The sequence below is a fragment of the Sporosarcina sp. NCCP-2716 genome (assembly GCF_023707985.1).
Lineage (GTDB): Bacteria > Bacillota > Bacilli > Bacillales_A > Planococcaceae > Sporosarcina.
Window position 1 is genome coordinate 110,771 of record NZ_BRCF01000008.1, and the last position, 56,981, is coordinate 167,751.

Here is a 56,981-nt window from a genome sequence, read left to right on the forward strand (position 1 = left end):
GGCTTCCAGCGTGGCGGAGAAATAGATGTGACGAAGCGGTGTCTCCCTATAGTTCGACGGCTGGCGGGCCTGCAGCAAGTCGCCGATCTGCAGCTCCGCTTTCGTGCCGTGGAAGAACGGTCCTCTTTCAGTCGATACAGGCGGTTGGTCCATTGTGCATCTCTCCTTTTCAGGTGGTTCACCCATTATAGCCAGACGGGGGATTGAAGAACAGTCTGTTTGTGAAATTCCTGCCATGGTATAATGGAAGCAAAGGTACACGAGTTAAGATGCGTTATCTATCGAGGCCAGTCCATTCCGTGCGGTAGCATCCATCGCATAGCACATAACCCTGAATTATGACGAAAAAACAGCCTGAGCACGATGCTCAGGCTGTTTTATTTTTCTTATGCTTGCATCTTACCAGCTGTGAACCCGCCGTCGACAGCGAGTGTGACACCGCTGATGGAAGAAGCGAGATCCGAGCAGAGGAAGACGACAGCGTTTGCTTGGTCTTCCGCTGTTGCCATTTTACCGGCTGGCAGCGATTTCAGGACGCCTGCGTATTGTTCAGGTGATGTTTTTGCCCAGTATTCAATTGCTGGGGTAATGGTTGCACCTGGAGCGATTGAATTGATGGTAATGCCTTTTTGACCGTATTCCAGTGCGACAGATTTTGTCAGACCGGCAATGGCGTGTTTCGATGCTGTGTATGGAGCCATGTTCGGTGAACCTTCAATACCAGCGCCTGACGCTGTATTGACAATGGCGCCACCGCCGTTTTTGATCATGGCGTTGACTTGGTGCTTAATGCTGTAGAACGTACCGTACAAGTTGACTTTCAACGTGATATCCCAGTCTTTGGAGTCCATTTCGCCGATTGGCACGAGGCCTTTGTTAATGCCTGCGTTGTTATGAGCGAAGTCCAATTTACCGAAAGATTCAACTGTTTTGTTGACGAGTGCAATGACTTGCTCCTCATCACTTACGTCACACTTGAAGAATTCTGCAACGCCGCCGTTGTCTTTGATGATTTGAACGGTCTCAAGACCTGATTGTTCGCTGACGTCCGATACCATGACTTTCGCGCCCGCTTTTGCCAATGCAACTGCAGATGCACGGCCGATTCCTGATCCTGCTGCTGAGACGAGTCCTGCTTTTCCTTCCATCATTCCTGCCATGTAATAACACTCCTTTAGTTATGATCCCCTATTATTTTACACCGAATTCTCGATTTCACAATTAATTTGAACGCTAAAATAAATTTAGGTAATCATCTGCATTGTCCGTCATTGGCTGGCAGGGAGGATTGCCGGCATTACGCAGGCAGCAGTTCCTCTTCCGCTGCCTCTTCCAGCAGCTTCACGGTCGCTTTCCGGATGAGCTGCGGCAGGACGCCGAAGGAATACGGCTTGTACAGCCGCTCGGTCCACTTGTGGCCGTCCTTACCGTAAACGCCCATGTTGACGGACGGAATGTTGAGTCCCTGGATCGCTTTGTACGGGATCGGGAAGAACGTTTCCCACTCCGGCAAATTGTTCAGCAGCGGGAACAGTTCGTCTTCTGTCTCATGGATGGAGAGGAAGCTGCCGTCCGCCAAATATGGGAAGAACTTTTTCAGCGCGAATTTCTCGCCTGTCGCGGCTTCCATTTCCTGCAGAATGCCAGAGACGGTGTCTTGGATCCGGACGTCCCGTGCAACCGTCGATTTCAAATAGTTATGCGGCAGGAACGGAGGCGCGAAGAATAGGATGACACGGGCTTTTTTCGCCGGGTCTGCTTCCTGCAGAGCACTGACGATTTCGAAGCTCGCTTCCCGGAAGTCGTCGGATTTCTTGTCGCGCACTGCCGTTTCAATGATCGACTTGACGTCAATCCCTTGTTCGGCGAGTTCATTCACATACTGCTCGTATGTTGTCACTTCGATTTCCCACGACAGGTCGCGGGTCGGCAGTCCGGTGAAGCCGATGTATTGCTCGAACTGTGCTTTCAAATACGCTTCCGCTTCTTGGCAGACTTTCTTCGTTTCATTCAGCAGCTTTCCAAGGATCTGCTCAGGCGTGTCTTCGTAGACGAAGTAATTGAAGTACAAGTGGCTGCTTGACGCTGTCTGCACTGTATAAATATCCTTTGTATCGCGCTGATACAGGCAAGTCGGCGGCAGCACCATTTCACCGGTAATTTTTTCGGCCAGCTCATAACGGTTGTGGAGTTTCTCCGTCATCTTAGCGGCGATGAAGTTAGGATCGATACCGGACAGCGTGTCGCCCACGTGGACTTCACGGCCATATATATGGAAGCAAGGCAGGATCTTGCCGGCAGCGCCAGTGTAGATGTACCGGTGCGGATCGCCGTCATACAGCGGTGTGATGAAGTCGGTATTCACGGCAAGCGTGTAGTCGAGCCCCTGTTCCGCCTGGAGACGTTTCAGTTCGCTGAGTGCCCCGATGATTCCGCGGTGCTCGCTTTCTTCATCGCCGTTCAGCAGCAGCAGGAGGTTGCCCTGCAGTTCGTCACGATGTTCGGAGAAGTGAAGGACATTCACCATATGGACGGCCGCGCCGCTCTTCATGTCGACGGAACCGCGTCCGAACATCCAATCGCCTGACTGTGCTTCTGCCTGCAGGTCGGGATCATTGTCATACGTCTTGAAGAACTCCGCCAGTTCGTCCGGCGAGAATGCTTTGTCCTTCAGCTGGCCGAAATCTTCCACGCCGACCGTGTCGATATGGGAATGATAGATGATCGTTTTCTTCGTGAACGCATTGCCTTCGACGAATGCGAAAACGTTCTTCCGGCCGATCGGATCATTGTCGATCTGCTGCATCCATAAGTGGTCCGGATTCTGCTGAAAGTAGGGGAATGTTGAAAGGATTGCGTAGAGCTCCTCTGCGACCGCGACTTCTCCCGGCGTGCCGTTGATGCTCGGGATGCCCACCAGGTGTTTCGTAATAGTTTCGATCTGCTGCTCAGCTGTCAGTGATTGGATGTGTGAGTACATGTCAGGTACCTCCTGTGTCTGATTATTTTCGTTTGCTTTTCGGATAGAAGTTCGTAAAGTAGTCGTTCGTAATCTCCCGGACTTTGCCATTCAGGAAGAGGACTGCGATGACGTTCGGGATGACGACCGCTGCAAGCAGCAGGTCAAGGAACTGCCAGATGAACTGAAGACCGCCGAGCGCACCGACGATGATCGCCGCGATATAGATGAAGCGCATGACTTTCGAAAACGCTGTGCCGAACAGGAATTCCGCCTGTTTTTCACCGTAGAAGATGATGACGACAACGGTCGTGATGACGAACAGGAACAGCGTGGACGAGATGATGATGCCGCTGAGCGAATCACCGAACACCGGCACGAACGATGCGGCCACCATATTGGAGGCGTCATCGGTCTTTATATCTTTCCACACGCCGGACGTGAGGACGACGAGTGCCGTCAGCGTACAGACGATGAGCGTGTCGACGATGACTTCGAAGATTCCCCAGAATCCTTGTTTCGCCGGGTGGTCGTTCATGGCGGCGGAGTGGGCGATCGGCGCGGTTCCCATCCCGGCTTCGTTGGAATAGAGGCCCCTCGCGAGTCCCCAGCGGATGGCAGCTGCGACGCCGGCACCAGCGAATCCGCCAGCTGCTGAGATCGGTGTGAACGCGTGCTGGAAGATGAGACCGAACGCAGCTGGCACTTCGCGGATATTGACCGCAACGACGATAAGCGCACTGAGCAAGTACAGTACGACGATGAGCGGAATGAGCTTTTCCGACACTTTCCCGATTGTCTTAATGCCCCCGTAGGTCACGAGGATGACGAGGACTGCGACAATGATGCCGGAGACGAGCGGTGTGACGCCGAACGAACTGTCCAGCGTCGACGCGATCGAGTTGGCTTGCACCATCGTGCTCGCCACGACTTCGATCATCAGGGCGAAGGCGAAGAAGTAGGCGACGTTCTTCCAGCCGAGCCCTTTCTTTATGTAATACATCGGTCCGCCGACATATTCCCCTTTTTCGTTCTTCTCCCGGTAATGGATACCGAGGACGACTTCGGAATATTTCGTGCCGATTCCGATGAGCGCCACGAGCCACATCCAGAAAATCGCGCCCGGTCCGCCGAGTGCGATTGCAACAGGGACTCCGACGATGTTGGCGGCGCCCATTGTCGACGCGAGCGCGGCGGTCGTCGCCTGGAACGGTGTCAGTGTTCCCGGAGAATCGCTTTTCGCGAAGATTTTACCGAATGTCTGTGCGACGATGTGCGGGAAATAGCGGAACTGGAAGAAGTTCAGCCGGATTGTGAGGAACAGTCCGCCGCCGATCAGCAGTAGGATTAGCGGCATCCCCCAGATGAAATTTGAAATGGATGCAATGATTTTCGTGAATTCTGCCACACTTCCAACCCCTTTTTCATATGTATGAATAATGGAAAGCGTTTACATTCCGCTATGTGGAATATATTCTGTAATGCGGAATAAGTTCGCAAGTTTCATTTAATCTTAAATCGTAAGCGCTGTCAATCGTTTATTTCTAAAACGGGAAAGGTTGTAACAATTTACACAACTGACGGAGTCTTGTAGAATTTATCTACTGGGAACAGAGATGGAGATGAGGTCATGATTCAATCGATCGATCGGGCGATGCAGATTATAGAAACACTTTCCCGCGACGGGCGTGAGGGGTGGCTTGCGGCGGAATTGGCTGAAGAGACGGGGCTGCCGATCAGCACGGTCTACCGGATCACGGCTTCGCTCATCCAGCACGGGCTCTTGGCGCAGGATGAGGTGACGAAACAGTTTACACTCGGGTACAGATGGATGGAACTCGGGCTCAAGATGTTTGAGAAGCTGGACGTCCGCGATGTGACGCGGCCGGTGCTTGAGATACTTGCGCTTGACGTAGAGGAGACGGTGTATTTGAACATCCCGCGCGGCGACCATTCGATCATCATCGAACGGATCGACAGCCCGCGGAACGTCAAGATCTTGGACAGTGTCGGCGAACGGATTCCACTCCACATCGGCGGAGCGAACAAGACGATCGTCGCGAATCTGCCGGCACAGCAAGCGTCGGAGATTCTGGAAAGGCTTCTTCCGGACGACGGGGAGCGAAGCAGGCTCAAGGATGAGCTCACTGCCGTGAAGCGGCAGGGATACGGTGTCAGCTACGGCGAAAAGACGCCAGGGACGATTGCGGTCGGGGCGCCGGTGTTCGATTTCGACGGCCGGGTTGTCGGAGCGATCAGCGCGGAAACGCTGGCGTATGACTTCAAGGAGGAACAGCTCAGCGTCCTGATCGAAAAAGTATGTACAGCCGCCCGCCAAGTGTCGGCAGAGCTGAGCGGTATGCACTATGAGTGACAATTAAGGAAATCTGATGATTCCATGCTGATTCGAAGCCCTTGACGGGAGGACAAAAGGGGAGTAAAATTCAATCCTGGCGGGTAAAACCGTCTTCCAACGAGGAAAAGGCAGGTGGAAAACATGATGGTTTCATTGAAAGAAAAAGATAATTTTTTAAACAAGTTTCTAGGCATATATATCGTAGCTGTCCTGATGCTGTGGGTGAAGACCTACATTACGCAGTCCACCCAGTTTTCACTTGGTGTGGAAGGACCGCTCCAGCAATTCCTGCTCGTCCTGAACCCGCTCGGCTCGGCTCTGTTGTTTTTGAGCGTCTCCTTCCTATTTAAAGGGAAGCGGCGATATGCGGTATTGGGCACCGTCTATGCGCTCATGTCGTTCCTTCTGTATGCGAACGTCGTGTACTATCGGTTCTTCAGTGATTTCATCACCCTGCCGACGATCTTCCAGACACAGAACTTCGGTGATCTGGGCGGCAGTATCCTGACGCTGATGCACCCTTCCGACTTGCTGTTCTTCGCGGATGTCGCCGTCCTGTTCTTCTTACTGTTCACTCGGAAGATCCGGAAAGATACAACTTTGCTCGGCCGGAAGAAAGCGATGGCGATCATCACGGCTGCACTCGCCGTATCGATCATCAACCTCGGACTCGCCGAAGCGAACCGTCCGCAGCTGCTGACTCGCGGCTTCGACCGGAACTACATCGTGAAATACTTGGGCATGTACAACTACTCGATCTACGACTCTGTGGAAACTTTCAAAGCTTCTTCGCAGCGTGCTCTCGCGGACAGCAGTGACTTGACGGAGGTCGTCAACTACACCCAGTCGAACTACGCGACACCGAATGCAGAATACTTCGGAGCCGCCAAAGGGATGAACGTCGTTTATCTCCATCTGGAATCTTTCCAGAACTTCCTGATCGACTACAAGTTGAACGGGGAAGAGGTCACACCGTATTTGAACGCTCTGGCGAAGGACGACAACACGCTGTACTTCGACAATTTTTTCCATCAGACCGGCCAAGGGAAAACGTCCGACGCCGAATTCATGCTCGAGAATTCCCTGTTCGGCCTGCCGCAAGGTTCGGCGTTCATCACGAAAGCGCAGAACACGTACCAGGCAGCTCCGAATATCCTGAAAAACTACGGATATTCTTCCGCAGTCTTCCACGGGAACAAAGGCAGTTTCTGGAACCGGAACGAAGTGTATAAGCAATTCGGATTCGATCACTTCTTCGATGCGAGTTATTATGACACGGATTCACCAGGAGACATGGCGGAATACGGATTGCTCGATAAGCCGTTCTACGAGCAGTCGAAAGACTATCTCGCCACACTTCCGCAGCCGTTCTATTCGAAATTCATCACGGTCGGGAACCACTTCCCGTATACGATCAACCAAGATCTCGTGACGATCAACAAAGCGGAGACGGGCGATCCGAGTGTCGATAATTATTTCCAGACGGCACGCTACACGGACGAAGCCATCAAGCAGGCGATCGATCAGCTGAAAGAGATGGGCTTGTATGAGAATTCGATGATCGTCCTGTACGGCGACCATTACGGAATTTCGCATAACCACAACCGGGCGATGTCGCAGGTGATGGACAAGGAAATTACTCCGTATGAAGGCGCTCAGCTTCAGCGGGTTCCGCTCTTCATCCACGTACCTGGCATGAAAGGCGGCCAGCGCCATACGTATGGCGGCCAGACTGACCTGCTGCCGACACTGCTTCACCTGCTCGGCATCGATTCGAAAGAGTATGTCCAGTTCGGTTCCGATCTGCTTTCAGACGATCATGACGAACTCGTCCCGTTCCGGAATGGTGACTTCATCAGTCCGTCGATCGACTCGATCAACGAAAAATTCTACGACAATGAAACCGGGCTCCCGCTGGACGACAGCCAGCTGGAAACAGCGGAAAAGCTGAAACAGGAAGCGGCGTACAAACTGCAGCTGTCCGACAAAGTCGTCAACGGTGACTTGCTGCGTTTCTACACACCGAATGGTTTCAAAGCGATCGATCCAGCCTCGCTGAATTACAAGAAAGAGGCAGAAACTGTGCCTGAATAAACAATGCGTACCACGAAAAACACCATCCCGGGCGGATGGTGTTTTTTTGGTCTTATGGGAATTGGGGAGGGGCTCATGAACTCGGGGAAATGCTCATACATCTGTGGGAACGCTCATAAATCGCGGAAAACGCTCATAAAACAGGAAAAACGCTCATAAATCGCGGAAAACGCTCATAAAACTGAGAAAACGCTCATAAATCACGGGAAACGCTCATAAATCACGGGAAACGCTCATAAAACTGGAAAAACGCTCATAAATCACAAAAAGACTCATAAACTATCCGCCCTCGCAGCCGGCCGGCGGTAGATTTCTCCTTTCCGCTCGAATCCTCTGCATACCCGCTCAATTCCACCCATACCGCCCAACAAAAAAAGACCAGCCGCGGCTGGCCTACACTTCAAAAACAAGTGAACGTATCGATCCGGTTCAAGTCGAAGCCGGTGTATTCCCAGCGGCGCCACTGGCTGTTCCAACGGTAGCCGGCGACTGATGTCCTGCCGACGAATGTCGGGAAGAACCAGAAGCCGCGGCGGCGCGAAGTCCAAATGTACGTATAGCGGTACAGGCAGCCGCGGATTCCGCCCGGGTCGACGCGCATCAGCTGCTGGTCCGGATACGCCGGCGTCTGGGAAGGGGGTGCAGACTGAGGCGCGCCTTGCGACTGACCGCCGCCCGGATAGGATGGCTGGCCCGGCTGATGTCCCGGTCCGCCGCCGCCCCATGGCCAACCCGGCTGATTCGAGCCGCCGCCCCCCGGCCAACCTGGCTGTGATCCCGGCCAGCCGGGCTGCATCGGTGTCTGCCACTCGTTCCATCCCGGCTGGTTCCACTGATGCCGCACCGCCATCTGTTCGCTATGCTGCCAATCCTGCTGCGGCATATACCCTTCCGGCAGCTGCGGGTACCAATGCTCCTCACCGCTGTTCATCTGATTCATTCTTCTGGCTCCTCTCACGTTCGTTCTCCCTCCAATGTATGCAGCCCGGACGGCAGCGTCTGGACTGCCGCCTAACTGACAAAAACGCAATCCCACAAGCAGACAGGACGTGGTATGATGAAGACAGCCAAACTGACGAAAGGAGAGTGCTGCCCATGACTGAATCGCGCCCGCACATACTGCTTGTCGATGGGATGGCGCTGCTGTTCCGCTCGTTCTTCGCGACAGCCGTGCATAACCATTTCCAGCACAACGAACAGGGTATCCCGACGAATGGGGTGCAGGGGTTCGCGCGGCATACGCTGACCGCCGTCTCACTTTTCCAGCCGACACATTTAGCGGTCTGCTGGGATATGGGGGCTGTCACGTTCCGGAATGAGCTGTACGACGGGTACAAAGCGAACCGTCCGGCGCCTGCGCCTGAACTCATGCCGCAATTCGATATGGCCCGGCAAGTGTCCAAGGATATCGGATGGAAAAACTTCGGCAGCGAGGGGCTGGAAGCGGATGATTTGATCGGTTCGCTCGTGAAACAATGGAAGGACCGCGCCCGCCTGACGATCGTCTCGGGCGATAAGGATCTGCTGCAGCTGCTGTCGCCGTCCGTGGAAGTCGCGCTGACGAAGAAGGGGCATTCGATCTATGATGTCTATACAGAAGCCCGGTTCAAGGAAGAATACGGTATGACGCCGGCGCAGTTCGTCGATTACAAAGCGTTCATCGGCGACCCGAGCGACGGCTATCCCGGTGTGAAGGGGATCGGTCCGAAAACCGCATTGAAATTCATCCAGACATACGGCACGGCTGAAAACACCGTGCAGTCGATCGGCGAGCTGACGAAATCCGAACGGACGAAAATCGAGGCGAACCTCGACATGCTCCGCCTGTCGAAAGAACTGGCAGCTATCCATTGTGATGCTGACGTTGCCTGTACGCTTGACGACCTGGCGCTGCCGTCCTATGACAGTGATACGGTCAGCAGGCTGGAAGGTCATGGCCTCCGCAGTGTCATCAATCAGTTAGTGTTATCCGAACCGGTAACTATGGCAGGAGGGAATCGATATGAAGGAATTAGTGATCCGTTTAAGTGATAAAGTGACAGAGAACGCGGAGCAGCTGGCGGAACTGATCACGAGCACGCAGAATGAGCGCTATCCCGTCTTGAAATGGGAAGAGGAGCAGCTTTATCCGGCCCGCGTGGAACTTGTGAAAGTGTATGCGGACGCCCTGAAGCTCGATGCAAAGGAACGTACGGAGAAGCTGGAGAAATGGGGACAGGCTGTCGGCAGGCAGTTTGCGCAGAAGGAAGGCATCACGCTCGATATGATGCTCCGGGAAGTCCCGGAATACAGGGAGTATATCGGTACAGTGCTGAAGCATGAAGGGCTGAAGAGCGGCATCAGTGCAGCGGAAATGTATGAACTGACTACAGCCCTCGATACGATCGTCAACGACGTCGTCTACTTCTTCAGCCTGCCGTTCGTGCAGTACGAAAAGGAACTGCTCATGCAGACCCAGGCGACCATCGCGGAACTTTCCGTGCCGATTGCGTCGATCAATGACAAGACTGCTGTGCTGCCGCTGATCGGCGTCATGGATTACAACCGCGGGACAGCGCTCCAGGAGAAAGTGCTGAAAGAAGCGGTCCGTCTCAGTCTTGAGCATCTCATCGTCGACCTGTCCGGACTTCAGACGACCGATACATATGTTGCACAGCAGCTGTTCATCCTGTTCGATTCGCTCGCACTCATCGGAACAGTGCCGGTCGTCAGCGGCATCACGCCGGCGATCGCCCAGACACTCATCAGCCTCGGCCTCGACTTCGGCAGTATCCGCAGCTTCGCGACGCTCAAACAGGCGATCGAATACGTTACATGACAAAAAGGACACTGAGTTCATCAGTGTCCTTTTCGCTTGCCGGCAGGGCCGACTTTGACGAATGTCAGCAGGCCGGCATTCTCCCGATAGGAAATCGTCTGCAGGCGGCTTGCGGAAGAGGGACTGCCGTTATCATGGATGAAAAGCAGCACGTCGTCCGCCGTCCGTTCATAGCCGACTACCGGCACCCAGTGATAATCGTAGCGGGCGGGGGTCCGCCAGCGCAGCGAAAACCATTTATCGAACTTCGCGGCGGCAGGGCGGCCGCTGTCGATTTCGTGCAAGACGTCATCGAGGGAGCACGTCCCGACTGTCCAGCCAGAGCCGAGCAATGCACGGAGCCGATGGACGAACCGCCATGTGAAGAGGCCGGCACGCGTCCCGCCGAGCAGACGGTACAGCTTGTCGATCGGCACATTCCCGAGTGGGTGCTGCAAATAGCGCAGCAGCAGGGAGGCGGTAACCGGTCCGCACGCGGAGGGACGGTATTTCCGGCCGATCGTCTCATCGTATTGCGACATCCCCTTGAAACCGGGCACAATCGGCATCACGCCGCCCCCTTTCGTCAGACTTTCGTAAAGGTCAGCCCCTGTTCGAACATGAGCACTTGGAGGGCTGCCTTGAAATTGGCGTAGGATTCGATTTCACTGGCGATCCCGGCGTTCGTCAGCTCGCGGACGAACGGTGGCGTGAAGCCGACCATCATCGGCCGGATGCCCATCAGCTGCAATTCCGCCTGCATGAGACGCAGCTCGGATGTCAGGACGACCGAACCGTCCTCGTCTTCGAGCCGGATTCCGGAGAAATCGAAGATCGCATACTCGATCTCGCGGTGTTTGCCGGAATAGGAGAGCACCTTTGTCCGGATGCGCTCGAGCCGGTCCTGGTCGGTATAGCCGACAATCGGCAGCAGGATTGTATTGTCAATGATGGAAGGGATGATCGGAACGGATGTTTCGTTGATGATCTGTTCATACTTGGCGATGGTTTCCTTCAACTGGTTGATCTCTTCTGTTGAGTTCATGTTGCACCTCTGTCTAATTTCTATGTGTTCCATACCATTATACAGGATATAGAAGAAATGACAGCAAAAAAACCGGACGCCGGGGCATCCGGTTTTTTGCTGTCAACGAATCGTGCGGTATCAGATCGTAATCCCTTCGAGGAAGTCGGTCACTTGGTCCGGTGATTTCGCGTTGGCACTGTGCAAGTGGGCTTTCTTTTCGCCATTCTCGAAGACGAGCAGGCTCGGAATGCCCATGACGTCATATTTCTCCGCAATTTCAGGAAGCACGTCGCGGTCGACATCATACCATTCGTATTCGTCGTATTTCTCTTCGATCGGTCCGATGAACATGTCCATGACGCGGCAGTCCGGACACCAGCCGGCCTGAAACTTCACGATGGAGCGTGATTGGTCTGAAATGACATCGTAGAACTGTTCTGCTGTTGTAATCGACTGCATGATTGAATCCCTTCCTTTCGTATCTTCAGTGTACAACGAAAACGCAGAAACGCACACCAACTTGTTCCGCGAAAGCGTTTCCAAGTTTTTCAGAATTAAATATTGCGAAAACGCAGGAAATAAGCTAGACTGAGATACATAGAAAAGGTTTCTATTTTTTTTACCCAGAAAATGAATGAGCATTCATTCAAACACGAAAGGGAGGACATTCACGTGGCTTATCACATTCAGAAAGCAGCGGTCATCGGTTCGGGAGTTATGGGTTCCGGTATCGCTGCACACCTTGCCAATATTGGGATACCTGTTCTTCTTCTGGACATCGTGCCGAACCGGCTGTCAGAGGACGAAGAGAAGAAGGGGCTTACGCTCGACAGTCCTGCGGTCCGCAACCGGATGACGGAAAGCGCGCTGAAAAACTTGCTGAAGCAGAAACCGGCGCCGCTTGCGTCAAAAAAGAACTTGGCGCTCATCGAAGCGGGCAACTTGGAGGATGATCTCGGGAAGCTGGCGGATGTCGACTGGATCGTCGAAGTCGTCGTCGAAAACCTCGATATTAAGAAATCACTTTACGAAAAGATCGACAGCGTGCGCAAGCCCGGCACGATCGTCACTTCAAATACGTCCGGCATCAGCATCGACGCTATGGCGGAAGGCCGTTCGGAAGACTTCCGGAAGCACTTCCTCGGTACGCACTTCTTCAACCCGCCGCGCTACCTGCACTTGCTCGAAGTCATCCCGGCTGAGCAGACAGCGCCTGAAGTCGTCGACTACATGACGCAGTTCGCGGAAGACCGTCTCGGCAAAGGGGTCGTCCTTGCGAAAGACACACCGAACTTCATCGCCAACCGGATCGGGACGTACGGCCTTCTCGTTACATTGCGTGAAATGGAAGCACGCGGCTACACGGTCGGCGAAGTCGACTCGGTCACGGGCACGCTGATCGGCCGGCCGAAATCGGCGACATTCCGCACGCTCGACGTCGTCGGTCTCGATACATTCATGCACGTTGCGAAGAATGCGTTTGACAAAACGGAAGGCGACGAACAGAAAGTGTTCGAACTTCCGGAATTCATGCAGAAGATGATCGACAACGGCTGGATCGGCGCGAAGGCGAAGCAGGGCTTCTTCGTGAAGAAAGGCAAAGACATTTACGAGATCGACTCATCGACGCTTGAATACAGCCCAGCGAAAAAATTGAAAACGCCTTCAATCGAAATGGCGAAACAGCAGAAAGGACTCGGAAACCGCGTAAAGTCCCTCGTTTATGCAGATGACCGCACCGGTGAACTGCTATGGAACATCCTATCACCGACACTCCGTTATGCTGCTGACATGCACGGTCAGATTGCAGACGACATCATTGCAATCGACAACGCCATGAAATGGGGCTTCGGCTGGACACAGGGGCCGTTTGAAACGTGGGACGCAATCGGAGTCGGAAAATCAGTCGCTCGGATGAAAGAAGAAGGCCATGAAACTCCTGCCTTGGTCGAGCAGCTGCTGAGCAAAGGATATGAAACGTTCTATAAGGAAGAAGACAATACGCTGTACTATTTCGACGGTGAGAGCTATACGCCGGTGCCGGTGAACGAAAAAGTGATCGACTTGAAGCGCTATAAGAAACAGCACGGCGTCATCAAGAAAAACTCAGGCGCGAGCCTCATCGATATGGGCGACGGCATCGCTCTTCTCGAATTCCATTCGCAGTCAAATGCGATCGGACTCGACATCATGCAGATGATCAACTTCGCGGTCGATGAAGTCGAGAAGAACTACAAAGGGCTCGTCATCGGCAACCAGGGGAAGAACTTCTGTGTCGGTGCGAACCTCGGCATGATACTCATGGAAGCGCAGGATGACAACATCTTCGAACTTGACTTCACCGTCAGGACGTTCCAGAACGCGATGATGAAGCTCAAGTATTCGTCGAAACCGGTCGTCGCGGCGCCATTCCAGATGACGCTCGGCGGCGGGGCGGAAGTATGCCTGCCGGCTGCACATATCCAGGCGTCGATGGAGACGTACATCGGACTCGTGGAAGCGGGAGTCGGGCTCATCCCGGGCGGCGGCGGAAACGTCGGCCTGTATTTGAAGCATCTGAAGGGGCTGCCGAAAGGTGTGCAGGTCGACTATCAGAACATCGCTAACAAAGTGTTCGAGTCGATCGCCCTTGCGAAAGTTTCTACTTCTGCGGAGGAAGCACGGGAAAACAACTTCCTCGACTTCGCGGACGGCATCAGTGTCAACCCGGATCACCTGCTGTATGACGCGAAACAGGTAGCTCTCGGGTTGTACAACAGCGGATACCAGCCGCCGAAGAAGGAGAAATTCCCGGTCGTCGGCGAAACCGGCTACGCGACATTGCTGCTCGGTGCGGAAGGCATGCGCCTTTCAGGGTTCATCAGCGATCATGACATGAAGATCGCGAAGAAACTGGCGTACGTGCTCGCAGGCGGGAAACTGCCGTACGGCACGCTCGTCGACGAACAATACATGCTCGATCTGGAGCGCGAAGCATTCTTGAGCCTCGTCGCAGAACCGAAATCCCAGGCGCGGATGCAGCACATGCTCGTCAAAGGGAAGCCGCTCCGCAACTAAGTCGGCCCCAGCAACTTACAGAGGAGGAACTACAATGCGTGAAGCAGTCATTGTTGCGGGTTCCCGCACTCCGGTCGGGAAAGCGGGCAAGGGTTCCCTTGCCACGGTCCGGCCGGATGATCTAGGAGCCCTTACGATAAAGGAAACATTGAAACGCGCGGGCGGCTATGACGGTCCGATCGAAGACCTGATCATCGGCTGCGCGATGCCGGAAGCCGAACAGGGCATGAATATGGCGCGAAATATCGGAGCGCTTGCCGGACTGCCGGATACGACACCTGCAATCACCGTCAACCGGTTCTGTTCGTCGGGTCTCCAATCGATCGCCTATGCAGCGGAACGGATCATGCTCGGAGCATCCGAAGCGATCCTCGCAGGCGGAGCGGAATCGATGAGCATGGTGCCGATGATGGGGAATACGGTCCGTCCGAATGCGAAACTTGCGGAAGAAGCGCCGCAATATTATATGGGCATGGGTCACACGGCCGAGCAGGTTGCCGTAAAATATGGTGTCAGCCGTGAAGACCAGGACGCGTTCGCCGTGGAATCCCACAAGCGGGCAGCCTCTGCGATCGATGCCGGCAAGTTCGATGATGAAATCGTGCCGGTCGAGTTCACGAAAGGCTATGTGGACAGCAACGGCAAGTTCGCGGAGAAGAAAGAGACGTTCTCGATGGATGAAGGCGTCCGGAGAGGCACGACGACAGAGATCCTTGCGAAACTGCGTCCTGCGTTCTCCGTCACAGGTTCCGTCACAGCAGGAAACGCTTCACAGACATCGGACGGAGCGGCTTCCGTACTCGTCATGGACCGTGAGAAAGCGATGGCGGAAGGGCTTACACCGATTTTGAAATTCCGCTCGTTCGCTGTTGCAGGCGTGCCGCCGGAAGTGATGGGCATCGGTCCGGTCGCTGCGATTCCGAAAGCATTGAAGCTCGCAGGCCTGTCGAAGGACGATATCGACATCTGGGAACTGAATGAGGCGTTTGCATCACAGTCACTGCAGGTCATCCGGGAACTCGGACTCGATACGGCGAAAGTGAACGTCAACGGCGGCGCGATCGCGCTCGGCCACCCGCTAGGTGCGACCGGTACGATCCTGACCGTCCGTATGATGAATGAATTGAAGAGACAGGGCAAGCAGTTCGGCGTCGTCACGATGTGTATCGGCGGCGGAATGGGTGCTGCAGGCGTCTTCGAACTACTATAAAACGGATATCCATATGAGGAGGAAACGATCATGAGCGAGACGACAACGAACGAATTGGTAAAAGGCGGCGCATTTTTGACGGAAGACATCACACCGGACCGCGTGTTCACGCCGGAAGATTATTCCGATGAGCAGAAGATGATCGCGAAAACGACGGAAGACTACGTGAAGAACGAAGTGCTTCCTGTCGTCGAGAAACTCGAAAACCACGAATTCGAGCATTCCGTACGCCTGCTGAAGTCAGCGGGGGATCTCGGACTTCTCGGTGCGGATGTACCGGAAGAATACGATGGTCTCGGCCTCGACAAGATCTCATCTGCGCTCATCTCCGAGAAAATGGCGGTTGCGGGCGGCTTCTCGATCACTCACGGCGCGCACGTCGGAATCGGAACACTGCCGATCGTCCTGTTCGGAAACGAAGAGCAGAAGAAGAAGTACTTGCCGAATTCGGTCGCAGGCGACAAGATTTCCGCCTACGCATTGACGGAGCCGGGTTCTGGTTCAGATGCGCTTGGCGCTAAAACGACTGCAAAACTGAACGAAGCTGGGACGCACTATATTCTCAACGGCGAAAAACAATGGATCACGAATGCAGGATTCGCAGATGTCTTCGTCGTCTATGCGAAAGTCGACGGCGACAAGTTCTCTGCGTTCATCGTCGAACGTGACTTCCCAGGAGTGTCTGTCGGCGCGGAAGAGAAGAAGATGGGCATCAAGTCGTCTTCCACACGCACACTCATTCTGTCGGATGCGGAAGTGCCTGTCGAGAACCTGCTCGGTGAGATCGGCCGCGGTCATATTATCGCTTTCAACATCCTGAACATCGGGCGTTACAAGCTCGGCGTCGGCACAGTCGGCGGTTCGAAACGTGCTTTTGAACTGGCAGTCTCCTATGCGAACGAGCGCAAGCAGTTCAATACACCGATTTCATCATTCAACTTGACGAAGGAAAAGATCGCAACGATGGCGGCCCGTCTCTATGCGACGGAAAGTCTGATCTACAGGACTGTCGGCTACTTCGAGCAGCGCCAGAGCCAGATGACTGCTGAACAGCAGAAGGACGGAAAAGCGATCGCAGCGGCGATTGCAGAATACGCGATCGAATGTTCCATCAACAAAGTCGTAGGCTCAGAGACACTCGACTACATCGTCGACGAAGCGGTCCAGCTCCACGGCGGCTACGGTTACATGCAGGAATACGAAGTGGAGCGCGCGTACCGTGACTCCCGCATCAACCGGATCTTCGAAGGAACGAACGAAATCAACCGGATGATCGTACCGGGCACTTTCATGAAGAAAGCGCTGAAAGGGGAACTGCCTCTGCTGCAGCAGGCGCAGGCGCTTCAGGAAGAGCTGCTCATGATGATGCCGGAAGAGATCGGCGACGAGCCGCTCGCGCAGGAGAAAGTGCTCGTGAAGAACGCGAAGAAGATCGGCCTTCTCGCTGCAGGACTCGCGGCACAGCGGTTCGGCGCGAAACTCGAGCAGGAACAGGAAGTCCTCGTCAACATCGCCGATATCGCGAACAACATCTTTGCGATGGAATCCGCCCTGCTGCGTGCTGAAAAGGCAGTCGGCAAGAACGGTGCGGACAAAGAACGCCAGAAGATCCTCTACACGGAAATCTTCTGTCAGGAAGCGTTCGCAGCGATCGAGCGAGATGCGAAGGAAACATTGTACGCTGCGGTCGAAGGTGACAACCAGCGCATGATGGTATCGGCACTCCGCAAACTGACCCGTTCGAATCCATACAACATCATCGCGAAAAAACGCGAAGCATCCGAAAAGCTCATCGACGCAGCACGCTACGTCGTCTGATCATCCGGCTGCAGACCCGCTTGCATCCAAACTGCCATTTCGCAGTTTGGATGTTTTGCGGTACACTGGATTGGATGATCGGAACGGATGGGGGTGACTGAATTGGAAGTACACTATTACGGATATCCGAAATGCACGACATGCAAGAAAGCCGAGAAATGGCTGCGGGAGAATCACGTCCCGTTCGAAGCATTCAATATTGCCGAGCAGCCGCCCTCTGCAGAAGAGCTGAAGCGGATGGTCGATGCGTCCGGCCTGCCGCTGAAGAAGTTCTTCAACACGAGCGGACTGAAATACCGGGAGCTCGGCCTGAAAGACAAACTGCCTGAGATGACCGAAGACGAGCAGCTCCGCCTGCTCGCAACAGACGGTATGCTCATCAAACGGCCGCTCGTGACGGACGGCAATAAGACGACCGCCGGCTTTTCCGAAGCGGTGTTCGAAGACACATGGAAGGCATGAGTTCATCTCTTGTCTTTCCTGTAAACCTGTGGCAATATAAATGATAGACATTATAATCTACCTGTTGGAGGGGAAAAGAATGAGCACACCACAAGGCTTGAAGTACTCGGAAGAACACGAATGGGTAAAAGAAGAAGACGGAAAATACCGGATCGGCATCACGCATTTCGCACAATCCGAACTCGGTGATATCGTATTCGTCGAACTGCCTGCAGTCGGCGACGAACTGAAATCGGACGAGCCGTTCGGCAGCGTCGAATCAGTGAAGACCGTTTCGGAACTGTACGCGCCGATCAGCGGTAAAGTCGTCGAAGTGAACGAAGACCTCGAAGACAGCCCGGAACTCGTCAACGAATCTCCTTACGAAGGTGCATGGATGGTCGTCGTGGAAGCTTCCAAACCGGAAGAACTCGACGAGCTCATGACAGCTGAAGATTACGACAAAATGACTGTCGGAGAATAATAGTACGGAAAAGACGCCGGCAGCCACCGGCGTCTTTCCTGTTCCTTGGCTTGAAACCGTCAGAAAGAGAGGCTTGTACTGCATGGAAGAATGGACATACGAAGAGTGGAATGAACGTATCCGCACCGGAGAGCTGGCCGCCTTCTACCTGTACACGCCGCTTTGCGGAACGTGTGCGGTCGCGTCGAAGATCCTTTCGGTCGTGACCGAACTGAAGCCGGATCTCGTCATCGGGAAAGCGGACATGAATTATACCGGTGAACTCGCGGAAGATTATCAGATCGAAAGTGTACCGTGTCTGCTCATCCAGCGGGACGGGCAGCCGGCGGAGAAAGTCTATGCCTTCCGGTCGGTTCAGAACATTCTCGGAAAACTCTGTTGACACTCCTGAAACGCTATGGTATAACTAGTAGCAACCAATTGAATAGCTGACTCTTATACAGAGTGGTGGAGGGAAGTGCCCTATGAAGCCCGGCAACCGTCAAGTTTCGTTACTTGAAATGGTGCCAAGTCACACAAAGCGTATGCTTTGAAAGATGAGAGATCGGATGAACGCACTTATTTTATTAGCGTACACCTTTCTGTGAATCTGCAGAAAGGTTTTTTGTTTTTTCAGTAACTTTAGAGGGATAGACGAGACGTTGAACTGCGTTTCGGGCGGACGCTTTCCGGGGGGCGAGCATTGAGCCTCCTCACTCGCTCCGCTCCCTGCGGGGTCTCAATTAGCTCGCTGTTCCCCCAGGAGTCGCCGCCCTGCACTCCGTTCAACTCGGCATATAATAGGGCCAAAGGTCGGTCTCTAAAGCTTACCAGAAAAAGAAATATAATGAATGAACGATGAGGTGGACTGGGAATGATTCAACTAACGAATGTCAACAAACGCTTCGGCACGTCTGGTGCAGCCATCACCGCCGTCGACGACGTCACTCTGACGATCGGAGAAGGGAAGATCTACGGCATCATCGGCTACAGCGGCGCCGGGAAAAGCACATTGATCCGGCTGCTGAACGGACTTGAACGTCCGACTGACGGAACCGTCGAAGTCAACGGACGGCTCATGTCGTCCATCGGCGGAAAAGAACTCCGCCAGGCACGCCAGAAAGTGAGCATGATCTTCCAGCACTTCAACCTGCTCTGGTCACGCACCGTCAAGGAGAACATCACCTTCCCGCTCGAAATCGCCGGGATCAATAAAACGGAACGGGAGCGGAAAGCCGCTGAACTCATTGAACTTGTCGGCCTTGCCGGCAGGGAAAACGCCTATCCGTCCCAGCTGTCTGGCGGCCAGAAACAGCGGGTCGGCATCGCCCGGGCACTCGCGAACGATCCGGAAGTGCTGCTGTGCGATGAAGCGACGTCGGCACTCGACCCTGAGACGACCGATGCCATCCTCGACCTGCTTACGAGCATCAACGAGCGGCTCGGCCTGACGATTGTCCTCATCACGCACGAAATGCACGTCATCCGTAAAATCTGCCACGAAGTCGCAGTCATGGAACAGGGGCGCGTCGTCGAGACAGGTGACGTACTCGAAATCTTCCAGTCGCCGAAAGCGCCGATCACAAAACGGTTCGTCTCCCAGGTGACAGAACCGGAAGACGCGAAAAAAGTCATGTCGCTCATGCGGCAGGATCACCCGGACGGCACGCTCGTCAAACTCGCCTTCGTCGGGGAACGGACGGAACAGCCTGTGCTCGCGAGCCTGATCCGCGAGTTCCCGATCGACGTCAGCATCCTGCAGGGGAATATTTCCCAGACGCGCGGCGGCGCATACGGCACGCTCATCCTGCAGCTGACAGGGGACGAAGCCGCCACGCAGAAGGCCATCACTTTCCTGCATGAACAGGGAGTCCAGACGGAGGTGTTCGGGAAATGATCTCAACTTACCTGCCGAACGTCGACTGGACCAAAATGTGGGATGCCACTGTCGAAACACTTTACATGACCGCCGTGTCCACCGTCTTCACATTCATATTCGGGCTGGCACTCGGCATTCTGCTGTTCCTGACGGCGCCCGGCCATATTTGGGCGAACCGTCTCGTCAACGTCCTGACCGGGTCTCTCGTCAACATCTTCCGGTCGATCCCGTTCATCATCCTGATCATCCTGCTGATCCCGTTCACGAAATTCCTGATCGGTACAATCCGCGGCCCTGAAGCGGCGATGCCAGCGCTCATCATCGGCGCAGCCCCGTTCTACGCGCGGATGGTGCTCATCGCCCTGCGGGAGATCGACAAAGGGGTGCTCGAAGCAGCACGCTCGATGGGTGCGAAAACATCCACCATCATCTTCAAAGTGCTGCTGCCGGAATCGATGCCGGCGCTCCTGTCAGGCATCACGGTCACAGCGATAGCACTCGTCGGCTATACGGCGATGGCAGGCATCATCGGTGCAGGTGGCCTCGGGACACTCGCATTCCTCGATGGATTCCAGCGGAGCCGGACGGACGTGACCCTCGTGTCCACCGTCCTCATCCTGGTCGTCGTCTTCATCATCCAGTTTGCCGGCGACTTCGCCGTCAAAAAGCTCGACAAACGGTAAATCGGTACGAACAGGTGCAACCGCCTGACACATAAAAAACGAAAAGGGAAGTGGAATGTAATGAAGAAACTCATCACCGGTATTTTACTCGCTGTGCTCGTCCTCGCGCTCGCAGCATGCGGAACGAAAGATGATAAAGGCGGGAAAGCGAGCGGTTCCGACGAAGAATCGAAAGTCATTAAAGTCGGTGCTTCGAACGTGCCGCACGCGGAGATCCTCGAAGAAGCGAAGCCATTGCTGAAAGAAAAGGGCTACGACCTCGAAATCGAGCCGTACCAGGATTACGTCCTGCCGAACAAAGACCTCGATTCAGGCGACTTGGACGCGAACTACTTCCAGCACATCCCGTACATGGAAACGCAGATCGCAGATCACGGCTATGACTTCACGAATGCGGGAAGCATCCATATCGAGCCGATCGGTGTCTACTCGAAGAAATACAAGTCACTCGACGAACTGCCGGACGGAGCCACGATCCTGATCAGCAACTCGGTCGCTGACCATGGCCGTGTCCTCGCGATGCTTGAAGCGGAAGGGCTCATCAAGCTGAAAGAAGGCGTCGACAAGACGAAAGCCGAAGTGAAGGATATCGTAGAGAACAAGAAGAACCTGAAATTCGATGCGAACTACGAAGCGGCACTGCTTCCGCAAATGTATGAAAGTGAAGAAGGCGACGCGGTGCTGATCAACTCCAACTATGCAATCGATGCAGGACTGAACCCGATGAAAGATTCTATCGCATTGGAGGAATCCGACTCTCCGTACGTCAACATCATCGCTGTCCGTACTGGTGATGAAGACAAAGAGTCCATCAAAGCGCTCGTCGAAGTGCTGAAATCGAAAGAGATCCAGGACTTCATCATCGATAAGTGGGGCGGCTCCGTCGTTCCGGTCACGAAGTAATGCACACGGCCTCCCTGCCTGTCAGGGAGGTTTTTTGAATTGTGCGAAATGATTTTAAGCGGAAGTATGCGTTTCCTGTGCTGTATGATGAAAGAGAGCTTTACTAAATCAGCGCACGAAAGGGGTACATACTTTGAAATTCAAAATCGGCCTGATCTGGAGGATTGTCATTGCGATCGCCCTTGCAGTAGGCCTTGGTTACTTGGCACCGATGATCGGGGAGCGGTTCGCCGAATTGTTCACCCGGTTCTTCGCCACATTCAATATGCTGTTCGGCGGATTCCTGAACTTCATCGTGCCGTTCATCATCCTGTCGTTCATCACTCCGGGCATCGCGAAACTCGGGAAAGGCTCAGGGAAACTGCTCGGCCTGGCGACGGTGTTCGCCTATGCATCCACCATCGTTGCCGGGATCCTCGCCTATTTTGCTGCAACGACGATCCTGCCTTCGTACATACACGGGCTGGGTGAAACATCGATCGGCACCGGAAAAGAGGCGGCCGCCTCATTCTTCACGATCGAGATGACGCCGCTGATGGGCGTCATGACGGCACTCATCCTGGCGTTCGTCCTCGGGATCGGCATGGCATCGATCGGCAGTACGACTATGCTCCACCTGTTCGAGGAACTGAACACGATCATCGAGAAAGTGATCACGGTCATCATCATCCCGCTGCTGCCGATCCATATTTTCGGGATCTTCCTCAATATGACGTTCACCGGTGAAGTGGCGAAAGTGCTGTCGATCTTCATCTTCGTCTTCGTCATGATCATCGTGCTCCATCTGGTCATGCTGACGATCCAATATACCGTCGCAGGAGCCGTCTCGCAGCGCAATCCGTTCCGCCTCATGAAGATCATGGCACCGGCCTATTTCACGGCAGTCGGCACACAATCTTCCGCAGCCACCATCCCGGTCACGCTGCGGCAGGCGAAGCAGACAGGCGCTTCAGCGAAAGTGACGGACTTCACCATTCCGCTGTTCGCAACGATCCACCTGTCAGGCAGCACGATCACACTCGTCTCGTGCTCGATCGGCGTCATGCTTATGAACGGCATGCCGATCAGCTTCGTTTCCTATTTGGGCTTCATCTTCATGCTCGGTATCACGATGATCGCAGCACCGGGCGTACCGGGCGGAGCTGTCGTCGCGGCGACCGGCCTGCTCTCAACGATGCTCGGGTTCGACGAATCGATGGTCGCCCTCATGATTGCCCTGTACATGGCGCAGGACAGCTTCGGCACTGCCACCAATGTGACAGGTGACGGGGCACTTGCGATTGTCGTCGACAGCTTTTCGAAAGAAGCAACCGCAAAATAACTTAGCTGCGCCTGTTTCCCCGCGAGGGAAGCAGGCGTTTTCCATGTGTGCGGCATGCCTGGGTTATCAAATATGCCGGCCGGTTTTCTCAATCTGACTATTTCAATTGAAAACAGCACCTGGGTGATAATCCCGCTGATTGCAAGCCTTTCTTTATTATTTATAATAGTTCTCAATGATTTGCAACGGGCGGCCGGATAGGATAAGATTAGAATGATGATAAATAGGGGATGAGGCAATTCATCTCAAGCATACGGGAGGTATTGGAATGGCAACTTTGGAAATCAAAGATCTTCACGTTTCAATCGAAGACAAGGAAATACTTAAAGGGGTCAACTTAACGATCAACACAAACGAAATCCATGCAATCATGGGGCCGAACGGTACTGGTAAATCGACACTTGCGTCGGCGATCATGGGGCATCCGAAATATGAAGTGACATCAGGGTCCGTCCTCCTCGACGGGGAAGACGTTCTGGAAATGGAAGTGGACGAGCGCGCGAAAGCCGGTCTGTTCCTCGCCATGCAGTATCCGAGTGAAATCACAGGCGTCACGAACGCCGACTTCCTCCGCTCCGCGATCAACGCGCGCCGCGAAGAAGGCGATGAAATCTCGCTCATGAAGTTCATCCGCGAGCTCGACAGCAAGATGGAACTGCTCGAAATGGACGAAGATATGGCGACCCGCTACTTGAATGAAGGGTTCTCCGGCGGCGAAAAGAAACGTAACGAAATCCTCCAGCTCATGATGCTGAAACCGAAATTCGCAGTGCTGGACGAAATCGACTCCGGCCTCGATATCGACGCACTCCGCATCGTTTCGACGGGCATCAATGAAATGCGCGGCGAAGGCTTCGGCTGCCTGATCATCACACACTACCAGCGCCTGCTGAACTACATCACGCCGGACCACGTCCACGTCATGATGCAGGGCCGCGTCGTCAAGTCAGGCGGGGAAGAACTTGCCCGCAAACTGGAAGAGCACGGCTACGACTGGATCAAAGAAGAGCTCGGAATCGAAGAAGAGTCAGTAGAACAAGAAGCCTAAGAGGGAGGACGATTGAACATGACGGTTGAAACGAAATTGGCATTGACCGGAGACGACGTCCGCTCTTACGCTGCCTCTACAGGAGAAGCAGGCTGGCTGACCGACCTCCGCTTGGAAGCGCTCGGGAAATCCGAAACCCTTCCGATGCCGAAACCAGATAAAACGAAGATCGACAACTGGAACTTCACCGAGTTTCCGGTGCACGCTGTTGAAAGCAGTGTCTACGCCGACCTCGGACAGCTTCCGGACGATGCAAAACTGCTCGTCGACGCAGAGAATCAGAAGAACCTTTACGTGCAGCACAACAATACACCGGCCTACCTGTCACTGTCTGAAGAACTGAAGGAACAGGGCGTCATCTTCACCGACATTTTCACAGCATCACGCGAACACGGCGACCTCGTGAAGAAATACTTCATGACGGACGGGGTCAAAGTGGACGAGCACCGTCTTACGGCACTCCATGCAGCACTAATGAACGGCGGTGTTTTCGTCTATGTGCCGAAAAACGTCGAGGTCAAGCAGCCGATCCAAGTGCTGTTCCTCCATGACGATGAAAAAGCATCGCTCTTCAACCACGTCATCGTGGTAGCTGAAGCGAACAGCTCGGTCACATACGTCGAGAACTACTTGTCCACAGTAGAACATGCTGAAGGCCTTGCGAACATCATCGCCGAAGTGTTCACGGGCGACAACGCCGTCGTCACATACGGTGCCGTCGACGTCTTGGCGGAAGGCTTCACAACGTATGTCAACCGCCGCGGAGTAGCAGGACGCGACAGCCGCATCGACTGGGCGCTCGGCCTCATGAACGACAGCAATACGATTTCAGACAACTTGACGCACCTCGTCGGCAACGGCTCGCGCTGCGACATGAAGTCCGTTGTGGTCGGACGCGGATCCCAGAAACAGAACTTCACTTCCGAGATCGTCCATTGGGGAATGGACACAGAAGGACATATCCTGAAGCACGGCGTCATGAAAGACTCCGCGTCATCCATCTTCAACGGGATCGGCAAGATCGAAAAAGGCGCTACCCGTGCGAATGCCGAGCAGGAGTCACGCGTACTCATGCTGAGCGAAAAGGCACGCGGTGACGCCAACCCGATCCTGCTCATCGACGAAGACGATGTAACGGCAGGCCACGCAGCATCTGTCGGCCGTGTCGATCCGCTGCAGCTGTTCTACCTGATGAGCCGTGGGATTTCAAAGCACGAAGCTGAACGCCTCGTCATCCACGGGTTCCTCGAGCCGGTTGTAAGCAAGCTTCCGATTGAAGGCGTCAAGAAACAGCTGACGGAGGTTATTGAAAGGAAAGTGCGCTAATGCTGAATCCAGACATCCGCAACGATTTCCCGATCCTTGACCAAGAAGTGAACGGCTATCCCCTCGTCTACCTGGACAGTGCGGCGACTTCCCAGAAGCCGCGCCAGGTCATCGAGGCGCTGGAGCATTACTATAAGTACGATAACTCGAACGTCCACCGCGGCGTCCATACACTTGGCAACCGGGCGACCGAAGATTACGAAGGCGCGCGGGAAACCGTGCGCAAATTCCTGAATGCTTCCTCGACGAAAGAGATCGTCTTCACGCGGGGTACGACGACCGCGCTGAATCTGATCGCGGACAGCTACGGCCGTGCGAATATCGCGGAAGGCGACGAAATCATCATCACGTATATGGAGCACCATTCCAACATCATTCCATGGCAGCAGCTCGCGAAAGCGACAGGCGCTGTTCTGAAATATGTCGATCTCGAAGAAGACGGCACGCTGTCGCTCGAGAAAGTGAGCGACGCGATGACCGACCGCACGAAAATCGTCTCGATGATGTACGTCTCGAACGTACTCGGGACGATGAACCCGATCAAGGAAATCACGGAAATCGCCCACGTCCACGGAGCGGTCATGGTCGTGGACGCAGCCCAGGCTGCCCCGCATATCGAAATCGACGTGCAGGACCTGGACTGCGATTTCCTTGCATTCTCCGGCCATAAGTTATGCGGTCCGACCGGTATCGGTGCATTATATGGCAAGAAGGCGCTGCTCGAAGCGATGGAACCGACTGAATTCGGCGGCGAAATGATCGACTTCGTCGGCCTGTATGATTCCACGTGGAAAGAGCTGCCCTGGAAGTTCGAAGGCGGCACACCGATCATCGCCGGAGCGATCGGCATGGCGGCGGCCATCGACTACATCCAGTCGATCGGCCTCGATGCGATCGAACAGCACGAACATGAGCTGGTTGCCTATGCGATGGAACAGATGCGCACCCTCGAAGGCATTGAAATCTACGGTCCGCGCGATGCAAGTAAACGTGCCGGTATCGTGACCTTCAACCTGGAAGGCGTCCATCCGCACGACCTGGCAACCGTCCTCGACATGAACGGGATCGCCGTGCGTGCCGGACACCATTGCTGCCAGCCGCTCATGAAATGGCTCGACGTCTCTGCAACCGCACGTGCCAGCTTCTATCTTTACAACACGAAAGAAGATGTGGACCGTCTCATGGAAGGACTCCGCATGGCAAAGGAGTATTTTCAGTAATGAAAAATGACAAACTAGATCAGCTCTACCGCTCCGTCATCATGGATCACTACAAGACGCCGCGTAACAAAGGCGTCCTCGAAGGCAGCAACGTCACCATCGACATGAACAACCCGACGTGCGGCGACGTCATCCACCTGACACTCCAAGTCGAAGACGACATCGTCAAAGACGCGAAGTTCGAAGGGGAAGGATGCTCGATCTCCATGGCATCCGCCTCGATGATGACACAGCTCGTCAAAGGGAAGAACAAGGAAGAAGCGATATTCGCAGCCCATGCCTTCTCGGACATGATGCTTGGCAAGGAAGTGGACGAATCCGTCGACTTCGGCGATATCGAAGCATTGACAGGCGTCGCGAAATTCCCGGCGCGCATTAAATGCGCCACACTGCCATGGAAAGCGATGGAAAAAGGAATCGCGGGCGATTCCGAATGAATCGAACAGGAGGAATAGCAAATGGCTAAAAAGATGCCGGAAATCGGCGATTACAAATACGGGTTCCACGACAAGGACGTATCTGTATTCCGTTCCGAACGCGGACTGACGAAAGAAATCGTCGAAGAAATCTCGCGCATGAAAGACGAACCGGAATGGATGCTCAACTACCGTCTGAAATCCCTTGAACTGTTCTACAGCAAGCCGATGCCGCAATGGGGCGGCGACCTGAACTCACTGAACTTCGATGAAATCACATATTACGTGAAACCGTCCGAAGCGACAGAACGTTCGTGGGACGAAGTGCCGGAAGAGATCAAACGGACGTTTGACAAACTCGGTATTCCGGAAGCGGAACAGAAGTACCTCGCAGGCGTTTCCGCGCAGTACGAATCGGAAGTCGTCTACCACAACATGAAATCAGAGCTCGAAGACATGGGGATCGTCTTCAAAGACACCGATTCCGCGCTCCGTGAAAACGAAGAGCTCTTCAAGAAATACTGGGGTACGGTCATCCCGAACTCGGACAACAAGTTCGCTGCATTGAACTCGGCTGTCTGGTCAGGCGGGTCCTTCATCTACGTACCGCCCGGCATTAAAGTCGACACGCCGCTGCAAGCCTATTTCCGCATCAACTCGGAAAACATGGGGCAGTTCGAACGGACGCTCATCATCGTCGACGAAGGCGCAAGCGTGCACTACGTCGAAGGCTGTACAGCACCTGTCTATACAACAAACTCCCTCCACAGTGCGGTCGTTGAAATCATCATCAAAAAAGACGCATACTGCCGCTACACGACGATCCAGAACTGGGCGAACAACGTCTACAACCTCGTCACGAAACGTGCGGTCTGTGAAGCGAACGCAACGATGGAGTGGATCGACGGCAACATCGGTTCCAAACTGACGATGAAATACCCGGCAGTCCTCCTGAAAGGTGAAGGCGCACGCGGCATGACATTGTCGATCGCAATCGCCGGCAAAGGGCAGCACCAGGATGCAGGTGCGAAAATGATGCACTTGGCGCCGAACACGTCGTCGACGATCGTTTCGAAATCGATTTCCCAGCACGGCGGAAAAGTGAGCTACCGCGGAATCGTCCACTTCGGACGGAAAGCGGATGGCGCGCGTGCCAACATCGAATGCGACACGCTCATCATGGATGACAAGTCGACATCCGACACGATTCCGTACAACGAAATCCTGAACGACAATATTTCGCTTGAACACGAAGCGAAAGTATCCAAAGTGTCAGAAGAGCAGCTCTTCTACTTGATGAGCCGCGGTATTTCCGAAATGGAAGCGACTGAAATGATCGTCATGGGCTTCATCGAGCCATTCACGAAAGAACTGCCGATGGAATATGCAGTTGAGATGAACCGCCTGATCAAATTCGAAATGGAAGGTTCGATCGGATAATCGATTGGACAGCCTCCCCGTACGTGCACGCTGCGTACGGGTTTTTTTATATTGTCCGCTTTCCGCTTTTCCAAGCCTATCTACTGGATGAAGGGAAACAGAGGAAGGGGAGAGGCAGTCATGAAAATCGTACTGGACGCCGGGCACGGACTCGGTACACCGGGGAAACGGACACCGGACGGGGAACCCGAGTGGGCCTTCAACAATACGGTGCTGCTTGCAGCGGAGGCTGCGCTTGCCGCATTCAAGGATGTCCGTATCCTTCGCACCGATGATCCGTCCGGACGCCGGGATGTGCCGCTGCAGGAGCGTACGGACCGGGCGAATGCATGGAACGCGGATCTGTTCGTGTCGTTTCATCATAATGCCAACACGGGTGCGTGGGGGGATTGGGGCGGGACCGAAACGTTCACGCTGGATGCCCGGCGGGCGAACCCGAAGTCTGCTGATCTTGCGCGGATCCTCCAGCCGGCAATCGTCCGCGCGATGGGCTTGCGGGATCGTGGCGTGAAGAAGAGGAACCTGCACGTCCTGCGGGAGACGCATATGCCGGCAGTGCTCATCGAGGGCGGCTTCATGGATTCTCGGACGGATATCCGTGCTCTCCGTGATCCGGCCCGGCTGCAGGCACAGGGCGTTGCTGCAGCCTCGGCCATCGCGGCGTGGTTCGGCCTGACGAAGCGGCAGCCGGATGCAGCCGTGCCGGCAGGACAGCCGGGGAAGCAATTCCGGCTTGCGACAGGGACATTCCCGGACCGCCGGAGTGCTGATAATGCCGCCGCAAAGCTGAGGCAGCAGTTCGGCTGGACGGTCTATGTGAAGGAAGGGAATTGACAGCACGCGCCCGGCGGAACCCTTGCCGGGCGCGTGTTTTGCATGGAAGCAGACACGCCATGAAGGCTGCTTAACTATGTTATGATAAGGGTACGTAACGTGTACAAGGAACGGAGGGATCCATATGATAGAAATAGGCTTGACAGGCTGGGGCGACCATCCCGATGTGTATGCGCCGACCTCGACCGCGAAAGAGAAACTGATCGACTACAGCTCCCATTTCCCGATCGTGGAATTGGACTCGACTTTCTATGCGATCCAGCCGGAACGCAATATCCGCAAGTGGATACGGGAGACGCCGGATCACTTCAGTTTCATCGTGAAAGCATATCAGGGGATGACCGGGCATCTGCGCGGCGAACTGCCGTACGAATCGAAAGAGGAGATGTTCCAGCTGTTCCGGCTGTCGCTGCAGCCGCTGCAGGAAGCGGACAAGCTGTCGATGATCCTCGTGCAGTTCCCGCCATGGTTCGACTGTGTCAAAGAGAACGTCGAGGAAATACGATACATATGCAGGCAGCTCGAAGGTTTCGATATCGCCGTCGAGTTCCGGAACCAGACCTGGTACTCGGAACCGCTTCGGGAGAAGACTTTTCAGTTCCTGAGCGACAACGGGCTGATCCATGTCATTGCCGACGAGCCTCAGGCGGGTGCGGGCAGTGTGCCGTTCATCCCCCGGGTGACGAACTCTGCCAAAGCGATGGTCCGTCTCCACGGCCGCAATCTAGCCGGCTGGAAGAATCCGGGCGGCAGCCGGGAGAACTGGCGGAAAATCCGCTATTTGTATGATTACAATGATCAGGAACTGGAAGAAGTCAAAGCAGCCGTCAATCAGGCTGCAGAGAATGCGGAATACGTCGCTGTCATCTTCAACAACAATTCAGGCGGCCATGCCGCTGAGAACGCGAAACGGTTCCAGAAGTTGCTGAATCTCTCCTTTGAAGATCTGGCTCCGAAACAGCTCGACATCTTTGAGGAGGAATAATAATGGAATATGTATTACTGATCGCAATCGGTATGCTGTCCGGCGTCGTCGGCTCACTCGTCGGCCTCGGCGGCGGCACGATCTTCGTCCCGGTGACGCTGCTCGTCGGCATCGACCTCGGCTGGATCCCGCATGTGACGCCGCAGACGGTTGTCGGCATGTCGGTCATCATGATGGTGTTCAACGGCCTGTCGTCGACGATGTATCATCTGAAGGCGAAGACCGTCGACTACCGGAGCGGTCTCATCTTTTTCGCGGGGAGCATCCCGGGGACGATCATCGGCGCTTTCTTCAACAGAGGACTCGATTTGAGTTCATTCAATATCTATTTCGGGCTGTTGCTGATCTTCCTGGCAGCTCTTTTGCTTGTCAATAAATATTTGAAGCCGATACGCTGGTTCGTCGATCATGGGAAGCAGATCACGTTCACCGATCCGCAGGGTGAAAACCATGTGTACGGGTATCCGATCTGGTTCGCCCTGCTGTTCACGTTCTTCATCGGCCTGACGTCAGGACTCTTCGGAATCGGCGGCGGCGCGATGCTCGTGCCCGGCATGATCCTGCTGTTCCTGTTCCCGCCGCACGTGGCGGTCGGCACGTCGATGCTGATGGTATTCCTGTCAGCGCTCATCAACTCAGGTACTCACATCTACCTCGGGCATGTGCCATGGCTCTACTCGCTCGCAGTCATCCCGGGTGCCTATATCGGCGGCACAGTCGGATCGATGCTGAACAAGAAGATGAGTTCGGAAACGCTTGTCATCGTACTCCGGGTGCTGCTCCTGCTGTTCGGTGTCAATTCAATCATAGACGGAATATGGGGATGATCGCGATCTCACGGAAAACGGAAACCATCCATATCTACCATACGAATGACGTGCACAGCCACTTTGAGAACTGGCCGGGCATCCAGCAGTACTTGACCGGAAAGCGACAGGAACACGAGCAGGCGGGAGATGCTGTCTTCGTCTTCGATCTCGGGGATTTCGTGGACCGCTCGCACCCGTTCACGGAAGCGACAGCCGGGAGAGGGAATACGGAGCTGCTGAACGCGGCGCAATACGACGCGGTGACGATCGGCAACAACGAAGGGATCACACTGCCGAAGGAGGACTTGGAGCGGCTGTACAGCGGCGCGGAGTTCGACGTCATCGTGGCGAACCTGGCGGAAGCGGACGGCACTTCACCTGACTGGGCCGTTCCGTACAAGCAATATGTGACGGAGCACGGCGTCACCGTCGCAGTGATCGCCGCGACAGCTGTCTATGAAGCATTCTACACGAAACTCGGCTGGACGATCCGGGAACCGCGTGCCATCCTGATAAATCTTGCTGCCCGGCTGCGCAAGACGTCGGACGTCGTCATCTGCCTGTCCCATCTCGGCGTCCGTGAGGACCGGCTGCTTGCAGACGAAACGAACGATATCGATCTTATCCTTGGAGCACATACCCACCACCTGTTCGTCCAAGGCGAATGGGAAGGCGATACGCTGCTGGCTGCGACCGGCAAGTTCGGTCAGTATGTCGGCCGTGTCTGCATCTCGGTGGAGGACGGGCGGATTACCGGCAGGACAGCATCTGTCATCCCGGCAGGCGAGCTGGAAGCAGATTCGGAAACGGAGGAGGCATTCAGCCGGAAGCTCGCTGAGGGAGAACGCCTTCTCGAGCGGACGGCCTTCCATCTGCCCCGCACGCTCGGCCAGAACTTATTCGGAACGAGCGCACTGTCTGATTTCTTCGGGCAGGCCCTCCTCACCTATACGGACGCGGACTGCGGGCTGTTCAATGCAGGCCTGTTCCTCGGCAGCCTGCCGGGAGGCGATGTCACACTGCGGGACCTGCACAGCGTCCTGCCCCACCCCATCAATGCATGTGTCCTTACAATCACAGGGCGGTCACTGCTCGACTATTACCGGATCTCCCAAAATCCCGACTGGGCCCGCACCGAAGTCCGGGGTCTCGGGTTCAGGGGCACGCTGATGGGCGTCATGATCCCGGTGAATCTGCACATGGAAGACGGGATCCTTCATATCGGAGAGGAGCGGGTCGGTATGCAGAAACGCTACCGGCTCGCTACACTCGACATGTTCACCTTCGGATTCTTCTATCCGAATATGAAATATGAAACGATCGACTACCTCGTGCCGGAATTGATCCGCGATATCGCAGGCTGGTACGGCAGACAGCTGCCGCGCTGACAGACTCATAGGCAGCACTTCCCCTTCATATGGTTAGGAAGGGGAGGTGCTGCTTTTTTGCGATTCCATACACAAGCTCCGAAACAGCGGAAATCCAAAAGGAGGTGGCTCAAACTACTGATACCAGCACTCCTTATCACGATTGCCGGAAGTTTTTACTATTTGAATATAAAGTTAACACCTCTTTATATGCGGTATGCAGAAGTGGAGACACGCAAGATTGCAGCACACGTCATCAGTCAGGCGATCCAGTCGCGGTCCGACAGCGTACTCGATGTCAATGATGTGCTCGTCAATATCCCGAATGATTCGAAGGAAACCGTCACAATGAAAGTCGATGCCGAGAAGATCAGCCAGGTGATGGCGGAAATCCATGAACTTGTCGAAAACCATCTGGAACGGGCTGAATCCGGTGATCTGGCCATGCTGCCGGACAGTGATGTACTGGAGTTCGATACTGAAGAGATGGAGAAACACGGCGGTGTCGTCTTCTTCGTGCCGATCGGCCAGGTCGCCGGCATACCGCTGCTCGGAAACCTTGGGCCGAAAATCCCGATCCGTTTCCATATAGTCGGTGACGTCCATGGCGATATCGATACGAAAATCACCGAATACGGCATTAACAACGTCTACATGGAGGTGAATATCAACCTGACCGTCAACGTGCAGATCATTATTCCAGTCGCGACAAAACAAAGTACGGTGGAGCATTCCTTCCCGGTCGCGATCGGCATCATCCAGGGTGTCGTGCCGCAAATCTATACGAAAGGGGGGCAGAGCCCGGCCAATATCGAAGTGCCGCTCAGTCAGACGGGTGAAACGAATGAGCCGTAAGCTGCCTTGCATAATCATTCAGCATCTGCTATCCTGTAAAGGTAAGAACAGAATCGATAGGGTAGAGGCTGCATAGCTTATGAGTATCACATGCGAGAGTGACGTCGAAGACCATGTGAAAAAGGAAGTTCTGCCGAAGCTGGATGGAGGTCGTCTCCGCACAGCTGGGGTCATTTCGAACAGGAATGGCACTGTCACGGGATTTGTACAGTCCGTGATGAGCTACAATCGTCAGTTGGATAACGAACTTGTTTATCAAACCAATGACATGTAGACAGCCGGTGCCCGGTACACTTTTCAAAGTGAAACGGGTGCCGGCTTTTTGTATCCCTCGATCCCTGATAAAAAGGAGGAAAATGGAATGATTGGTACTTGGCTCTCGATTTTACCCCCCGTCATCGCAATTGTCATGGTGCTGACGACGAAACGGGTGCTGCTGTCCCTCAGCGCCGGCATCCTGTCAGCAGCGCTGCTCGTTGCGTCGTTTGCACCCGGGGAGACAGTGGTTCAACTCGGAAAGGCACTCGCCGTCTCGTTCTGGGATGATGGCGCGCTCAACACATATAACATCTATATCATGGTCTTCATCCTATTCCTCGGTGTCATCACGGCACTCGTCAGTCTGTCCGGCGGCAGTCGGGCATTCGCCGAATGGGCGGTCACCCGCATCAAGACGAAACGGAGTGCCAAACTGCTGACAGCGGCTGTCGGCATCCTGATTTTCGTGGATGATTACTTCAATGCGCTGGCGGTCGGCCAGATTGCGCGCCCGATCACCGACAGGCACAACATATCACGGGCAAAACTCGCATACTTCATCGACTCGACATCCGCACCGGTCTGCGTCATCTCCCCGGTATCGAGCTGGGGGGCCTTCCTGATCGGACAGCTCGCGATCATCCTGGCGACGACTTCCGCGGTGAACTATTCGCCGCTCAGTGCGTTCCTGCTCATGGCACCGATGAATTTCTATGCATTGGCGACTCTCGCCATGGTCTTCTTCTTCGCCTGGACGGACGTTGATTTCTTTGCGATGAAAGACCACGAAAAGCGGGCAAGTGAAACTGGCCAGCTGTTCGACCCGGAAAAAGAGATTCCGGGCCAGCTGAAAGACGAATTCCCTGAACATAAGCATGGTCATGTCCGGGATCTCGTCGTCCCGATCGTCACGCTTGTCGGGGTCACACTTGCTGCCATGATCGTGACCGGCTACCGGATCGGCGGCGAACTGAACTTATGGACGATCTTCGAAAACACGGACGTCCCGCTGTCACTCGTCTTCGGAGGAGCTGCCGGCACACTCGCCGCAGTAATCCTCTACGCGATGCAGTTCCGGGTAAATGACACAGCTTCCGCAGGACTGATCGGCCGGGCGTTCGTCAGCGGCGTGAAAGCGATGCTGCCGGCTGTCCTGATCCTCATCCTCGCCTGGTCCCTGACGCACCTGATCGATCTGCTGGAGACGGGTCTGTTCTTATCGGAAGCCGTCTCGAAATCGAACATTCCGGTCGGATTCCTGCCGGTCGTGCTGTTCGTGCTGGCAGGGCTGATGGCCTTCTCGACAGGGACCTCTTGGGGATCGTTCGGGATCCTCCTGCCGATCGCCGGGACGATCATGGTGAATGCAGCACCTGAACACCTGCTGCCTGCCCTGGCCGCCGTCCTTGCAGGAGCAGTCTTCGGCGACCACTGTTCACCGATCTCCGATACGACGATCCTGTCGTCGACCGGAGCGGGAAGCAACCACATCGATCACGTAGCCACCCAGCTGCCGTACGCACTGATCGCTGCCGGAATTTCGGCAGGTGGCTACATCATCCTCGGGCTGACCGGTTCCGTATGGATCGGACTTGCGGGTGTAGCGGTGATTCTGGCTGCACTCTTCACGTTCTGGAATATGCGGCTTGCACGGAAAACTGCCGCTGCAGCAGCAGAGTGAAAGGTATTCTCCCATAGTTGTGGGAGAATACCTTTTTTTCTTTGCGACCAGCCACATTTTATAGGAAATTAGAAATAGTTCCCAATATCCAGAGTGGACGGATGGCGGTATATCAACGATTCGACGTTCTAGTAATAACATTATGAAAATTTGTATAGACTGAATTAGAAGTTTGTTTTAGAATAGAGTTACAGAAAGAAAAGAACGGGAGCGAAACTCGCTGATCCGCCTTACGCTGTCCTTTCTGTCAAAATTTCAGAATAGTAGAACTAAGGGGGAAGAGAAATGAAATTCAAACGAGCATGGAGTTTACTGGCAGCAATGACGATTGGCGTCGGTCTCCTGGCCGGCTGTTCAGAAGGCGGGAAAGATGAGTCATCTGGTTCAAAAGGAGGAGACGGGGATATCAAGATCGGGGTCAACCTCGAATTATCCGGCGCTGTCGCATCGTACGGTACATCCGAGGCTGATGGCATCCAGCTCGCTGTCGATGAAATCAACGACGACGGCGGAATCGACGGCAAAAAGATCAAAATCATCAAGATCGACAATAAATCCGATGCTGCCGAAGCGACGAACGCTGCGATCAAACTGACGACGCAGGAAAATGTCGCAGCGATCATCGGCGCCGCGACGAGCGGAGCGACGGTTGCCCAGGCACAGATCGCGAACGACAACAAGACACCGATCATCAGTCCGTCCGGCACGAGCCCGACAGTGACGGTCAATGACAAGGGCGAAGTGAACGAATACGTCTTCCGTACGTCATTCATCGATCCTTTCCAAGGGACAGTTGCTGCTAACTTCGCTGCAAATGACCTCGGCGTCAAAAATGTCGCCATCTTCTCAGACAACGCAAGTGATTACTCGAAAGGTCTTGCTTCTTCATTCAAAAAGGATTTCGAGAAAGCAGGCGGGAAAGTCGTCGCTGAAGAATCCTATATCGCGAAAGACTCGGACTTCCGCTCCACACTGACGCGCATCAAGTCAGCGAAGCCGGAATTCATCTTCATCCCGGGGTATTACGAAGAGGTCGGCCTCATCGTCAAGCAGGCGCGTGAAATGGGCATCGACGTGCCGCTCATGGGGGCGGACGGATGGGATTCCCCGATTCTCCTGGATCTGGCAGGCGCGGACGCACTGAACAATACGTATACGACGAACCACTACTCGGCTGATGACCCGGACGGTGCTGTAAAGGCATTCAACGACAAGTTCAAAGACAAATACGGCAAATCGCCGGACGCGTTCAACGCACTTGGCTATGACACGGTCTACTTGCTGAAGGATGCAATCGAACGTGCAGGCAGCACGGACTCCACAAAGATCAAAGACGCACTGGCAGAGACGGATGGACTCAATCTCGTAACAGGGACTTATTCGGTTGACGAAAACCATCACCCGATCAAGTCTGCTACGATCCTCGAGTACAAGGACGGCGAGCAAGTGTTCAATACGAAGGTGAATCCGTAATTTCATGGGAGGGGCGGGGGAACTCTCTCCCGCCTTCTTTTCATGCACTAATGCCAGAGAGTCATAAGGGGGGAACTTCATGGATTGGATACAACAGCTTGTCAACGGCATTTCTCTCGGCAGTATTTACGCACTGATCGCACTCGGCTATACGATGGTCTACGGAATTATTAAACTCATCAACTTCGCGCACGGCGAGGTGTTCATGATCGGTGCATTCATCGGCTATCTTTCGATTGCAGGCTGGGGACTCGGCTTCGTGCCGGCTCTTCTGCTGTCGATGGCCGTCTGTGCCGTCATCGGTGTCCTGATCGAACGCATCGCCTATAAGCGGCTGCGGAATGCGACGAGGATCGCCGCTCTGATCACAGCGATCGGTGTTTCACTGCTCATCCAGAACGGTGTCATCTATTTCCGCGGAGCCCAGCCGGCTGCATACCCGGAAGTATTGGCGAACAAGACGTTCAATCTTTTCGGTGCGCAGATCAGCAGTCAGGCGATCTTGATTTTGTCCATTTCCGTCTTTCTGATGATTGTACTTCAGTTCATCGTACATAAGACGAAGATCGGAAAAGCGATGCGGGCCGTTTCCTATGACGCGGAAGCCGCAAAACTGATGGGCATCAATGTCGACAATACGATTTCCGCGACATTCGCGATCGGTTCGGCGCTCGCCGGGGCGGCGGGTGTCATCTTTGGAATCTACTATACGAAAATCGACCCGCTCATGGGGGTCATCCCGGGGCTGAAAGCATTTGTTGCTGCAGTTCTTGGCGGAATCGGCATCATCCCGGGAGCGATGGCAGGGGGACTTGTCCTCGGAGTCGTGGAGACGGTCGTCAGCGCGCTGGGCGGTTCGCTCTGGCGCGATGCTGCAGCCTTCATCATCCTCATCCTGATCCTGATATTCAAACCAGCGGGTCTATTCGGCAAAAACACGAGAGAGAAAGTGTAGGTGAATGGGAATGATGAAAAAGTCGAAGCAATTCTGGGTGTTCGCCGTATTGGCAATTGCTGTCTACGTTGTTGTTCAAGTGATGATCAGCAGCGGGATTTTGAATAATTTCTATTCGAATACACTCATCTTCATGGCGATCAATATCATGCTTGCCGTCAGCCTGCACTTGGTGATCGGGATCACCGGGCAGTTCTCGCTCGGACACGCGGGGTTCCTCGCAGTCGGTGCCTATGTATCCGCCATCATGACGATGAAGCTCGAGCTGCCGTTCGCTGCATCGATTGTCATTGCCGGACTTGCAGCCGCCCTCGCAGGACTGATTGTCGGGATTCCGACGCTGCGCCTGCGCGGTGATTATCTGGCGATCGCGACACTTGGGTTCGCGGAAATCATCCGTATCATCTTCCTGAACATCGACTACGTCGGCGGCGCCGCAGGTATGCAGGTGGCCCACCTGACGACGTGGACGTATACGTTCGTCTGCCTGTTCGTGACCATCCTCGTCATCGTGAACTTCACGAACTCCCGCCACGGCAGAGCGTGCATCGCCGTACGGGAAAATGAGATCGCAGCAGATGCGATGGGCATCAACACAACGTATTATAAAGTGCTGGCATTCGCAATCGGCTCCTTCTTCGCAGGAATCGCCGGTGCGCTCTATGCCCATAACTTCTATATCATCCAGCCGGCGAACTTCGGTTTCCTGAAATCCATCGACATTCTGATCTACGTCGTCCTCGGCGGTCTCGGCAGTCTGTCAGGGGCGATTGTCGCGACAATCCTGCTGACGATCGTTTCTACATTCCTTCAGGATTATCCGGAAACCCGTATGATCTTGTACAGCCTTGTCCTCATCATCGTCATGCTCTACCGTCCGAAAGGGCTCATGGGCAAGATGGAATTCACCGATTACTTGAAGATGTGGATGCGGCCGAAAGGGGGAAGACAGCATGAGCAGTGACGTATTGCTGGACGTACAGAACACAGGGATCCAGTTCGGCGGACTGAAAGCCGTCTCCGGATTCAGCATGAAAATCCATAAGGGAGAGCTGGTCGGGCTGATCGGTCCGAACGGCGCCGGCAAGACGACGAGCTTCAACTTGCTGACAGGTGTCTACGTACCGACGGAAGGGGAGATCTTCTTCGACGGGAAGAAGATCAACGGACTGCCGCCATTCAAAGTGACGCGTCTCGGCATGAGCCGGACCTTCCAGAACATCCGGCTGTTCGACGAACTGTCCGTGCTCGATAATGTGAAAGTGGCCTATCATTCACTTGCGAAAGACTCTGTGCTGAGCGCCGTGCTGCGCCTGCCTCCCTACTTCAAAAGTGAGCATGAGATGGAAGAGAAGGCGCTGGAATTCCTGAAGATTTTCGAGCTCGACAAATATAAGGACGAGACCGCGAAAAACCTGCCGTACGGCAAACAGCGCCGCCTTGAAATCGCCCGGGCGCTCGCAGCGGATCCGCAGCTTCTCCTGCTGGATGAACCAGCGGCTGGAATGAATCCGTTCGAGACGAAAGAGCTCATGGACCTGATCGCCTTCATCCGCAAAGAGTTCGGACTGACGATCTTGCTGATCGAACACGATATGAATCTCGTCATGGGCATCTGCGAACGGATCTACGTACTCGATCACGGTGTCCTGCTCGCAGAAGGGAACCCGGAAGAGATCCGCAACAATCCGAAGGTCATCGAGGCGTATTTAGGGGAGGAAATCGTATGAGTGTGCTGAGCATCCAAGATCTGAACGTCTACTACGGCAGCATCCATGCATTGAAGGGCGTCTCGCTTGAAGTGAACGAAGGGGAGATCGTCACGCTGATTGGCGCGAACGGAGCCGGCAAGAGCACGCTGCTCAAAACCGTCTCCGGCCTCCTGAAGCCGAAACAGGGGACGATTTCCTATGCCGGTTCGCCGATCCAGGGGAAGCCGGCCCAGTCGATCGTCAAGATGGGCGTGTCCCAAGTGCCGGAAGGGCGTCGCGTCTTCGCGGAAATGTCCGTAGAAGAGAACATTGAACTAGGAGCGTTCCTGCGGAAAGATAAAGCTGAGATCTCGAAGGATTTCAAAAAAGTGTATGACATCTTCCCTCGTTTATACGAACGTCGCAAACAGTCAGCAGGAACACTTTCCGGAGGGGAGCAGCAGATGCTGGCCATGGGGAGAGCAATCATGGCCCGTCCCAAATTGCTGCTGCTCGACGAACCGTCAATGGGGCTTGCCCCGCTTATGGTAAAGACAATTTTCGAAACCGTGAAAGATATTAACGAAGCGGGTACGACGATCCTGCTCGTGGAACAGAACGCCCACCTGGCGCTATCCATCGCGGATCGCGGATATGTCATCGAGACAGGACGCGTCATCCTTTCCGGCTCGGCAGCCGAACTGCAGTCGAGTGACGAAGTGAAAGATGCCTACCTCGGCGGGCATTGATGAATACTATTGGAGGCGCCTCGTGATGGGGCGCTTTTCAATTGCCTGAAAACAGCCGGCCGCTATGTTGTCCGGTGTGGGAGAGTGTGATACATTAGGGGAAGAGGGAAATTTGCAAACGTTTAAATAGAATGGAGTCGATCTGCTGATGTCTTGCACACCTGGGGCGGGAATGAAGAAGGAGCACATCCGGAAACCGGACTGGCTGAAAATCAAACTGAACACGAACGAAAACTATACCGATCTGAAGAAACTCATGCGGGAGAAGAACCTTCATACCGTCTGTGAGGAAGCACGCTGTCCGAACATCCACGAGTGCTGGGGGGAGCGGCGTACCGCTACATTCATGATCCTTGGGGATACATGCACGCGCGCCTGCCGTTTTTGTGCCGTGAAGACCGGATTGCCGACCGAACTCGATCTGGCGGAGCCGGAACGGGTGGCCGATTCCGTCGCGCTCATGAACTTGAAGCACGTCGTCGTCACGGCGGTTGCGCGGGACGATCAGAAAGACGGAGGCTCCGGCATCTTCGCAGAGACGATCCGGGCGATCCGCAGGAAGAACCCATTCACGACAGTGGAGGTCCTGCCTTCCGACATGGGCGGCGACTTCGACAACATCGAGCGGCTGATGGATGCGAGACCAGACATTTTGAACCATAACATCGAAACCGTCAGACGTATGACGCCGAGAGTCCGGGCGCGTGCGAAGTATGACCGCTCGCTGGAGCTGCTGCGCCGTGCGAAGGAACTTCAGCCGGACATCCCGACGAAGTCCTCCATCATGCTCGGAGTCGGCGAAACGTGGGAAGAGATCATCGAAACGATGGATGACCTGCGTGCGAACGATGTAGACATCATGACGATCGGACAATACTTGCAGCCGACGAAAAAGCATCTGGCTGTGCAAAAATATTATACGCCTAAGGAATTCAAGGAACTCTTTGAAATTGCAATGAGCAAAGGCTTTTCGCATTGCCAGTCGGGCCCGCTCGTCCGTTCGAGCTATCATGCTGACGAACAGGTGAACAGTGCGGCGAAGGAACGGCAGCGAAAAGGTGAAGAGGAACTCGAGTCCTTGACGGTGAAAGGCTGAGTCAACATGACAGAGCAGCGGATTACATTGGAACAGACGGATTTCGACCTGATCGTCAATTACCGGGATGGGTTCAACAGCGAAGCATTGCTGAGCCGTTACAGTGAAATCCTATTGAAATACGATTATATCGTCGGCGATTGGGGATACGGACAGCTGCGGCTGAAAGGCTTCTTCGATGACCGTAACTCGAAAGCCACCTATGAAACCAAAATCAGCACATTGCAGGACTATCTGTATGAATACTGCAATTTCGGCTGTGCCCACTTCGTTCTGAAGAAAATCGGGAAAGCGAAGAAGGAGCAGGAACCTAACACACCGGACGGCAAGCCGGAGAATGAGCCTGCCGAAAAAAACAGGAAATCGTCATAACGCCAGCAGGATGGGCGCCCGGGATATCATTCTTCGGCGCCTGTTTGCTATGGAGGGAACGCAGAAGTCAATTTGAGGAGGAAACGCCATGTACTTTATCGACCGGAAGAAAATCAGTGACACACTCGCCTATATGGAAGAGCTGCTGGCTCAATTCAAGTCGGAGCACAACTGGCAGGAGAACTTTGTGAAGCAGCTCGCACTCGAGCGGACCGCCCAGAGTGTGATCGAGTCCGTCATCGACGTCGGCAATTCGATGATCGACGGCTTCATCATGCGGGATCCCGGAAGTTACGATGACATCATCGATATCATGACCGACGAACAGGTGATAGCTATGGATATGGACCAGCCGCTGAAAGAGATGATCGGCCTACGCAAGATGCTCGTCCGAGATTTTGCAGCTGTCGATCTGGCGGAAACTGAAAAGACGATGACAAAGTGCCTGCCGGCGCTGGAGCGTTTCCCGGAACGTGTCTTGACCTATCTTGAAAACGAACTCGGTCCCGTTTCTGCCTTTCTTCCGGAGGAATCATCCCGTGAAACGTTATAAAACAATCTGCCTCGACCTGGATGGGACGGTGTACAAAGGAAGCGAGCCGATCCGTGAGTCAGTCGACTTCCTGAAATCCCTCCAAGCAGACGGCATCAAACCGTATTTCATCACGAATAATTCGTCCCATACGCGGGCGGAAGTCGTCCGAAAGCTTGGCGGCTTCGGAATTAAGACCAGTGAAACGCATGTTATGACTTCCGCCATAGCAGCCGCTGATTTCTGCGCGCAGCAGTTCAGCGGCTTCACCGTCCAGCTTATCGGGGAAGCAGGGCTGAAGGAAGCACTGCACGAAGCGGGTCTCAAGCTGACGGACAGCCGCGGCGACGTGGTCGTCATGGGGATCGACCGCTCAATCACCTATGGCAAACTTGCACAGGCCTGCCTGTCGATCCGGGCAGGCGCCAAGTTCGTTGCGACGAACGGCGATCTGGCTGTTCCGGGAGAAGAGGGACTCGTGCCGGGCAACGGGGCATTCGTCGAACTTGTGAAGGCTTCTACGGGGTCGGACCCTGTCATCGTCGGGAAACCTGAACCGTACATGCTCGACTATATCCGCCGGCAGAGCGGTGCCCGGAAAGAAGAGATGATCATGATCGGCGATAACTATGACACCGATATCCTCTCCGGAATCCGGTACGGCATCGACACGATCCATCTCGAAGGCGGCGTCACTTCGCGGGAACAGCTCCTTGCCAAGACGGACACACCGACCTATGCGTTCCGGACGCTCGCTGAGTGGAAAGATCAGCTCGACGGGTGACCCGTAAAAAATAGCTGAGCGCCCCGGTCGGATATCCGATCAGGGCGCTCAGCCGTTTGCTGCTATTAAAAGAGGGGATTCTCTTCAATGAACTGATATATATTGGCAGTCAGCTCATCCGGGGTCTCCCCTTCGACAACTTCACCATTCACAAGTGCATACAGCGACTCGGCACACAGCGTACAATAACTGAGACATCCATACTCGAGCACGTCCAGATTCGGGTCTTTTTCAAGCGCCTCCAGTGTTTCCTGCGAGCCATTCGCCAAATTGCTGATGCAAAACTCCACTATCGGGTTCACACCCATCACCTCACCTTACACGATCGTACTCTTTTTTTCGACAGCCGTCAAAGGCTATCGCTTATTGTGAAGGAAGTCACAAACTGATATACTCGTGAATGAGGAATCGACGGAAATCTCTAAGGAAAAAGGAGACTATCATGAAAAAACTAGTACTGTTAGGCGCCGGCTACGGCAATATGAGAATCATGAATCGCATCTTGGGCAACCTCCCGGCAGACGTGGAAGTGACGCTCGTCGACAGGACAGCCTTCCACAGTTTGAAAACCGAATTTTACGCACTCGCATCGGGAACAGTTCCGGACAGTGACGTCCGTGTCGCACTTCCGGCGCATGAAAGGCTGAAAGTCGTCGAAGGGGAGATCGCCGCAATTGAAATCGACGAGCGGTGCATCCTGCTGACGGACGGCAGGAAAGTCGCCTACGATCAACTCGTCATCGGACTCGGCTGCGAGGACAATTACCACAGCGTACCGGGGGCAGCTGAACACACATTCAGCATCCAGACAATCGGCCAGTCACGCGAAACGTACAAGAAACTGCTGAACTTGAACAGCGGTGCGACGGTCGCAATCGTCGGCGCCGGGCTGAGCGGCATCGAGCTCGCAAGCGAACTGCGTGAAAGCCGTTCCGATCTGAACATCAAACTGTTCGACCGCGGTCCGCGCATTTTGCGCGACTTCCCGGAACGCCTGAGTAACTACATCAAAACCTGGTTTGACAAAAATGACGTCGATGTCATTGCGAGTTCCAATATCACTAAAGTCGAAGGGAACCGGATCTACAACCATGAAGACCAGATGGAGGTCGACGCAGTCGTCTGGACAGCCGGCATCCAGCCGACAAAAGTCGTCCGGGAACTCGACGTCGAGAAAGACAAGAGCCACCGTGTCGTGCTGAACCAGTATCATCAGATTCCCGGCCACGAAGAAGTATACGCAGTCGGCGATATCGCCTCGCTGCCGCACGCACCGAGCGCACAGCTCGCGGAAGGGCAGGCGGAACAGATCGTCACTGTCCTTCGCCATACGTGGAACGACGAAAAACTGCCTGAAACGATGCCCGACATCAAGCTGAAAGGATTCATGGGCTCGCTCGGCAAGAAACAAGGCTTCGCCTACCTCGCCGACCGCACCGTCACCGGCCGGATCGCCCGCCTCCTTAAATCAGGCGTGCTGTGGATGTATAAATGGCACAACGGTTGAGTGGATTTGCGGGGGAGTGCACATAAAACTGGAGAAACGCTCATATATTCCGGAAAGCGCTCATAAATCCCAGAAAACGCTCATAAAACAGGAAACACGCTCATAAAACAGGAAAAGCGCTCATAAATCCCGAAAAGCGCTCATAAATCCAAAAAAGCGCTCATAACCCGCAAAAAACGCTCATAAACCGCCCGCGCCAACCAGCAAAAACAAGCGCAGCACGCCCCCGGGGCGCGCTGCGCTTGTTCTCATTTATCAAATAGCGATTATCACTCAGCCGGCAGCTGTGAACCCATGCTTCTCCAGCTCCGCGAACACCGGCTTCAGCTGGATGTACCCTTCGCCGACCACTTCCTCATTGATCAGCACGAGCGGATAAAAGTATTCATCATTCTTCACCATTTCCGCAACGCTGCGCTGTCGGTCATCGGCCGGCTCCGACTCGATATCCACGTAGACGATCTCGAACGGGTGGTCGGGGTACTTCCGCTGGATAGCCGCGTCGAGCCACTCGAATGTGTCTTTTGATGTCGGTGCGTTCACACAGCTTGCACACACCACGTCCGCCCCGTATACTTCAACAACTACGTCTTTCGCGTTCATCAACAACGCCTCCTGATTCTTTAATGGATTTTTTTTGTGATCCAGTTTATAATAAATATAAAGGAAAGGGGAGTTTACAACCAATGACAGAAGCAACTATGAACGAATCCGTCCAAGAAGTGCTGAATAAATTGCGTCCGTTCCTATTGCGGGACGGCGGTGACTGTGAGCTGATCGATGTGGAGGATGGCATCGTCAAGCTGCGTCTCCTCGGAGCGTGCGGTACGTGCCCGAGCTCGACGATCACATTGAAGGCCGGCATCGAACGTGCCCTTCTCGAAGAAGTGCCCGGTGTCGTCGAAGTGGAGCAAGTGTTCTAAGCAGCCGATCCGGCTTGACAGGAATGAGCCAAGCCGGCTCGTTCCTGTTTTACGTTTGTTCCCGGATTTCCTGCCACCGTTCTTTTGTCATTTCGATCAGCTGCGGTTCGGTCGACGTCCGCTGTGATTCGATGATACGTGAGAAATATTGGATCGCTTTCTCGCGGTCGCCGATTCGGTAGGAGAGTTCTGCCACCATGTACAGGACGCGGGCTTCCGACATCTGGGTGCCGGTATGGTCGTCGTTCGAATAGGCCTCTTCGTACAGGTTCCGCGCGAGCATCAGGAAGCGCTGTTCCTCTTCCCGGCTGCCGGCTACCCGGTACAGCCAGGCGGTCCGGACGGCGATTCCCGCAGTGGTGAGCGCCTTCTCTTTCTTCATCATGGCGCTTAAATAACCGAGTTTGTACGCCTCGATCGCTTCGACGAACGACCGTTCACCGCCGAGTGATCTCGGCTGCCAGCCTGAAGAGATGACCGACGCGATCTGCTCTTTCGTGCCTGGCGCGAAATACGGGGCGAAGTCGTCGGTGAAGGAGAAGCCGCATGCCGGGCAGACGGCGATATTGTAGTAGAGCGGGTTGACAGCGGGGTCTTTATAGTTCGGTTTGAAGTCGGTGTCCGTTGACGCCACCCGTGCGAAACGGGACCGCACTTTCGTCGTCGTGAAGTGCTCGCTGCAGTTCAGGCACGTCATCTTTTTATCGTAAAGCGGAGTCACTTCCATCGCGCATCATCCTTTCGTCCATTCTTCTATAGTATAGCAAACCGCGCAGGACAAAGGGCTTTCGGTGGATTGAAAATTTTCAGATTGGTATACTAGATAAACGTATAGGAGGAGATTGCATGACACAATTACTCAGCTTATCAGAATCTGCTGCATATCACGTCAAGGAAATGATGGAGCATAACGGGGAACAGGGTTCGTTCCTCCGGGTGTCCGTCAATGGCGGGGGCTGCAGCGGACTGACGTACGGCATGGGGTTCGATAAGGAACAGCACGATACGGATCAGGTGCTGGATCTGCACGGTATCCGGGTTGTCGTATCGTCGGAAGACACCGACATCCTCGCTGGTACACAGATCGACTACAAAGAGTCGCTCATGGGCGGCGGGTTCACGATCGAGAACCCGAACGCCATCGCTGCATGCGGCTGCGGTACGTCGTTCAGGACTGCGAAGAAAGCCGGCACTCCTGCAAACTGTGACTGAGATCAAAAAGCACCCATCAGCTGAAACCCCCTCCGCCCGTAAACGGCAGAGGGGGTTTTGCCGTCTGCGCCGCCTTAATCCCCTAGTTCCTTCCTGCCGTGTGAAGCCGGGATGAAGTTATTTCGACAGCAATCGCTAGATTCCGAAACAGCTATTGTATTACCGGGACAAACAGGCTACGATATATGAGGAAAAAGAAATGCACCGTGCTGGATTGTAGGGGTCTTGTGATTTTTGCAAGCCGGCACATCATACAAGTAAAGGTGGAACCGATTGCCGTGAAAAGACCTACAATCCTAGTTTTAGGCGCCGGATATGGCGGCTTGTCGACTGTTGTGAATCTCCAGAAATCACTCGGTACGGACGAAGCTGAAGTCATCCTCGTCAACAAGAATGACTATCATTACGAATCGACATGGCTGCACGAAGCTGCTGCTGGGACATTGAGCCCTGAGCAAGTGCGCTACGACATCAGCCGGGTCATCAAGAAAGACAAAGTGACATTCGTCAAAGCGGAAGTCCGCTCCATCGATGTCAATGGTAAGACTGTCGGCACGACTGCCGGGGACTTCACGTACGACTATCTCGTCATCGCTCTCGGCTTTGAAGGGGAGACGTTCGGCATCCCGGGGCTCGACAAATACGCCCTATCGATCGCGAATGTTAACGCAGCCCGTCAGATCCGCGAGCATATTGAGTACCAGTTCGCGACATGGTCGACGGAAGACGTGAAAGCCGACAGCCGACTGACGATCATCGTCGGCGGAGCAGGGTTCACCGGTATCGAGTTCCTCGGGGAGCTCGGTGACCGGATTCCGAAGCTCTGCGAAGAGTTCGACGTGCCCGCTGACAAAGTGAAAGTGCTTTGCGTCGAGGCGGCGCCGATGGTACTGCCGGGCTTCGATCCTGAACTTGTGGATTATGCTGTCCGCCAGCTGAAGTCGAAAGGAATCGAGTTCTCGATCGGCACGCCTGTTGTGGAGGCGACTCCTGAAGGCGTCAAGCTGAAGAAAGGCGAAGATGAATTTGAATTCATCGAAGCGGGGACCGTGGTCTGGGCGGCAGGTGTGCGCGGCAATCGTCTCATCGAAGAAACGGGCATCGAAAACATGCGTGCCCGCGTCAAGGTTGACAAAGACTTGCGTGCGCCTGGCTACTCTGACGTTTTCATCGTCGGAGACTGCGCCCTGATGATCAACGAAGAAGCGAACCGTCCGTATCCGCCGACAGCACAGATCGCGATGCAGCAAGGGGATATGTGTGCAAACAATATCATCGCCCTCATGAAGCAGCAGCCGACATCCCCGTTCGTTCCGGATCTGAAGGGAAGCATCGCTTCGCTCGGCTCCAGTGACGCGATCGGCGTCGCTTTCGGCAAGAAGATGACAGGTGCCAAAGCGTCGTTCATGAAAAAAATGGTCGACAACCGGGCGCTGTATCTGATCGGCGGCGCACCATTGACAATCAAAAAAGGGAAGTTCGACTTCTTGTAAAACTAGCAGAACAGCAGGCGGCCGATCCGTTGGATAAATCCAGCGGCCGGCCGCTTTTCTTTTCGACAACTTCATGACAGTTGCTTAAGCGGTTGTAAGCACTGCCGGTATCCGGTAAAATGGACTAAGGAAAATGGAGGTCATCGCTTTGGGAACAATTTCACTTACAGAGATCATCCTGTCTGTCCTCATCTTCATCGTCATGTTCTTTGGGATCGGGTTTCTGCTCAACATGCTTTTGCGCATGTCATGGATCATGGCGGTCATCTACCCGATCGTCGTCATCCTGATCATCGATGAAGTGAAGGCCTATGAATATATTACGAAGCCGGGACACGCGTTCAGCCTGCTCGGTGAGAAACTGATGGCGCTCCATACGGTCGACGTCGTCATCCTGTCGAGCGGGATGGTCGGTGCGATCATTTCAGGGATCGTCAGCAAGCTTCTGCGCAAGCAGGGCTATCAGATGTTTTAACCAAAACGCCCGGGCAGCTAATCTGCCCGGGCGTTTTGTCATAAGATGAGCGTATACGTAATGACGGAGATCAGGATACCCGTCACAGCACCGGCAAAGACTTCATTCGGCTTGTGGCCGAGAAGGGTCTTCAGCTCCTGCATTTTCTGTTCTTCGTCTTTCTGCACCCAGTCTTTCGCCTCGCTGACGAACGTCTGGAAATCGCGGCGCATCTCGTTGATGATGACCGCCTGCTGGCCGGCCTGGTACCGGATGCCTGTCGCATCGAACATGACAATGACAGCAAAGATGGCGGAGACCGCGAAGATGGAGGAATCAAGCCCGTGCTCAAATGCAATGGCAGTCGTCAGTGCTGTCACCGCGGCCGAGTGCGAACTCGGCATGCCGCCCGTCGAAGTCATTAGCTTCCAGTCGAGCTCACGCGTCAGCAGGAAATGGATCGGAATCTTCACGAACTGGGCGAACAGGATTCCAAACAGCGCCACGAGCAGCGGAACATTGGTCAAGATAGTCATGCAGGCACTCCTCAAGAAAAATAGTCGGTAGTAATTAGTCCGGAAGCCGAAGAACCTTTTTCGTTTCCTCTTCAACTGGTATATAATTAGAATGTATGAATAAGAGGAGGCAGTCAAATGAAAACCACTATTGTTGATAAGAAGATTACGGAATCCGGCATGGAGGTCATCGTTGTCGGGGTTCCCGAGCATCCGGAGAACAAAGAGGGCTGGGAGATCCTTGAAGACGTTTTCGGCGGCCGCCTGATGGACTGGGTGAAAGCAGGAGACGTGAAAACAGACTTGAAATCGATTACGAAGCTTCCTGTCATGGGAGAGGCATCATTTAAGCGAGTCGTGTTCGCCGGACTCGGTGCTCCAAAGAAACTGACAGATCAACTGCTGCTTGAAGTTTTTGCAAAAGTCGGGAAAGAACTGAAGGGGCAGAAAGCAGAGAATATCTCCATCTGGCTCGACTCGTTCACAACAGAATCGCTCGAAGCGGACGATGCTGCGTTTGCCGCTGCGCAGGGCATCCTGCTCGGCAGTTATCAGTTTGATGACTACAAAACCTCTTCGAACGAAAAGGATTTCGCTTTTGAGACGGTCGAACTGGTCAGCTCAGCTGACGAAGACGAATTGAAAGCAGCTGCTGAAGTCGGGGCTGTGCATGCCGAAGCGGTCAATTCAGCACGGACACTCGTCAATACACCGCCGAACATCCTGACAGCGGTCAAAATGGCCGAGCATGCGGAAAAGCTTGCGGCGCAATACGATTTCGAACTTGAAGTGCTCGGCAAGCAGGAGATGGAAGAACTCGGCATGGGGGCGATCCTTGCGGTCAACAAAGGATCCGTCGAAGAACCGCGCCTCATCGTCCTGAAATATGCAGGGGGCCGTGAGGACTGGACGGATGTCGTCGGTCTGGTCGGCAAAGGGATCACGTATGACACGGGCGGCTACTCCTTGAAACCGAGAGAAGGCATGGTCGGCATGAAAGGGGACATGGGCGGCGCTGCTGCAGTGTTCGGTGCGATGCAGATCATCGGTGAACTGCGTCCTGCGAAAAACGTCATCGCTGTCATCGCGTCCACGGACAATATGGTATCCGGCGATGCGTTCAAACCGGACGACGTCATTACTTCACTGTCGGGCAAGACGATCGAAGTGCTGAATACCGATGCGGAAGGCCGTCTCGTTCTGGCGGATGCTGTGACGTATGCGAAACAGTCGGGGGCAGACTGTCTAATCGACGTCGCCACCTTGACAGGCGGCGTCATCGTCGCGCTCGGCAAGGACAAGACCGGTGCGTTGACAAATGACGAAGCATTCTTCGAAGACTTCATGCAGGCGACACTTGAAACTGGTGAATTCGTCTGGCGGCTGCCGCTGACGGAGAACGATAAAAAACGTCTCCGCAAAAGTGAAGTGGCCGACCTGAACAACTCACCGGGCCGCGATGGCCATATGATCTTCGGCGGTGGGTTTGTTGGTGAATTCGCAGGGGAGACACCGTGGATCCATCTTGACATCGCGGGCACATCTGAAGCGGATGCGGCGCATGATCTCGGACCGAAAGGCGCAACAGGGGTCATGGCCCGCACGCTCGCGACGTTCGTCGAGCGCTTGGCGGAAGAGGCAGAAGGCACGGAGGACGGCCCGCAAGTAGGCTGACGCCCGCCTCCCGTTAAGCCCAGTGCATAAGATGACTGGGAAAGGGGGAGGACGATGTCTCGTTATCGACACTCAGGATACGGCGGCAGAGGATTTGATGGCGGCGGATTCGGTTACGGCTTTGGCGCACCATTCCTCGGAGGTCTGGTCGGAAGTTTTATCGGCAACGCATTCCAGCCATACGGCTATGGGGGCAACTATGGGGGCTATCCGCCATACGGAGGCTACCCGCCATACGGGTATTATCCGTATAGCTACTACCCACCTTACGGCTACTGGTAAGGGTAAATCCAATAAAAAGAAAAATGCAGCGTCCCAATTAGGGCGCTGCATTTTTAGTCGTCTTCGTGGGATTTCTGCTCGCCGATCGCATCTCCCAGATCATCGCCGACTGTCAGGTCCGTCGGTTTCACACCGGACATGTAGGCGGCACGGCTCATCAGATGGCCGCCGACCGGGGAAGTGATGAACAGGAACACGCTGCCGAGCAGCAGCTGGATGCTGAAGTGGCCTTTGATCCACCAGAAATATAGGAACACGCCGATCAGGATGCCGAGCACGCCGAGTGTGGCGCTTTTCGACGCGGCATGCGCCCGCGTATACACATCAGGCAGACGCAGGATGCCGATGACGGTGACAACTGTGAAGAACACACCGGCTGCTATGAAGAATCCGATAATGAGATTAGCGATGAGAGTCACGGTCGATGATCGCCCCTTTCTCGATGAATTTCGAGAACGATACCGTGCCGATGAATGACATAATCGCAATCAGCAGGATGACATCGATGAAGTACATCGTATCGAAAGCGATGGACAGGAGGGCGATGATCGAGATGAGCATGACGCCGATCCCATCGAGGGCGATGAGCCGGTCGGGCGTCGACGGTCCTTTGAACACCCTGATGAGCGTGCCGAGCATCGACAGGAAGATGATGATCAGGCTGATCCATATGAAGAGTTTCATGTCCGGCTCACCTCCAGTATCGCTTTTTCGAATGAATCCCGTATCGACTCGATCGCTTCATCGACGTCATCCACGTCGATTGCATGGACATACAGTGTCCGCTGATCGTCCGACACATGCACGACGATCGTGCCTGGTGTCAGGGTGATCAGGCTCGACAGCAGCGTGATCTCCCAGTCCTTTTCAAGCACAGTCGGCATGGCGAAGATCATCGGCTGCAGATGCAGGTGCGGTTTCAGCACGAGCATCGCAACGGAAATGTTCGACAGGACGAGTTCCTTGAAAAAGATGAGTGTCAGTTTAATGCACGCCCACAACCTGAAGAAATAGAGCCGCTGGCTGAAGAACCGGCGGGTGAGCAGGATGAGCAGCACGCCGATAAGGTAGCCGATCACGAAAGTCGACGGAGTGAAGGACGCCGTGATGAGCACCCACGTGATTGCGATGAAGAAATTCAACAGAATCTGAAATGCCAACGGGATCTACTCCTTTAACACGGCGGTAATGTAACTGTCCGGATCGAGCAGCACACGGGCTGCATCCGAAACGTACGGGTAAATCCACTCCGTTCCGACTCCGTATACAACGGACAGAGCTACAAGAAGGACAGCAGGGACCATCATCCGGCGGTAAACCGACCGGTCCGTGGTTTTGAGCGGACGCGGTTCCCCCCAGAACGCATAGAGGAAGATCCGGATGACGGACAGCAGCACGACAAGGCTTGACGCAAGAATGATGATCGTGCCGAACAGATGACCTTGCGTGAAACCTCCTTCAATGATCAGCAGCTTACCGGCGAATCCGCTGAGCGGCGGTATGCCGGCTAAGCCGAACGCCGCGATCAGATACATCCAGCCGAGCGTCGGATGGGTCTTGATGAGTCCGCCCATTTCACGCAAGTTGGACGTCCCTGTCACAAAGATGATGATGCCGATCAGCAGGAACAGGGCGCCTTTGATGAGCATATCGTGCAGCAGGTAGAAGATCGCCCCCTGCATGCCGGGTTCATTCATCTGCGCGACGCCGAACAGGATGACGCCGATCGCGATGAGGATATTGTAGATGATGATCTGCTTCAAATCGAAATAGGCAAGCGCCCCGATGCATCCCGCGACGATCGTCAGCAGGGCGAGCACGAGCAGGATCGTATGCGTGAAGGCAAGATCACTGACGAAGAACAGCGTGTCGATCCGCATGATCGCATACACACCGACTTTCGTCAGCAGCGCACCGAACAGGGCAAGCACCGGTACAGGCGGTGCAGCATACGAGCCGGGCATCCAGAAATACAGCGGGAAGATGCCGGCCTTGATGCCGAAGACGAGCATCATGAGCACTCCGATGACCGACAGGATCGGCGGCTGGCCGATACTTGCGATCTTCTCGCCGATGTCCGCCATGTTGAGCGTACCGACGACAGAGTAGAGATAAGCGATCGTAATGACGAAAAACGCAGACGAGATGACATTCACCAGTATGTACTTGATGGACTCACGCAGCTGCCGCTTCTCTCCGCCGAGAACGATCAGCAGGTACGACGCGATCAGCAGCACTTCGAAGAATACGAACATGTTGAAAATATCGCCTGTTGTGAATGCACCGTTCACTCCGGTGATCATGAACAGCATTGCGGAATAATAGAAATAACGTTCCCGTTCCACGCCGATTGAGCTGAAGCTGTAGATGGCGATCAGCAGCGTGATGATCAGCGTCGTCGTGACGAGCAGCGCGGACAGCATGTCGGACACCATTGTGATGCCGAACGGCGCCGGCCAGCTGCCGAGGGTGAGTGACTGAATCCCGTCCTGCTTCACTTTCGAGACGAGCGCCAGTGCAGAGACGATGCCGGCACTGAGGCCGATCACCGTCAGCACCCGCTGGACGCGCACCTGTTCCTTGAAGAACAGGAGCAGGATCGCCGTGAAGAACGGGATGATGACAGGAAACAATAGCAGGTTAATCATGTTCATCATTTCCTTTCATCAGACTCAAGTCATCCGTCTCGTGCACAGCATACGTACGGTAGGCGAGCACGAGGATGAACGCCGTCACCCCGAAACTGATGACGATCGCTGTCAGGATCAGCGCCTGGGGGAGCGGATCCGCGAAGTCGCCCGCACCGTCAGCGAGGACAGGGGGGGCGCTTCCGCCGAGACCGCCCATCGTCAGGATGAACAGGTGGGCACCGTGGCTCAGCAGGCCGGTTCCGAGGACGACTTTGATGAGACTGCGCGAGAGTATGAGGTAAATGGCCGCAGTGAACAGCAGGCCGGCGACAATCGCCATAAGCAATTCCATTAGTCATCCCCTCCGATCGACTGGATTATCGTGATAGCGGCCCCGACGACGACCAAGTAGACGCCGGCGTCGAACAGCATCGCCGTGTGCAGCTCGGTATCCCCGAACAGCGGCAGCTGGAAATGCCCGAAAGCGTGCGTGAAGAACGGGACATCGAAGAAAATGGAACCGGCTGCTGTGCCGAGGGCGAGCAGCAGGCCGACGCCGATGACAATTGTGAAATTGAACGGCAGTGTCGCCTGGATCGTCTCCAGATCATAAGCGAGCAGCAGGAGCACGATCGCGCCCGTTGTCAGCAGACCGCCGACGAATCCACCGCCGGGTGCAAAATGTCCGGCGAAGAAAATGTGGATCGAGAACAGGAAAATGATGAAGAACGCGACTTTCGTCGTCGTCTGCAAAATGACGTTATTTTTTCTCATCATCGGACCCCTTTCCCGCCAGACGGAGCTTGATCATACCGAGGACGGCAATCCCGGCGATGGACAGGACCGCAATTTCGAACAATGTATCGAAGCCACGGTAGTCGACGAGGATGACGTTGACGATATTGCCGCCGCCCGCTTCCGTCTGGACCGTGTCTTTGTAGAACTGCGAAATGCTCGCCACGAGTTTATTCGAATGGGCCGACAGCGCGACGAGTGTGACGGACAGGCCGACAGCACCTGCGATGATCGCATTGACGAGTTTGTTCCCTTTCGTTTCGCCGTGTGTCTTCATGGCTGGCAGATGACGGAACGCCAGCAGGAACAGCGCAACCGAAATCGTCTCGATGACGAGCTGGGTCAATGCAAGGTCAGGCGCTTTGAACAGTACGAAGAACAGGGCTACCGAATAGCCGACCGCACCGAGTGCGATGATGGCGGAAATCCGGTTCTTCGACAGGATGACCATCGCAGCACCGAGCAGGGCGACGACCGCATTCAGCACCGCAAACAGTGTAACCGGCGACAGGCTGTCCATATCGAGTTCGAACGCGCCTTTAGCGAACAGGATGACAATCGTCATAACGGACAGGAACGCAAACATGTAGATCAGATACGTCCGGATGATCCCGTTCATGAACGAACGGGACAGCCGGTTCATGCCGCGTTCGGAGAAGGACATGAGACCATCGTAGAACGCATTCAGTGACAGGTTGCGCGGCTGCAGCGCATACACAGGGCGCCATGATTTCATCGTCGTGAACAGCATTGTGCCGATCGCGATGACACCGACCGTCAGCCACATCGGCACCGATTTGGGTCCGTGCCAGGCAGCGACGTGGATCGCAGCGTCAGCGGGAAGGCTGTACAGCTGCGGCTGTGCTGCGGCGACGGCCGGAGCGACGAGCCAGCTGCCGACAACGTTCGGGATGAAGAATATCGCCACGACGCTGACCGCCAGGATGATCGGCGAAATGAGCATGCCGATCGGCGCCTCGTGGGGCTTGAGCGGCAGCTTGTCCGCCTTTTTCTCACCGGCAAACGTATGGAATACGAAATAGAAACTGTAGACGAACGTGAATACGCTTGCAATCCAGGCGATGACAGGGAACAGGACGCCCCACGTGCCGAAGCTGAACAGATCGAAGTGCTTCAGCGCGACCATCGACTCCAGGAACAGTTCCTTACTTAGGAACCCGCCGAATGGCGGCAGTCCGGCCATCGACAGTCCGCCGATGAACGCAACAGTGAAGCTGATCGGCATGATGCTCATCAGCCCGCCGAGCTTCCGGATGTCACGCGTGCCGGTTTCGTGGTCGACGATACCGGCGATCATGAACAGGCTGCCTTTGAAGACAGCGTGGTTGACGAGGTGGAAGATCGCCGCGAACATAGCGACCCGGAACAGCGGATCATCGGTATGATAGGCGATTGCACCTGCCCCGAGCAGCGACATGATCAGACCGAGCTGGCTGACCGTCGAGAAGGCGAGGATCGCTTTCAGGTCCGTCTGTTTGACGGCAAAGAAAGAACCCCAGAACAGGGTGAGCAGACCGATACCGCACACGAGCCAGATCCAGACGGAGGATCCCGCAAAGATCGGTGTGAAACGGGCGACCAAATACAGTCCGGCCTTGACCATCGTGGCCGAATGAAGGTACGCACTGACCGGCGTCGGCGCTTCCATCGCGTCCGGCAGCCAGATGTAGAACGGGAACTGCGCTGACTTCGTGAATGCCCCGAGCAGCAGCAGTACGGCCGCGAGCGTGAAGAGTGGATCTCCCGCGTAGTCCGGCAGCCGTGTGATCAGTTCGCGAATTGAGTATGTATCTCCCATGATCCCTAAGAGGACGAATCCCCCGAGCATCATCAGCCCGCCGCCGACAGTGATCATCATCGACTTCAGCGCACCGAAACGGGAACCGTCCCGAGTGTACCAGTAGCCGATCAGCAGGAATGATGAAATGGAGGTCAGCTCCCAGAATAAGTACAGCGAAATGACATTGTCCGACTGGACGACCCCGAGCATCGCTGTCATGAACAGCAGCAGGTAGACGTAGAAGTTCCCAAGCTTCTCCTTCTTCCGGTCGAGGTAGAACACCGAATACAGGACGACGAGTGAGCCGATCCCCGTAATCAGCAGGGTGAACAGAAGACTGAGCCCGTCCAGATAAGACACGAATGAAATCCCGAGCGACGGTATCCAGTCGAACGACGAGACAGCATGCTCTCCGCCTGCTACGCGCGGGATATATGTACTGAAATACCCGAACAGCACAAGCGGTATGGCCAGGACGAACCAGCCTGTATGTATGCCTGCAGCCCTGCGGAACAGCGACGGGACGAACAATGCAGCGACTGCCGGCAAAAAGATCAACCAAACAAATTCCATACAAACTCCCCCTTTCACGAGGTTAATAAGCTGTTGACATTGCTTTAAAGTATAACGCAAAACAAATGCATTTGCACAGCGGGCACTCGGTAATCATTGCAGGCGGGCAATCACTTCCTATATTATAGAGACATTGGCGTAAACCAGTAAACTAGCAGACCGGTTGAGGTGTCCTATGAAAAATCCCTATCTATTCAGTTACTTGCCCTTTTTTACAATCATG

The 56,981-nt window shown here is 54.6% G+C and carries 61 protein-coding genes and 2 riboswitches (2 of these 63 running past the window's edge); of the genes, 42 read left to right on the top strand and 19 right to left on the bottom strand.

Annotation, left to right across the window (positions count from 1 at the left end):
- From arr to NFU03_RS12345, 4 genes are all read right to left on the bottom strand, one after another.
- On the bottom strand, positions 1-153 hold the 5' end (the start) of the coding sequence (gene arr / locus NFU03_RS12330; protein WP_251639089.1) for an NAD(+)--rifampin ADP-ribosyltransferase. The gene continues 264 nt to the left of window position 1, outside the view; 153 of the gene's 417 nt are visible here — the first part of the coding sequence; its start codon is at positions 151-153; the stop codon falls past the left edge of the window.
- Positions 154-386: 233 nt separating this feature from the next.
- Positions 387-1,160 carry an SDR family NAD(P)-dependent oxidoreductase gene (locus tag NFU03_RS12335; protein WP_251639091.1) on the bottom strand — a complete coding sequence of 258 codons (774 nt, stop codon included), beginning with the start codon at positions 1,158-1,160 and terminating at the stop codon, positions 387-389.
- 137 nt (positions 1,161-1,297) lie between these two features.
- Positions 1,298-2,980 (bottom strand): M20/M25/M40 family metallo-hydrolase, encoded by a 1,683-nt coding sequence (locus tag NFU03_RS12340; protein WP_251639093.1) that lies wholly within the window; start codon positions 2,978-2,980, stop codon positions 1,298-1,300.
- A 22-nt stretch (positions 2,981-3,002) separates the two neighbouring features.
- Entirely contained in the window at positions 3,003-4,367 is a 1,365-nt protein-coding gene (locus NFU03_RS12345; protein ID WP_251639095.1) for an alanine/glycine:cation symporter family protein, read from the bottom strand.
- A 222-nt stretch (positions 4,368-4,589) separates the two neighbouring features.
- Here NFU03_RS12345 and NFU03_RS12350 point away from each other — a divergent pair, with 222 nt between their 5' ends.
- Positions 4,590-5,333 carry an IclR family transcriptional regulator gene (locus NFU03_RS12350; RefSeq protein WP_251639097.1) on the top strand — a complete coding sequence of 248 codons (744 nt, stop codon included), beginning with the start codon at positions 4,590-4,592 and terminating at the stop codon, positions 5,331-5,333.
- A 126-nt stretch (positions 5,334-5,459) separates the two neighbouring features.
- Positions 5,460-7,409, top strand: a complete 1,950-nt coding sequence (gene ltaS / locus NFU03_RS12355; protein ID WP_398290326.1) for a lipoteichoic acid synthase — start codon at positions 5,460-5,462, stop codon at positions 7,407-7,409.
- Positions 7,410-7,809: 400 nt separating this feature from the next.
- Here the strand turns inward: ltaS and NFU03_RS12360 are convergent, their stop codons facing one another.
- A complete protein-coding gene (locus NFU03_RS12360; protein ID WP_309296273.1) occupies positions 7,810-8,349 on the bottom strand; it encodes a hypothetical protein in 540 nt (179 codons plus the stop codon).
- A 155-nt stretch (positions 8,350-8,504) separates the two neighbouring features.
- On the opposite strand from NFU03_RS12360, the gene NFU03_RS12365 reads away from it, so the two are divergent.
- Together NFU03_RS12365 and NFU03_RS12370 are read left to right on the top strand one after the other, a co-directional pair.
- Complete coding sequence (locus NFU03_RS12365) at positions 8,505-9,440, top strand: 5'-3' exonuclease (RefSeq protein WP_251639101.1); 936 nt, start codon at positions 8,505-8,507, stop codon at positions 9,438-9,440.
- A complete protein-coding gene (locus tag NFU03_RS12370) occupies positions 9,412-10,227 on the top strand; it encodes an STAS domain-containing protein (protein ID WP_251639103.1) in 816 nt (271 codons plus the stop codon). Before NFU03_RS12365 ends, NFU03_RS12370 begins: the two co-directional genes overlap by 29 nt.
- 20 nt (positions 10,228-10,247) lie before the next feature.
- On the opposite strand, the gene NFU03_RS12375 is transcribed toward NFU03_RS12370, so the two are convergent.
- From NFU03_RS12375 to NFU03_RS12385, 3 genes are all read right to left on the bottom strand, one after another.
- The gene (locus NFU03_RS12375) at positions 10,248-10,775 is read right to left on the bottom strand and encodes a C39 family peptidase (RefSeq protein ID WP_251639105.1); all 528 of its coding nucleotides are present in this window, start codon (positions 10,773-10,775) and stop codon (positions 10,248-10,250) included.
- Between the two features lie 17 nt (positions 10,776-10,792).
- On the bottom strand, positions 10,793-11,251 hold the full coding sequence (locus NFU03_RS12380) for an STAS domain-containing protein (RefSeq protein WP_251639107.1): 459 nt from the start codon (positions 11,249-11,251) through the stop codon (positions 10,793-10,795).
- A gap of 120 nt (positions 11,252-11,371) precedes the next feature.
- A complete protein-coding gene (locus tag NFU03_RS12385) occupies positions 11,372-11,692 on the bottom strand; it encodes a thioredoxin family protein (protein ID WP_251639109.1) in 321 nt (106 codons plus the stop codon).
- Between the two features lie 213 nt (positions 11,693-11,905).
- Here NFU03_RS12385 and NFU03_RS12390 point away from each other — a divergent pair, with 213 nt between their 5' ends.
- The 30 genes from NFU03_RS12390 (at position 11,906) to NFU03_RS12535 (ending at position 42,899) form a co-directional block, all read left to right on the top strand.
- Positions 11,906-14,290 carry a 3-hydroxyacyl-CoA dehydrogenase/enoyl-CoA hydratase family protein gene (locus NFU03_RS12390; protein ID WP_251639112.1) on the top strand — a complete coding sequence of 795 codons (2,385 nt, stop codon included), beginning with the start codon at positions 11,906-11,908 and terminating at the stop codon, positions 14,288-14,290.
- Positions 14,291-14,324: 34 nt separating this feature from the next.
- The gene (locus NFU03_RS12395) at positions 14,325-15,500 is read left to right on the top strand and encodes an acetyl-CoA C-acetyltransferase (RefSeq protein ID WP_251639114.1); all 1,176 of its coding nucleotides are present in this window, start codon (positions 14,325-14,327) and stop codon (positions 15,498-15,500) included.
- Positions 15,501-15,530: 30 nt separating this feature from the next.
- The gene (locus NFU03_RS12400; RefSeq protein ID WP_251639116.1) at positions 15,531-17,318 is read left to right on the top strand and encodes an acyl-CoA dehydrogenase family protein; all 1,788 of its coding nucleotides are present in this window, start codon (positions 15,531-15,533) and stop codon (positions 17,316-17,318) included.
- Positions 17,319-17,420: 102 nt separating this feature from the next.
- Positions 17,421-17,780 (top strand): arsenate reductase family protein, encoded by a 360-nt coding sequence (locus tag NFU03_RS12405; protein ID WP_251639118.1) that lies wholly within the window; start codon positions 17,421-17,423, stop codon positions 17,778-17,780.
- A 79-nt stretch (positions 17,781-17,859) separates the two neighbouring features.
- Positions 17,860-18,243, top strand: coding sequence for a glycine cleavage system protein GcvH (gcvH, locus tag NFU03_RS12410; protein ID WP_251639120.1), 384 nt, complete (start codon positions 17,860-17,862; stop codon positions 18,241-18,243).
- A gap of 82 nt (positions 18,244-18,325) precedes the next feature.
- Positions 18,326-18,625 (top strand): thioredoxin family protein, encoded by a 300-nt coding sequence (locus tag NFU03_RS12415; RefSeq protein WP_251639122.1) that lies wholly within the window; start codon positions 18,326-18,328, stop codon positions 18,623-18,625.
- Between the two features lie 50 nt (positions 18,626-18,675).
- A riboswitch (SAM riboswitch) is annotated at positions 18,676-18,786 on the top strand.
- 310 nt (positions 18,787-19,096) lie between these two features.
- Positions 19,097-20,119 (top strand): methionine ABC transporter ATP-binding protein, encoded by a 1,023-nt coding sequence (locus NFU03_RS12420; protein WP_251639124.1) that lies wholly within the window; start codon positions 19,097-19,099, stop codon positions 20,117-20,119.
- Entirely contained in the window at positions 20,116-20,784 is a 669-nt protein-coding gene (locus tag NFU03_RS12425; RefSeq protein ID WP_251639126.1) for a methionine ABC transporter permease, read from the top strand. The genes NFU03_RS12420 and NFU03_RS12425 overlap by 4 nt, the downstream gene beginning before the upstream one ends.
- A gap of 60 nt (positions 20,785-20,844) precedes the next feature.
- Positions 20,845-21,687: a MetQ/NlpA family ABC transporter substrate-binding protein gene (locus NFU03_RS12430; RefSeq protein WP_251639128.1), complete on the top strand. Its 843-nt coding sequence runs from the start codon at positions 20,845-20,847 to the stop codon at positions 21,685-21,687.
- 133 nt (positions 21,688-21,820) lie between these two features.
- Positions 21,821-23,008 (top strand): dicarboxylate/amino acid:cation symporter, encoded by a 1,188-nt coding sequence (locus tag NFU03_RS12435; RefSeq protein ID WP_251639130.1) that lies wholly within the window; start codon positions 21,821-21,823, stop codon positions 23,006-23,008.
- Between the two features lie 268 nt (positions 23,009-23,276).
- A complete protein-coding gene (gene sufC / locus NFU03_RS12440; RefSeq protein WP_251639131.1) occupies positions 23,277-24,056 on the top strand; it encodes a Fe-S cluster assembly ATPase SufC in 780 nt (259 codons plus the stop codon).
- A gap of 18 nt (positions 24,057-24,074) precedes the next feature.
- On the top strand, positions 24,075-25,382 hold the full coding sequence (sufD, locus tag NFU03_RS12445; protein ID WP_251639132.1) for a Fe-S cluster assembly protein SufD: 1,308 nt from the start codon (positions 24,075-24,077) through the stop codon (positions 25,380-25,382).
- On the top strand, positions 25,382-26,602 hold the full coding sequence (locus NFU03_RS12450) for a cysteine desulfurase (protein WP_251639133.1): 1,221 nt from the start codon (positions 25,382-25,384) through the stop codon (positions 26,600-26,602). The genes sufD and NFU03_RS12450 overlap by 1 nt, the downstream gene beginning before the upstream one ends.
- Positions 26,602-27,039, top strand: a complete 438-nt coding sequence (sufU, locus tag NFU03_RS12455) for a Fe-S cluster assembly sulfur transfer protein SufU (RefSeq protein WP_251639134.1) — start codon at positions 26,602-26,604, stop codon at positions 27,037-27,039. Before NFU03_RS12450 ends, sufU begins: the two co-directional genes overlap by 1 nt.
- Before the next feature lie 21 nt (positions 27,040-27,060).
- A complete protein-coding gene (gene sufB / locus NFU03_RS12460; protein WP_251639135.1) occupies positions 27,061-28,458 on the top strand; it encodes a Fe-S cluster assembly protein SufB in 1,398 nt (465 codons plus the stop codon).
- A gap of 120 nt (positions 28,459-28,578) precedes the next feature.
- A complete protein-coding gene (locus NFU03_RS12465; RefSeq protein WP_251639136.1) occupies positions 28,579-29,292 on the top strand; it encodes an N-acetylmuramoyl-L-alanine amidase family protein in 714 nt (237 codons plus the stop codon).
- A 124-nt stretch (positions 29,293-29,416) separates the two neighbouring features.
- Positions 29,417-30,277: a DUF72 domain-containing protein gene (locus NFU03_RS12470; RefSeq protein ID WP_251639138.1), complete on the top strand. Its 861-nt coding sequence runs from the start codon at positions 29,417-29,419 to the stop codon at positions 30,275-30,277.
- A gap of 2 nt (positions 30,278-30,279) precedes the next feature.
- On the top strand, positions 30,280-31,104 hold the full coding sequence (locus NFU03_RS12475) for a sulfite exporter TauE/SafE family protein (RefSeq protein WP_251639139.1): 825 nt from the start codon (positions 30,280-30,282) through the stop codon (positions 31,102-31,104).
- Positions 31,101-32,474, top strand: coding sequence for a bifunctional metallophosphatase/5'-nucleotidase (locus tag NFU03_RS12480; protein ID WP_251639141.1), 1,374 nt, complete (start codon positions 31,101-31,103; stop codon positions 32,472-32,474). Before NFU03_RS12475 ends, NFU03_RS12480 begins: the two co-directional genes overlap by 4 nt.
- Before the next feature lie 57 nt (positions 32,475-32,531).
- The gene (yunB, locus tag NFU03_RS12485; protein WP_251639143.1) at positions 32,532-33,308 is read left to right on the top strand and encodes a sporulation protein YunB; all 777 of its coding nucleotides are present in this window, start codon (positions 32,532-32,534) and stop codon (positions 33,306-33,308) included.
- Between the two features lie 54 nt (positions 33,309-33,362).
- Positions 33,363-33,541, top strand: a riboswitch (Lysine riboswitch).
- Positions 33,542-33,669: 128 nt separating this feature from the next.
- On the top strand, positions 33,670-35,247 hold the full coding sequence (locus NFU03_RS12490; RefSeq protein ID WP_251639145.1) for a Na+/H+ antiporter NhaC family protein: 1,578 nt from the start codon (positions 33,670-33,672) through the stop codon (positions 35,245-35,247).
- Positions 35,248-35,532: 285 nt separating this feature from the next.
- Positions 35,533-36,720, top strand: a complete 1,188-nt coding sequence (locus NFU03_RS12495; RefSeq protein ID WP_251639147.1) for an ABC transporter substrate-binding protein — start codon at positions 35,533-35,535, stop codon at positions 36,718-36,720.
- A gap of 79 nt (positions 36,721-36,799) precedes the next feature.
- Entirely contained in the window at positions 36,800-37,675 is an 876-nt protein-coding gene (locus tag NFU03_RS12500; protein ID WP_251639149.1) for a branched-chain amino acid ABC transporter permease, read from the top strand.
- A gap of 4 nt (positions 37,676-37,679) precedes the next feature.
- Complete coding sequence (locus NFU03_RS12505; RefSeq protein WP_251639150.1) at positions 37,680-38,639, top strand: branched-chain amino acid ABC transporter permease; 960 nt, start codon at positions 37,680-37,682, stop codon at positions 38,637-38,639.
- Entirely contained in the window at positions 38,629-39,405 is a 777-nt protein-coding gene (locus NFU03_RS12510) for an ABC transporter ATP-binding protein (protein WP_251639152.1), read from the top strand. The genes NFU03_RS12505 and NFU03_RS12510 overlap by 11 nt, the downstream gene beginning before the upstream one ends.
- Complete coding sequence (locus tag NFU03_RS12515; protein WP_398290338.1) at positions 39,402-40,115, top strand: ABC transporter ATP-binding protein; 714 nt, start codon at positions 39,402-39,404, stop codon at positions 40,113-40,115. The genes NFU03_RS12510 and NFU03_RS12515 overlap by 4 nt, the downstream gene beginning before the upstream one ends.
- A 172-nt stretch (positions 40,116-40,287) precedes the next feature.
- The gene (lipA, locus tag NFU03_RS12520; RefSeq protein WP_251639155.1) at positions 40,288-41,211 is read left to right on the top strand and encodes a lipoyl synthase; all 924 of its coding nucleotides are present in this window, start codon (positions 40,288-40,290) and stop codon (positions 41,209-41,211) included.
- Positions 41,212-41,217: 6 nt separating this feature from the next.
- Positions 41,218-41,583 carry a YutD family protein gene (locus NFU03_RS12525; protein ID WP_251639157.1) on the top strand — a complete coding sequence of 122 codons (366 nt, stop codon included), beginning with the start codon at positions 41,218-41,220 and terminating at the stop codon, positions 41,581-41,583.
- 88 nt (positions 41,584-41,671) lie between these two features.
- A complete protein-coding gene (gene hepT / locus NFU03_RS12530; RefSeq protein WP_251639159.1) occupies positions 41,672-42,136 on the top strand; it encodes a type VII toxin-antitoxin system HepT family RNase toxin in 465 nt (154 codons plus the stop codon).
- On the top strand, positions 42,123-42,899 hold the full coding sequence (locus NFU03_RS12535; RefSeq protein WP_251639160.1) for a TIGR01457 family HAD-type hydrolase: 777 nt from the start codon (positions 42,123-42,125) through the stop codon (positions 42,897-42,899). Before hepT ends, NFU03_RS12535 begins: the two co-directional genes overlap by 14 nt.
- Positions 42,900-42,964: 65 nt before the next feature.
- Here NFU03_RS12535 and NFU03_RS12540 read toward each other — a convergent pair whose 3' ends face one another.
- Complete coding sequence (locus NFU03_RS12540) at positions 42,965-43,201, bottom strand: YuzB family protein (protein WP_251639161.1); 237 nt, start codon at positions 43,199-43,201, stop codon at positions 42,965-42,967.
- A 140-nt stretch (positions 43,202-43,341) separates the two neighbouring features.
- Between NFU03_RS12540 and NFU03_RS12545 the strand changes: the two genes are divergently transcribed.
- Positions 43,342-44,406, top strand: coding sequence for an NAD(P)/FAD-dependent oxidoreductase (locus NFU03_RS12545; RefSeq protein WP_251639162.1), 1,065 nt, complete (start codon positions 43,342-43,344; stop codon positions 44,404-44,406).
- 273 nt (positions 44,407-44,679) lie between these two features.
- Here NFU03_RS12545 and NFU03_RS12550 read toward each other — a convergent pair whose 3' ends face one another.
- Complete coding sequence (locus NFU03_RS12550; RefSeq protein WP_251639163.1) at positions 44,680-45,009, bottom strand: YuzD family protein; 330 nt, start codon at positions 45,007-45,009, stop codon at positions 44,680-44,682.
- A gap of 23 nt (positions 45,010-45,032) precedes the next feature.
- Between NFU03_RS12550 and NFU03_RS12555 the strand changes: the two genes are divergently transcribed.
- Positions 45,033-45,329: a NifU family protein gene (locus tag NFU03_RS12555; RefSeq protein WP_398290342.1), complete on the top strand. Its 297-nt coding sequence runs from the start codon at positions 45,033-45,035 to the stop codon at positions 45,327-45,329.
- A gap of 49 nt (positions 45,330-45,378) precedes the next feature.
- Here NFU03_RS12555 and NFU03_RS12560 read toward each other — a convergent pair whose 3' ends face one another.
- A complete protein-coding gene (locus NFU03_RS12560; RefSeq protein ID WP_251639164.1) occupies positions 45,379-46,056 on the bottom strand; it encodes a DUF2225 domain-containing protein in 678 nt (225 codons plus the stop codon).
- 119 nt (positions 46,057-46,175) lie between these two features.
- Between NFU03_RS12560 and NFU03_RS12565 the strand changes: the two genes are divergently transcribed.
- The 3 genes from NFU03_RS12565 (at position 46,176) to NFU03_RS12575 (ending at position 48,509) form a co-directional block, all read left to right on the top strand.
- Entirely contained in the window at positions 46,176-46,541 is a 366-nt protein-coding gene (locus NFU03_RS12565; RefSeq protein ID WP_251639165.1) for a HesB/IscA family protein, read from the top strand.
- 278 nt (positions 46,542-46,819) lie between these two features.
- Complete coding sequence (locus NFU03_RS12570; protein WP_251639166.1) at positions 46,820-48,034, top strand: NAD(P)/FAD-dependent oxidoreductase; 1,215 nt, start codon at positions 46,820-46,822, stop codon at positions 48,032-48,034.
- Between the two features lie 148 nt (positions 48,035-48,182).
- Positions 48,183-48,509 carry a YuiB family protein gene (locus tag NFU03_RS12575; RefSeq protein WP_398290345.1) on the top strand — a complete coding sequence of 109 codons (327 nt, stop codon included), beginning with the start codon at positions 48,183-48,185 and terminating at the stop codon, positions 48,507-48,509.
- 38 nt (positions 48,510-48,547) lie between these two features.
- Here the strand turns inward: NFU03_RS12575 and NFU03_RS12580 are convergent, their stop codons facing one another.
- A complete protein-coding gene (locus tag NFU03_RS12580) occupies positions 48,548-49,024 on the bottom strand; it encodes a divergent PAP2 family protein (protein WP_251639170.1) in 477 nt (158 codons plus the stop codon).
- Between the two features lie 117 nt (positions 49,025-49,141).
- Between NFU03_RS12580 and NFU03_RS12585 the strand changes: the two genes are divergently transcribed.
- Complete coding sequence (locus tag NFU03_RS12585) at positions 49,142-50,677, top strand: leucyl aminopeptidase (protein ID WP_251639172.1); 1,536 nt, start codon at positions 49,142-49,144, stop codon at positions 50,675-50,677.
- A gap of 54 nt (positions 50,678-50,731) precedes the next feature.
- A complete protein-coding gene (locus NFU03_RS12590) occupies positions 50,732-50,959 on the top strand; it encodes a hypothetical protein (protein ID WP_251639174.1) in 228 nt (75 codons plus the stop codon).
- A gap of 53 nt (positions 50,960-51,012) precedes the next feature.
- Here NFU03_RS12590 and mnhG read toward each other — a convergent pair whose 3' ends face one another.
- The 7 genes from mnhG to NFU03_RS12625 are packed head-to-tail and all read right to left on the bottom strand — an operon-like array spanning position 51,013 to position 56,758.
- A complete protein-coding gene (gene mnhG, locus NFU03_RS12595; protein WP_251639175.1) occupies positions 51,013-51,378 on the bottom strand; it encodes a monovalent cation/H(+) antiporter subunit G in 366 nt (121 codons plus the stop codon).
- On the bottom strand, positions 51,362-51,643 hold the full coding sequence (locus tag NFU03_RS12600; protein ID WP_251639177.1) for a Na(+)/H(+) antiporter subunit F1: 282 nt from the start codon (positions 51,641-51,643) through the stop codon (positions 51,362-51,364). Before NFU03_RS12600 ends, mnhG begins: the two co-directional genes overlap by 17 nt.
- On the bottom strand, positions 51,640-52,119 hold the full coding sequence (locus tag NFU03_RS12605; protein WP_251639179.1) for a Na+/H+ antiporter subunit E: 480 nt from the start codon (positions 52,117-52,119) through the stop codon (positions 51,640-51,642). The genes NFU03_RS12600 and NFU03_RS12605 overlap by 4 nt, the downstream gene beginning before the upstream one ends.
- Positions 52,120-52,125: 6 nt before the next feature.
- Positions 52,126-53,607, bottom strand: coding sequence for a Na+/H+ antiporter subunit D (locus tag NFU03_RS12610; RefSeq protein ID WP_285835449.1), 1,482 nt, complete (start codon positions 53,605-53,607; stop codon positions 52,126-52,128).
- Complete coding sequence (locus NFU03_RS12615) at positions 53,600-53,941, bottom strand: Na(+)/H(+) antiporter subunit C (RefSeq protein ID WP_251639183.1); 342 nt, start codon at positions 53,939-53,941, stop codon at positions 53,600-53,602. Before NFU03_RS12615 ends, NFU03_RS12610 begins: the two co-directional genes overlap by 8 nt.
- Positions 53,941-54,363 carry a Na(+)/H(+) antiporter subunit B gene (locus NFU03_RS12620; RefSeq protein ID WP_251639185.1) on the bottom strand — a complete coding sequence of 141 codons (423 nt, stop codon included), beginning with the start codon at positions 54,361-54,363 and terminating at the stop codon, positions 53,941-53,943. The genes NFU03_RS12615 and NFU03_RS12620 overlap by 1 nt, the downstream gene beginning before the upstream one ends.
- Positions 54,350-56,758, bottom strand: a complete 2,409-nt coding sequence (locus NFU03_RS12625) for a Na+/H+ antiporter subunit A (RefSeq protein WP_251639187.1) — start codon at positions 56,756-56,758, stop codon at positions 54,350-54,352. The genes NFU03_RS12620 and NFU03_RS12625 overlap by 14 nt, the downstream gene beginning before the upstream one ends.
- 175 nt (positions 56,759-56,933) lie before the next feature.
- On the opposite strand from NFU03_RS12625, the gene NFU03_RS12630 reads away from it, so the two are divergent.
- A protein-coding gene (locus tag NFU03_RS12630; protein ID WP_251639189.1) for a DUF5366 family protein crosses the window boundary here: on the top strand, positions 56,934-56,981 show its 5' portion. 555 nt of this gene lie beyond the right edge of the window; only the first 48 of its 603 coding nucleotides appear in the window; it begins with the start codon at positions 56,934-56,936; its stop codon lies off the right edge, out of view.

Excerpts from the sequence above, each read along its gene's own strand:
- NFU03_RS12335 (WP_251639091.1), bottom strand. The coding sequence starts at position 1,160 with ATGGCAGGAATGATGGAAGGAAAAGCAGGACTCGTCTCAGCAGCAGGA.
- NFU03_RS12340 (WP_251639093.1), bottom strand. The coding sequence starts at position 2,980 with ATGTACTCACACATCCAATCACTGACAGCTGAGCAGCAGATCGAAACT.
- NFU03_RS12350 (WP_251639097.1), top strand. The coding sequence starts at position 4,590 with ATGATTCAATCGATCGATCGGGCGATGCAGATTATAGAAACACTTTCC.
- ltaS (WP_398290326.1), top strand. The coding sequence starts at position 5,460 with ATGGTTTCATTGAAAGAAAAAGATAATTTTTTAAACAAGTTTCTAGGC.
- NFU03_RS12360 (WP_309296273.1), bottom strand. The coding sequence starts at position 8,349 with ATGAATCAGATGAACAGCGGTGAGGAGCATTGGTACCCGCAGCTGCCG.
- NFU03_RS12365 (WP_251639101.1), top strand. The coding sequence starts at position 8,505 with ATGACTGAATCGCGCCCGCACATACTGCTTGTCGATGGGATGGCGCTG.
- NFU03_RS12370 (WP_251639103.1), top strand. The coding sequence starts at position 9,412 with ATGAAGGAATTAGTGATCCGTTTAAGTGATAAAGTGACAGAGAACGCG.
- NFU03_RS12375 (WP_251639105.1), bottom strand. The coding sequence starts at position 10,775 with ATGCCGATTGTGCCCGGTTTCAAGGGGATGTCGCAATACGATGAGACG.
- NFU03_RS12380 (WP_251639107.1), bottom strand. The coding sequence starts at position 11,251 with ATGAACTCAACAGAAGAGATCAACCAGTTGAAGGAAACCATCGCCAAG.
- NFU03_RS12385 (WP_251639109.1), bottom strand. The coding sequence starts at position 11,692 with ATGCAGTCGATTACAACAGCAGAACAGTTCTACGATGTCATTTCAGAC.
- NFU03_RS12395 (WP_251639114.1), top strand. The coding sequence starts at position 14,325 with ATGCGTGAAGCAGTCATTGTTGCGGGTTCCCGCACTCCGGTCGGGAAA.
- NFU03_RS12400 (WP_251639116.1), top strand. The coding sequence starts at position 15,531 with ATGAGCGAGACGACAACGAACGAATTGGTAAAAGGCGGCGCATTTTTG.
- gcvH (WP_251639120.1), top strand. The coding sequence starts at position 17,860 with ATGAGCACACCACAAGGCTTGAAGTACTCGGAAGAACACGAATGGGTA.
- NFU03_RS12415 (WP_251639122.1), top strand. The coding sequence starts at position 18,326 with ATGGAAGAATGGACATACGAAGAGTGGAATGAACGTATCCGCACCGGA.
- NFU03_RS12420 (WP_251639124.1), top strand. The coding sequence starts at position 19,097 with ATGATTCAACTAACGAATGTCAACAAACGCTTCGGCACGTCTGGTGCA.
- NFU03_RS12425 (WP_251639126.1), top strand. The coding sequence starts at position 20,116 with ATGATCTCAACTTACCTGCCGAACGTCGACTGGACCAAAATGTGGGAT.
- NFU03_RS12430 (WP_251639128.1), top strand. The coding sequence starts at position 20,845 with ATGAAGAAACTCATCACCGGTATTTTACTCGCTGTGCTCGTCCTCGCG.
- sufC (WP_251639131.1), top strand. The coding sequence starts at position 23,277 with ATGGCAACTTTGGAAATCAAAGATCTTCACGTTTCAATCGAAGACAAG.
- sufD (WP_251639132.1), top strand. The coding sequence starts at position 24,075 with ATGACGGTTGAAACGAAATTGGCATTGACCGGAGACGACGTCCGCTCT.
- NFU03_RS12450 (WP_251639133.1), top strand. The coding sequence starts at position 25,382 with ATGCTGAATCCAGACATCCGCAACGATTTCCCGATCCTTGACCAAGAA.
- sufU (WP_251639134.1), top strand. The coding sequence starts at position 26,602 with ATGAAAAATGACAAACTAGATCAGCTCTACCGCTCCGTCATCATGGAT.
- sufB (WP_251639135.1), top strand. The coding sequence starts at position 27,061 with ATGGCTAAAAAGATGCCGGAAATCGGCGATTACAAATACGGGTTCCAC.
- NFU03_RS12465 (WP_251639136.1), top strand. The coding sequence starts at position 28,579 with ATGAAAATCGTACTGGACGCCGGGCACGGACTCGGTACACCGGGGAAA.
- NFU03_RS12470 (WP_251639138.1), top strand. The coding sequence starts at position 29,417 with ATGATAGAAATAGGCTTGACAGGCTGGGGCGACCATCCCGATGTGTAT.
- NFU03_RS12475 (WP_251639139.1), top strand. The coding sequence starts at position 30,280 with ATGGAATATGTATTACTGATCGCAATCGGTATGCTGTCCGGCGTCGTC.
- NFU03_RS12480 (WP_251639141.1), top strand. The coding sequence starts at position 31,101 with ATGATCGCGATCTCACGGAAAACGGAAACCATCCATATCTACCATACG.
- NFU03_RS12490 (WP_251639145.1), top strand. The coding sequence starts at position 33,670 with ATGATTGGTACTTGGCTCTCGATTTTACCCCCCGTCATCGCAATTGTC.
- NFU03_RS12495 (WP_251639147.1), top strand. The coding sequence starts at position 35,533 with ATGAAATTCAAACGAGCATGGAGTTTACTGGCAGCAATGACGATTGGC.
- NFU03_RS12500 (WP_251639149.1), top strand. The coding sequence starts at position 36,800 with ATGGATTGGATACAACAGCTTGTCAACGGCATTTCTCTCGGCAGTATT.
- NFU03_RS12505 (WP_251639150.1), top strand. The coding sequence starts at position 37,680 with ATGGGAATGATGAAAAAGTCGAAGCAATTCTGGGTGTTCGCCGTATTG.
- NFU03_RS12510 (WP_251639152.1), top strand. The coding sequence starts at position 38,629 with ATGAGCAGTGACGTATTGCTGGACGTACAGAACACAGGGATCCAGTTC.
- NFU03_RS12515 (WP_398290338.1), top strand. The coding sequence starts at position 39,402 with ATGAGTGTGCTGAGCATCCAAGATCTGAACGTCTACTACGGCAGCATC.
- lipA (WP_251639155.1), top strand. The coding sequence starts at position 40,288 with ATGAAGAAGGAGCACATCCGGAAACCGGACTGGCTGAAAATCAAACTG.
- NFU03_RS12525 (WP_251639157.1), top strand. The coding sequence starts at position 41,218 with ATGACAGAGCAGCGGATTACATTGGAACAGACGGATTTCGACCTGATC.
- hepT (WP_251639159.1), top strand. The coding sequence starts at position 41,672 with ATGTACTTTATCGACCGGAAGAAAATCAGTGACACACTCGCCTATATG.
- NFU03_RS12545 (WP_251639162.1), top strand. The coding sequence starts at position 43,342 with ATGAAAAAACTAGTACTGTTAGGCGCCGGCTACGGCAATATGAGAATC.
- NFU03_RS12550 (WP_251639163.1), bottom strand. The coding sequence starts at position 45,009 with ATGAACGCGAAAGACGTAGTTGTTGAAGTATACGGGGCGGACGTGGTG.
- NFU03_RS12555 (WP_398290342.1), top strand. The coding sequence starts at position 45,033 with ATGGATTTTTTTTGTGATCCAGTTTATAATAAATATAAAGGAAAGGGG.
- NFU03_RS12560 (WP_251639164.1), bottom strand. The coding sequence starts at position 46,056 with ATGGAAGTGACTCCGCTTTACGATAAAAAGATGACGTGCCTGAACTGC.
- NFU03_RS12565 (WP_251639165.1), top strand. The coding sequence starts at position 46,176 with ATGACACAATTACTCAGCTTATCAGAATCTGCTGCATATCACGTCAAG.
- NFU03_RS12580 (WP_251639170.1), bottom strand. The coding sequence starts at position 49,024 with ATGACTATCTTGACCAATGTTCCGCTGCTCGTGGCGCTGTTTGGAATC.
- NFU03_RS12585 (WP_251639172.1), top strand. The coding sequence starts at position 49,142 with ATGAAAACCACTATTGTTGATAAGAAGATTACGGAATCCGGCATGGAG.
- NFU03_RS12590 (WP_251639174.1), top strand. The coding sequence starts at position 50,732 with ATGTCTCGTTATCGACACTCAGGATACGGCGGCAGAGGATTTGATGGC.
- NFU03_RS12600 (WP_251639177.1), bottom strand. The coding sequence starts at position 51,643 with ATGAAACTCTTCATATGGATCAGCCTGATCATCATCTTCCTGTCGATG.
- NFU03_RS12610 (WP_285835449.1), bottom strand. The coding sequence starts at position 53,607 with ATGATTAACCTGCTATTGTTTCCTGTCATCATCCCGTTCTTCACGGCG.
- NFU03_RS12615 (WP_251639183.1), bottom strand. The coding sequence starts at position 53,941 with ATGGAATTGCTTATGGCGATTGTCGCCGGCCTGCTGTTCACTGCGGCC.
- NFU03_RS12620 (WP_251639185.1), bottom strand. The coding sequence starts at position 54,363 with ATGAGAAAAAATAACGTCATTTTGCAGACGACGACGAAAGTCGCGTTC.
- NFU03_RS12625 (WP_251639187.1), bottom strand. The coding sequence starts at position 56,758 with ATGGAATTTGTTTGGTTGATCTTTTTGCCGGCAGTCGCTGCATTGTTC.